Below are 57,671 nucleotides of genomic sequence, written 5' to 3' on the forward strand. Positions count from 1 at the left end.
CGGGCTTAGTGATCCGGTGGTTCCGCATGGAAGGGCCATCGCTCAACGGATAAAAGCTACCCCGGGGATAACAGGCTTATCTCCCCCAAGAGTCCACATCGACGGGGAGGTTTGGCACCTCGATGTCGGCTCATCGCATCCTGGGGCTGTAGTCGGTCCCAAGGGTTGGGCTGTTCGCCCATTAAAGCGGTACGCGAGCTGGGTTCAGAACGTCGTGAGACAGTTCGGTCCCTATCCGTCGTGGGCGCAGGAAATTTGAGAGGAGCTGTCCTTAGTACGAGAGGACCGGGATGGACGCACCGCTGGTGTACCAGTTGTCTTGCCAAAGGCATCGCTGGGTAGCTATGTGCGGACGGGATAAGTGCTGAAAGCATCTAAGCATGAAGCCCCCCTCAAGATGAGATTTCCCATAGCGTCAAGCTAGTAAGATCCCTGAAAGATGATCAGGTTGATAGGTCAGAGGTGGAAGCATGGTGACATGTGGAGCTGACTGATACTAATCGATCGAGGACTTAACCAAATAGAAAAGCGGAGGCGACTGTCCAACTTCGACAGACGTTGGAGGGCCGGCACGGCAAATCCCGATTTTGGATTTGTTGGGACGGACCGAAACGGCCGAGAAGTTAGGAGCCAAAGCTAGACAAGTCATAATGATTATTCGGTTTACTAAAACTTCTTCTGCATTATCTAGTTTTGAGGGAATGAAACCTCAAAAAAATAGTCTGGCAGCAATGGCGAGAAGGTCACACCCGTTCCCATACCGAACACGGAAGTTAAGCTTCTCAGCGCCGATGGTAGTTGGGGCGAAAGCCCCTGTGAGAGTAGGACGTTGCCGGGCTAAGCCCCTTTTGGGGCTATTATTTTGTCTACATTATAGTTGGCCCCTTGGTCAAGCGGTTAAGACACCGCCCTTTCACGGCGGTAACACGGGTTCGAATCCCGTAGGGGTCACCATTTCGGAGGATTAGCTCAGCTGGGAGAGCATCTGCCTTACAAGCAGAGGGTCGGCGGTTCGATCCCGTCATCCTCCACCACTTAAATTAAAGTATGAGCCATTAGCTCAGTTGGTAGAGCAACGAGCAAAGCTTCTATGAAAAGGCTGCGAGTTGTACATGCCGAGCCGCTTCTTGAATATTCTTTCTGAGGCGGGGACATCTGACGTCCACAATCAAAATTTAGGGAATCATCATAGTATGAGCCATTAGCTCAGTTGGTAGAGCATCTGACTTTTAATCAGAGGGTCGAAGGTTCGAGTCCTTCATGGCTCACCATTTAAATATGCGGGTGTGGCGGAATTGGCAGACGCACCAGACTTAGGATCTGGCGCCGCAAGGCGTGGGGGTTCGACTCCCTTCACCCGCACCATCTAATTTTGCGGAAGTAGTTCAGTGGTAGAACACCACCTTGCCAAGGTGGGGGTCGCGGGTTCGAATCCCGTCTTCCGCTCCACTAATGCCGGGGTGGCGGAACTGGCAGACGCACAGGACTTAAAATCCTGCGGTAGGTGACTACCGTACCGGTTCGATTCCGGTCCTCGGCACCATTTCTCTAACGAGAAATAACTCAGCATTTATTATATTTGGCGGTGTAGCTCAGCTGGCTAGAGCGTACGGTTCATACCCGTAAGGTCGGGGGTTCGATCCCCTCCGCCGCTACCAAATTGTCTCATAATCATATTGGTTAATGAACCTTTACTTGGACCTTTAGCTCAGCTGGTTAGAGCAACGAGCAAGGCTTCCTTGAACAAGCTGCGAGTTGTACCCATCGAACTGCTGCTTGAATAAGCTTTCTGAGATGGGGACAGACAGATTTTAACCATATTGGTTAATGAACCTTTACTTGGACCTTTAGCTCAGCTGGTTAGAGCAGACGGCTCATAACCGTCCGGTCGTAGGTTCGAGTCCTACAAGGTCCACCAATAGTTTTATATATAATGGAGGAATACCCAAGTCTGGCTGAAGGGATCGGTCTTGAAAACCGACAGGCGGGTTAAACCGCGCGGGGGTTCGAATCCCTCTTCCTCCGCCATTATAAACACATTTTTATTGTCGCGGGGTGGAGCAACGACCATTGCATCGTTGAATATTCTGCGAGTTGTATCAATCGAGCTGCTGCTTGAATAAGCTTACTGAGATTGATACAGTCATACGTTAGCTTTTAGCATGACGTAATCTTATACTTCTTATTGTCGCGGCGTGGAGCAGTCCGGTAGCTCGTCGGGCTCATAACCCGAAGGTCGCAGGTTCAAATCCTGCCCCCGCAATTCGGTCTGGTAGTTCAGTTGGTTAGAATGCCTGCCTGTCACGCAGGAGGTCGCGGGTTCGAGTCCCGTCCAGACCGCCATTTATGATGGCTCAGTAGCTCAGTCGGTAGAGCAATGGACTGAAAATCCATGTGTCGGCGGAGCGATTCCGTCCTGTGCCACCATTTTGATTCAATTTTGCCGGTATAGCTCAATCGGTAGAGCAACTGAATCGTAATCAGTAGGTTGGGGGTTCAATTCCTCTTGCCGGCACGTTAGGCTGGCGCTTGCATAGTATAGTGGTGGGGTAGCGAAGTGGCTAAACGCGGCGGACTGTAAATCCGCTCCCTCAGGGTTCGGCGGTTCGAATCCGTCCCCCACCACCACTTATATTTTTAAAAAAATTGGACATGCTAATTAGTATCCCATTATTGGGCTATAGCCAAGCGGTAAGGCAACGGACTTTGACTCCGTCATTCGTAGGTTCAAATCCTGCTAGCCCAGTCCTTTTTTTAATTGGCGGCATAGCCAAGTGGTAAGGCCAAGGTCTGCAAAACCTTTATCCACCGGTTCGAATCCGGTTGCCGCCTCCATATCATTTTGCCGGTGTGGCGGAATTGGCAGACGCGCACGACTCAAAATCGTGTTCCTTCTGGAGTGTCGGTTCGACCCCGACCACCGGTATCTTTTGGGCCTATAGCTCAGCTGGTTAGAGCGCACGCCTGATAAGCGTGAGGTCGATGGTTCGAGTCCATTTAGGCCCATCATTTTTGTTCTGACACTTATAGCAAATTAACACACAATAGATAAGCCTAATGTGACGTTAAATGAAATGGTCAATTGATCATTTTGAAATTTAACGCATATGAGGCTTATTTTTTTATGGAGAAATGAAAATAGATTTTTGTCATTGACCAGAAAAAGTTGAAAACTGACCAGAATATCGGTGAAACTGACCAGAAAACTTAATGAACTGACCAGAATAATTGAAATTCCGACCAGAAAATGTGCTTTTTGCATAGGAGATGACCTGATTGCATGATGACGACAAATCTTAACCACTAGAGAACGGTCCCCGTGTTTTTTTTCTGGTAGTATCGTACTATCACCTGCAGGTATTTATTTCCTATCTTTGAATTTTATCCTAGTAAATAGGTATGGACATCTAGTTATCTAGTTGACAGTGATAGATGTAAAAAAGATAATAAGGTCGAAATATTCGGCAAAGAATGGGGAAATAAGTGAAAACCTATCACGCATGAAATTAATGGAGGAGAGATGTCATGAATAAACTGAAAAGCAAATTGGGCTTGGCGCTGGTTTTAGCCGGAACAATTACAGTATCGTCTGCTTTTGCGGCACCTAGTTTCAAAACGGCGGAAGGAACCGACCCGAATCCAGTTATTACTCCTATTAAAACAGATGAACCTACCTCTTATCGAATCAATCAACTAGAAGATATCGCGATGTACTATTACTGGCATGGCGGCGACCTCAAGCAGGCAGAGGAAGAAATTTTTAAAGGCATTACCCTAAAAGGCAAATATGATGTAGTCGAAGCAGCCTATAATGAGGCAGTTAAACTGGACCCTCATAACCTGGATCTTAAATTCTCACTCGCATCCACACAAATTATCCAAAAGAAAATCCCGGAAGCTTTGGCGACTTATCAGCAAATCTTGAATTTGGACCCTGACAATTATAATGCCAATCTGCTATACGGGGTTTATTCCAAAGTGAATGGGGACGAAAAGGCCTACAAAACGGCAATCGCCAATATGAAACGGTTGGACGCCCACAAAACCAACGAATATCTTAAAAAATTCGCCGATACAGAAAACATTATGAAAAGCACTTTAAACACCGAGGTTCCAGCAAATTTACCTCAGAACAACCATGCCATTGTCATTCTCGGTTATGCCCTAGCTGATGATGGAACAATGCGTGAGCCATTGATTGAACGTTTGAAAGCCGGTCTTGCTGCAGCCAACAAATATCCTAACTCCAAAATCATCGTTACCGGCGGTGTACCGAAGCAAGGCAATACAGAATCAAAGTTAATGAAGGAATGGCTGATTTCCAAGGGTGTAGCGGCGGAACGGATTCTGACAGAGGATAAATCGACCGACACGGTTGAAAATGCTCTCTTCACCACAGCCATTCTTGAAAAAGAAGGTCTGAAGGATGTCACGCTGGTGACAAGTGCAAGTCATATGAGACGAGCGCTCACCATCTTTAAAGAAGCCAGCAGTTTTTACGATAAAATGAATGCAAAAGATAGCAACCGGGCATTCACAAATGTGGTTTACCTGGATTACCCATCGATCGAAGAGGCCCAAAAGGTGACCAAGGACGAAATTATGGTGATATACCGTGATCTACTAAGAGCTACTGGTATCTGGCAATACCCAGGTAAACAGCGCTAACCTTTCATTGAAGCTAAACCAATATTTGTTGGTTTAGCTTTTTTATGTGAAGTTTTACTAGGTTTTCGGATCGGTCCTACGTTGCTGTAAAGCTGTAACTCAATGGGACCACCTCCGTTTTCAATGTTATACTATTCTAAAAGGAGTGATTATTTTGGAATTTAATGATGTGCTATTCGGTCATAGATCAATTCGAGAATATGAAGATCGGGAAGTAAGTCAAGAGCTGTTGGATCAAATCCTAGATGCGGGAATTCGTGCCTCTTCCAGCGGCAATATGCAGACATATTCGATTATCGTCACAAAAGACAAAGGGATTAGGGAAAAATTGTACACTGCCCATATGGAGCAATCGATGGTAGTGGATGCCCCTATTCTATTAACCTTTTGTGCCGATTTTAATAGAATGCGAAAGTGGCTGACGCTCAATGATGCCCCCGTGCATTTCGATAACTTCATGAGCTTTATGATTGGGGCCATTGATGCCACATTGGCTGCACAAAACTGTGCATTAGCAGCAGAGAATGCCGGGCTGGGGATTTGCTATATGGGTTCAACGCTTGCCAATTGCGATCAAATTGGCGAGCTGCTCAACTTGCCGCCGAATGTCGTCCCAATTGTCGGTTATTCATTAGGGTATCCTGCAGAAAGCCCAGCACCGCGCGACCGTCTGCCTAGGCATGGACTTGTTCACTATGACCAGTACCATGACTATTCAGATGAAGATATCTTAGAAATCTATAAAGATAGAAATGAAAAGGGCTGGGAACGGTACATGGCCAACCCAAGACTCAAGGAAATGACCGAACGTTTAGGATTGAAAAATCTTGCACAAATTTATACTATAGCCAAGTATACGAAGGAATCTCATATTGAATTTTCGCAGACAGTGCTGAATTACTTGAAGAAGCAGAATTTTATGGAAAATGAGTAATGGAAGAAGCAGAGAACCTGAACCGCTTCCTATGAAAGGAGTTTTTATTTTTGAAAAAAGCAGAAGCAACCATCAAAGCCTTGTTAATTGCAGATGATCCAGACACGTTTGTGACCAGAAGGATTTCCGAAAGTAGCCTTGAATTTGGGGGAATTCTCGGTGACCGTCACTTTGGGATGACAGCCAAGGCGGATTCACGGCAGCCGATGTATCCAAGAGGAACCGAAATCCTGAATCGCCGCCAGATTACGATTGTGTCGGTAGAGGACCTAGAAGGAATTGCCGCGGATTTAGGAGTCGAAACGGTGCTGCCTGAGTGGTTAGGGGCTAATCTGTTGATGAAGGGATTTCCGGGATTAACGAAACTCACCTTAGGGTCACGCATTCTGTTTCCAAGCGGAGCGGGGTTAATTTGCATGGGAGAGAATTTGCCCTGCACATTTCCAGGGGATGAAATCCAGAAGCAGTATCGGGATCATGAAAAACTGTCCACTAGGTTTGTCAAAGCGGGTTATCAGCGGCGAGGCATTGTTTGTGCGGTAGAAAGGCCCGGAGCCATTTACGAAAACGATGAGGTCCAAATTTTAATCAATGATTTTGCCAATCCGATGCAATAACGGGGGAGAAAGCAGATGGGGGATTATCAACAGCTATTCGTGTACATACCTTATTTTGAAAAAGAAGATACGGAATTCTGTAACTGGGATTCTGGGTACCCTGATTATGATGAAAAACTAAGTGAATTTATCAAAACTGCCTATGAAACAGATATATTGCGGAAGGATTACTTGGAATACTTGGATGAGAGGATTATGGATCATAACCTCTCCGCAGCCGCAGCCATTCCCACCGCTGATTTGGAACTCCTAAAAGCGCTCTTCACCTTTTATGTACGGCAAGAGCGCTTTAATGATGGATTGTGGGCAAAGGCTGCGAAAGACAAAGTGTTTTTGGAGATTCTTTACAGATTGAGAGAACTGATGGAGGACCATGGTTGAAAATACAACATACAATTTCCAATGATAAAGATATAAAAGGACGAGTGAACGAGATGGAGAAACCGATGATTGGTGTACTGCCATTGTATGATCGAGAAAAGGATAGTTACTGGATGCTGCCTGGATATATGAAAGGGATTGAAGAAGCTGGAGGCATCCCAATTATGCTGCCGTTAACCACAGACGAGGATACTATCCAAAAATTAGCCGCTGCTTTTGATGGCTTTCTTTTTACAGGAGGCCAGGATATTAATCCGGAATTGTACGGTGAAAAAGATAAGCTATGCGGGGAAATCTGCAGTGAACGGGATCGGATGGAGAGTGCTCTATTTAAGCATGCCGTAGAACTGGATAAACCGTTACTAGGGATTTGCCGCGGTCTCCAGCTATTTAATGTCATGTTAGGTGGAACTTTGTATCAGGATATTCCAACTCAACATAGTGCTAGTGAAATTAAACATACACAAACGCCGCCCTACGCGGAACCCGCTCATGAAGTATACATAGAAAAGGGCACTAAACTTTATCAAATTCTTCAAAAGGATGCACTAAAGGTAAATAGTTTGCATCATCAGGGAATTAAGGACTTAGCAGAGCAGCTAGTGCCTGCAGCAAGGGCTGAGGACGGATTGATAGAAGCAGTTGTGATGCCAAATAAAAAGTTTACTTTAGCTGTTCAATGGCATCCCGAGTTCAACTATAAGGTTGACGATGATCACTTTGCATTGTTTTTAGAGTTTGTGAGAGCGTGTCAGGGATAGTAGTCTATTATTATAAGAATTGTGCAAGGTCAATGGGTTTGACCCACTGACCTTGCTTTTACCATCTTTAAAACGTATAGCGGGAGACTTGTTCATCCCCGATAATAAGTCCGTCTATTTCTTGGAATCCCATTTTTTCGTAGACGCGTTTAGCGTGTTCATTAGTAGGTTCGTAAGATAAAGTGATAGTTTGATGGCGATCTTCTTTCATCTTCCAAATATCGTCGACTACGAGTTGGACCGCCTCTTTTCCATATCCTTTCCCCTGATGCTTATGATCAATCATCATCCGATAAATCCAGTACTCATGATCGTCCTCATCAATTCCAAACAGCGTAAAACCAATCATTTCCTCGTCATGATAAATTCCTTTTGCATGGAAATTTTCAAGAAAATTCAACTGTGCCAATGATACCGCATTGGTTGCCACAAACTTCTTTTGGTCTTCCCGGACACGCAGCGAAATAGCCTTCAGCCAATTGTCCTTTGTAATAGGTTTCAAATGCAACAATCTTCATCTTTCCCTTCAAATGGCAAACATTTTTTCTCAACCGTTAAAAAAATAGTAAACTAACTTTATACCAGAATTGTAAAATTTTATAAGTGGAGATGTCAATGTTGAGGGAACCATGGAAGGACCACGGGGACGGTTCTCATGGTGCTTTTCTCGCATTAGAGGAACCAGTAGAAGCAGGAAATTTGACTATGGATGTCGAATTACTTGTACAAAAACTTTAAAACTTCCTGCTTACTCAGGCAATCAAAAATTTTGCGATAATTCCTTAGAAGTAATTCCTTTAGATTAAAATTCCGTTTACTTATAAAGTGCTTCGAAACTTGAGCAAAACTTCCGATTGCCTATATTAGAACCGTCCCCATGGTTCTGTGATAATAATTTTTCTGTTTTTGCAACTTTTTATAGGGTTGTTTCGTGGATAGGTTGAAGGGGGGAAAGTGGTGGATTTAGATGAGGCGTTTGAAGTATATGTGGATGATCTATATCGATACTTGTTTTCCCTTTCAAAGAATCACCATACGGCGGAGGATTTAGTTCAGGAGACGTTTTACCGGGCGTATCTTCAGCTCTTGGAGGATGACATTAGCCAGATTAAACCTTGGCTGTTTAAAGTGGCTTATCATACTTTTATCGATTTCACTAGAAAGCATAAGCGGATAGTCATTACCGATGAAGTACATAATCGTATTAGTGTGAAAACACCGGAAATGGATCTTTTAGCGAAGGAAGGCTTCGCCACACTCCTGAACGATATTCATTCCTTGAAGGAAACCGAAATGCATGCATTGGTTCTTTGTGACTTGCATCGATTGGGTTTAAAAGAGGCGGCTGAAATTCTTCATTTAAATTTGAATACATTGAAGAGCCATTTATCAAGGGGTAGGAAAAAGGTGATTGAAAGGATCAAGGAAAGGAGGAGGCAGGATGGATAAAAAGAGTAATCAAAATGATGAGGAATTATATCAATCTTTTTTAAATGAATCCATAGAGGATTATGAAGAAAGCCACAAAGTACCGGAGAAAAGTCAAAAAAGTCTACTAAAAGCCGGCAGAAATCATGCCCTAAGGACAAACATTATGATCAGCCTGGCTGTCTTATTACTAATTGTGCCGGTGCTGACATTAAGCAGCTATTTGTACTATGCGATCGGCGGAAAGGCGAACCATCTCATTGAAGTTGCCTCAAAAACGATTTATGTAACGGAACCGAACATGAGTTTAGAAGAGATGGATTTAGAAGAGGATATCGGATTTTTTACAATGAATATTGATTTTGATGTGTTTAAGCGGATTGGCAAAGAGGATTATAAAGCTGGGAAGTACACTGTACGGTTTGCACTGGATCAGCCAAATATTCCGGAGCGGGATATGAAGCTTGAGAGGCCGCTTCCGGTTACGGGGGACATGGAGACAGATATGCTGTATCATCCTGACGGGACGGTTGACGAAAAAGCAGATTCGGACTGGGAGATTCTCGAGCATCTTCCGGATGGAACGGTGGGGGAGGTTTATCTTTCTTTGGATAGATTAATGAAGCCAAAGGACCTTGAAAAACAGCTCGGGAAGAATGTCGAGGTTAGATGGGTAGCCGTTGATACGGGGCTTGAGGCTAAAAGCTTATATGAAGCAGGATATTCGGTGGCGCCAATCGGCTATCCGCTGCAGGTCGATACCACCACCTGGTCACCTTTCAATGGAAGAGAAAAGTTAAATGATGAGGTGTTTTTAGATATTTTAAAGTTCCTGGCCAAGGATGAAAAAACAGCAGAGAAAATCTCGCGGGCAAGGTCTTTAGTTTTGAAAGAAAGAATCCCTTATATCGAGAAACATGGAATCAGAGTATATGGAGCAGTCGTCACCGGACCAACTTCGGAATTAAGAAAACTGAAGGACAATGAAGTAATCCGAGTCATGAAGGTGGGGGAAGTGAAGCTATGGAACTGGAAATAAACAATAAGGACAAAAGAAACCAAAGAATCCTGCCGACCATTTCAGGGTTCCTATCTTTCTTAATCGCTCTCATTGCGCTTGTGGGCGTCAACATTGCCCTATTAATGGATATCCCTGAATTTCCGAAAACATTTCTTGTCGAACTGCCGATTGTTGGGTTTTTCCTGGGGCTGTTTGGATTGATCACCTCCAAAAGATCAAGATTATATGCATTTTGGGGGATAGGCATTAGTTTGTTTATTTTAATCTTTACATTCCTAATGATCGGGCTATCATGGGTGGCGATTAATCCGAAGCCTTAACAGGGACCAGAGGGACGGTTCTCGTGGCGCCTCTCTATTACTAACGGCGCCAGTAGAAGAACGAAATCGCTACGCGATGGCTTTTTAAAACCCCACTCGCACCTAAAAAAGTATAAAAAAAATGAAAAAGTATGTTCTCTGTGGTATTGTTTTATCGCCAAACAAAACAACCAAGGAAGGACATACTTTTTCACTTGAAGATTATATCACGCACTTTCCAAAAAATAAATCTACATATTTTCCCTTTTCCAAACAGGGCTCCTCCTGCCTTCTGATTATTGATCTATTACTTAGCTATTAATCAACATCAGGAGGAAACATCATGAATCAATATGAACAAAAAGTGGAGTTATACTTTGAGCTTAAGGGCACCCCGGATTCCTCAAAAGAATCGTACTGGCGCAGAATGAACGCTTTTCTGAGTTATATGCAGGAACACACTAGACCCATAGAAGAAATGACCTTGGAGGATGTCCAACAATACATCCTTTACCTCAAAAAAGACAAGGGTCTATCCCCAGGAACCATTAATAATTACATTTCTGCGATTAAGTTCTTCTATACCTATGTTTTAGAAAAGGAATGGAATTCTATTAAGGTTCCGAGGATGAAAAGAGCCCAAAGTTTCCCTGTCATCCCACCTAAAGAAGAAGTTCTTTTACTATTAAATTCAACCAATAACTTGAAGCATAAAGCCATTCTTGCATTAATTTACGGCAGTGGACTTCGAGTTAGCGAAGTAGCTAAATTAAAAATTTGCGATATTGATAGTAAGAGTATGCGAGTTCGCGTCCAAAACGCTAAACACAATACCAATCGATATACCATTCTATCCGAGACAGCACTGATAGTGCTGAGGGAATATTTTAAACATTACTTTTCCAAAGATTATACACGGAATGATTGGTTATTTCCAGGTCGAGATAAGTCGGACCCTATTCATGTCAAAACGATAAAAAATACCTTAATTAAGTTAAAAGACAAGCTTCAACTTGATCCGAATATTTCTGCTCATACACTTAGACATTGTTTTTCCACGCATCTTTTAGAAGATGGGGTGGAACCAGTGTTCATCCAACAGATGCTTGGGCATAAGAGTTTGAAAACTACTTTAACGTACCTGCATATGACCTCCAAGAGTGTCATGGGAATCAAGAGCCCCTTAGATACCGGAGGGGATAAGGCATGAGTACAATCCAAGAAATTTTTCGGAAATTCTATCCCATGTATGTAGAAAAGTACAGACCATCAAAAGGGCAAGCCAAGGCAGCTAGGGCAATCATGAACTGCAGAACGGCCACCCTCGGTGGCCATGCCTATGGATGTCATAATTGTGGTCATACTCAAGTAAGTTATAATTCTTGCCGGAATCGGCACTGCCCGTCGTGCCAAGGGGTGACAAAAGAGGTCTGGATTGATAAAAGGAAAAAGGATATCCTTAACGCCCCATATTTTCATGTGGTTTTTACCATGCCGGAACAGCTGCACATGTTAATTTATCATAATCAGAAACTACTTTATGATTTAATGTATAAAGCCGTCTCGGAGACCTTATCGGAACTAGCCCAAGACCCTAAATATTTGGGAGCCCAAATCGGTTTTTTTTCTGTCTTGCATACTTGGGGTCAAAATTTGCATTATCATCCTCACATTCATACCGTGGTATTGGCTGGAGGATTAAACAAACTAAATCGCTGGTGTAACTCCAGTCATAAGTTTTTCATCCCTGTAAAAGTGTTATCTAAGAAATTCCGTGGGAAGTATCTATACTTTTTAAAGCAATATTATGAACAGAACCGACTCCAGTTTTATAACGAGGCAAAGAGTTACGAAGATCCAAAACAATTTCAGCGGTTAATAGACAAATGTTATTCAATAAACTGGTATAGCTATACGAAAAGAACCTTCTCAGGTCCATTGGCAGTGGTGCAATATCTTGGCCGTTATACTCATCGAATCGCGATCTCCAATCAACGAATTATTTCAATTGGTAAAGATACTGTCACCTTTCGGGCAAAAAATTATCGGGACAATAGTCGGAAAAACACTATTACGATGAGAGGTGTGGAATTTATTCGCCGATTTCTCATGCATATTCTCCCGAAGGGATTAGTGAAAATCAGGCATTACGGAATACTGGCCAACCGGAATAAGAAAACCAAACTAAGAATCTGCAGGATTTTAACCCAAAGCCGAGTCTACAAACCAGCTTTTGAAGGACTTAGTACCATTGAAATAGTTTCTAAACTTATTGGGAAAGACATCACTTTATGTCCTTCCTGTAAAAAAGCACACCTGGTGGCTGCCGTATCAGACGGGCTGCCTTAAGCAGAAAAAACTGAATACCATTTTAAAAAGCCTCTTCAGTGGGGAGGGGGAAAGTTTACCCAAAAACAATGAAAATCAAAGAGGAACGCTGGTAGCAGATTCAAAATAGAAGAAAAAACAAAAATTAATAGGGTAAGAAAAAGATTGAATCCCCATAGAGAAGGGGGCCGCGACTTCATTCTTCTCGGGCAATCAAAAATTTTGCGCAAATGGACGCGTTTCATTAGAAAGCACTAAGGCACAGCTAGTTCAGTTCACTAGCTGTGCCTTTTTACGCGCAAAACTTCCGATTGTCCCCTATAAGAACCGTCCCCGTGGTTTCGGCGAAGAGCCCCAGTAGAACCGTCCCCATGTTTCCCATGGTTCCCCCATTATCTAGTCGACACGATGGATTGTCTTTTATATAGTAAGGAACCAATGATAAAGGCGATTCCGCCCCAAAGGAGCATGTTTCCGAATCCATACCAGTATGGGGTGGACAGAATGGAGGTATTATAGACCATGCTGTCTCTTAGGCCGTCTGCAAAGTAGGTGAGCGGGAGGATGTTGGATACAGGCTGCAGCCATTCTGGCATGGTTTCCACTGGAAAGAAAATGCCGCTGACAAACATCATCAGGAAGCTGACGATGTTGGCAACGCCCATGTAGGCCTCATTCGTATTGCTAAATGAAGAAATGAAATAGCCAATTCCATTGAAGGCGAGTGCTCCAATTAAGAAGACCAACAGTAAACTAGGAAAATTAATGAACAAATTGGCACCGAATACGAATACGCCAATTAACGATAATAGTATGATTTGAATGGTGCTGAATAACAAACGCATCACCATATCACTAAGCCCAAAGATGCCCATCTTTGCAGGCGTCATCCGCAGCCTTTTGATTAATCCTTTTCTGCGCATATCCACTAAGTCAACCATTCCGAATAAGCCACCTTGGGCAATAGACAAGGCAATCATCCCCGTTAAGAGAAAATCCGTATACTCCAACTCAGAACTGCCCGAAGAAACAGTTTCAAATTGCTGCTGGAAGGTTGGGGCTGCGCCAACCGCCTGCAGGTTTGCCTGCTGAATGAATTGATTTAGGACACCAGCAACGACTTGGGTGGATACACTTTGTTCATTTTCTTTGTTGACGATTAGCTTAATCGCTGTTTCCTGTGCAGTTTCCGGCAATATGATGGCGGCATCGACTTCCTTCTCTTTTACTAAATCCTTCGCCTTTTTTTCACTAACAGGGTCGCCAACTTCAATAATAGGAATCTGCTGCAATTGCTGGGCCATCATAGTGGAAGTCTCATTCACAGATTCATTCACAATCGCAACCTTCGTGCTAAAATCATCATTTGAACGGCCGCCGAATATCGTCATAAAGATAACCATTAATATGACTGGAAAAAAGATTCCCCAAAACCACGCTTGTTTTTCCCGAAGTGTTAATTTCAGTTGAGCAAGGAACATTTGCTTAAATTGCTTGAGGTTATTCAACTTAATCCCTCCACTCTTTGCCGGTATAAGCGATAAAAACATCTTCCAGGCTCATTTCCCGGATCGAAACTTGTTCGACTTGATAAACCTTTTCCTTGGTAAATTTAAAAAGGTCAAACAATAAATCCTCTGGTTTAGCGGCCCATAGTTTAAGTGCGGTGCCTTCCCGTTCTGTCCGAGTAACGGAATCAAGTGCCTTTGCAAAAATCTCGGCATCATGCGCGGCTATTTCTCCATCCAGGAAGGATAAGCGGACCTCTCGTTCATTTGTTAATTTTTCAATTAAGGCCGAAGGAGAATCCAGGGTGACAACCAATCCCTGATCGACGATGCATACCCGGTCACTTAGTTTTTCCGCTTCTTCCATATAATGAGTGGTCAGAATCGTCGTTTTCCCTAAATTCTTAAGCTCAAGAATAATCTCCCAAACATTGCGCCGGGCCTGAGGATCAAGTCCGGTTGTCGGCTCATCGAGAAACACGATGTCTGGGTCACTTATCATCGCCAGACCGATGGCAAGCCGCTGCCGCTGGCCGCCGGATAATTTCTTCACTTGATTCTTTCTATGCTCGGTCAAATTGACCAATTGGAGAATTTCTTCAGTAGGCCGTGCTTTTTCATAAAAGGTGGCAAATAGATTCAAATTTTCTTCAGGGGTTAATAAATCAAACATGGCACTGGATTGCGGCTGGACGCCAATTTTCCGTTTAATCGTAATGGCGTGCTTCTTCCAGCTGTATTCACCAAACTGTATTTCGCCATGATCCGGTGGAACTAAACCTTCAATCATCTCAAGCGTTGTCGTTTTTCCTGCCCCATTTGGCCCGATGATGGTAAAAATCTCCCCCTCTTTTACAGAAAAACTAATATCCTTTACAGCCTGAATCGAACCGAACGATTTCTTTAAATTCCGGACCTCTAAAATATTCATCACCACATCACCTTTCCTTGGAAACAACCATTTTGCAGCAAAAGTCCCAAGTTATATCTATGATGTGAAATATGAAAAAAGAAGTGAACCAAGGGGACGGTTCTCATGGCGCTTTTTTAGTACGAACGAAGAACCAGTAGAACCGTCCCCGTGGTTCTTATTTGTCTTTGTTTTAGCAGGTAAATTATTTGAAGCAAATAATTTGCTGCGTTTATAATTAGATGTCTTTAACAAAACTAAACAATAGTATTAAGGAAATATAAAGGGGGATAGAGAGTTAATGGAATTCTGGGAATCTAGTTTTATAGAAAAACAAACAATGTGGGGATTTGAACCGACAGACTCCGCCATCTTAACAAAGAACTTTTTTCTTGAAAAAAATGTGAAGGACATTCTAATACCGGGTATAGGATATGGACGGAATGCAAAGGTATTTATGGACAATGGAATCCATGTTACCGGCATTGAGATTTCACAAACAGCGATAGATTTGGCGAGGGAAAATGGGCTCGATATTCCTATTTACCACGGTCCCGTCTCTGACATGCCGTTTGACGATAAACGCTATGACGGGATCTTTTCCCATGCACTGCTTCACTTATTGAATCATCGTGAGCGAGAGAAATTTATTAACGATTGCTATCAACAGTTAAAGCCAAATGGATACATGATTTTAACAACCGTTTCAAAAAAGGCTCCCATGTATGGGAAGGGTAAACAATTGGAACAGGACTATTTCGAGACACCGGATGGCATCGGAATGTACTTTTATGATTCTGACTCCATTAAACGGGACTTTGGGAATTATGGATTGATCGAGATATCAGAAATCGATGAGCCAAATAAGAGCATGAAAAATAAGCCTTCCATCAATTTTCTCATGATAAAATGCAAGAAAGAACAATAGTCCAGTTCAGAATGAGACTGGGCTATTGTTCTTTCTGACGTTACTACTTTATGCCTTAACGATTTGTTTTTTAATAGGAATGTAGATGTCCATTTCTTTGTTCTCTGAACCGTGGCATCTTTCATCATACAATTCAAATTCAATGGAGCCATAATGTTCATACCCTGATTGTGGAAACCAATCCGTAAAAATATAATTCCATGTGGACTGGATAGAAGAGGTAAACGATTCTTCATTTGACTTTGGCGTCGTGAACACTGCATATTCCAGCTCAGGGAAACTTCTGTAAACCATTCCCTCTGGTGCTGGCGTTCCCTCGTTCACTTCCATTCCGATTAAATAAACGAACTCACCGGTTTCAGGATTAAAATCAGTACAAATCCCGAGTTCCACATTTTGCTGAATCGGATCTGGAATGTTGCAGCCTAATCCATTTCTCATGTACTGCTGCCAAAATTCAGGAATGTCTTTATTATTCTGACCATCTTCATTCTTCGTTTTTAGCTCATAGCCAATGAGGTGAAAAGCAGGTTTCGTCACTAATTTTGGTTCCATCCCATGTCCTCCTGGTAAGAAAATTGGTTTCAGGTCGGCTTTTCCACGCAAGGGTCCAGATATTCTTTTTGCACGACGGTATTGCTTTGGCGATACACCATATACCTTTTTGAACGCTCGGTTGAAAGATTCTACGTATTGAAAACCAGCATCAATCGCAATCGTGATCATCTTTTCATCTGAATAGTATAAGCGTCCTGCTGCATAGGTCAGCCTTCGCTTTCTGACATACTCCATCACCGATTCTCCCACCATGGTTTGGAAGACACGATGATAATGAAATGGAGAAAAGCAAGCAACTTCAGCTAATTCCTCTAGCGTGATTTGTTCCTGCAGGTTTTCTTCAATGTAATCAAGCGTTCGCTGGATACAAACGAAATAATCCAAACCCTTTCACCTACCCTACAACCACTATAACAGCAAACAGGTATTCGTTCTTAACATTTTTTGCTAAAAACTGCGAATTTCATAAAACCTTTTAAAAGAATGAATCAAGATTTTCAACGTATATGTATTAGGAAGAACTTTTGTGACGTGAGAGGAGGTTTCAATTTGTGGAATCATTCTGGCAGTCAAAATGGTCCTTTCAATATTTATAGTTATTATATAGGATACAATCCGCCAACTTCAGTGAATCCCTATCCGAAGTTTCTAAGGATTCACAACAAAGCGTTCTTAAGTCCGTTTACATTTGTTGTGGGGGATGTAACCATTGGGGGTCATACCTATGTCGGCCCATTCGTCAGTATCCGGGCCGATGAAGGAACTGCCAGTTACAAACTGTGTTTGTTCATGTTTGAAGGACATATTCAGGTCGTGACAGGCCTTTTTTTATGTTCCAAACACAAACATAAACACTTTCTTAGTGAAATATAGATAGGAAGGAGTGCGTCTTTTGTAATATTCAGAAGGGGAGTGAGACCTATTGTACTTCAGTAAAAAGACCATTACCGTTTTGTTAAGTGTGATCGTTCTTATTTTCTCAGGCTTTGGTGTTTATGCAGCTGCGCAGCAGGATGATGACAATCAAATTCTATATGCCTGCGCGAAAGACAACGGACAAATTCGTTTGGTTGACAAAGACACAACATGTGCTCCTAATGAAAAATTGATTTCATGGAACGTAGAGGGGCAACCGGGGGAACAAGGACCGGCAGGGAAAGATGGGGCTGACGGCAAAGATGGGGCTGTAGGGCCACAGGGACCTCCAGGAGTTTCACTGCCAGCAGGTGACGGAAGTCCTGTTCTTAATTATGATGTTTATATGAAATTGGGCAATATTAAAGGGGAGTCAACAGCTGAACCATATAAAGATTGGATTGTACTAACTGGATTAGAATTTGATGCTACTCAAGTGCTAGGTACAGGAGGAGGCGGGGCAGGAAGTACAGGGAAGCCAACGCTCAATGAGTTTGTAGTCAAGAAAAGCTACGATGCTTCGTCTATTCCTATATTTCAGGATTTGCTGACCGGAAGACATAGTGCTGATTGCAAAATCGTATTCGTATCACGCGGCGAATCCCCAACTCCTATTCTCACAATTGAGTTACTCGATGTCCTAATCTCAAATTATAACTATGACAATATGTTTGAAACAATTGACCTTAATTTTGCTAGGATTAAGTCGACCTACTCTGGTGTAAATCCTCCGATTACCGGGGACTTTGATTTCAAACAAGGTAAATAGTTTTATGGGAACAGTCCCCCGCTGCTTTAAAGCTTTACTTAGGGGGGACTAACCCATTCATTCGTGTTTCTCTTTACATTAAATATTCTCCTGTTTCAAGCCATCAATAATGTTCTCTTTTCTTATTTTTGAAATCGAATACAGCATCGCGGACCCGACGATTAAGAAAATGACGACAATCACGAATAGGATGCTCATCCACGGCAGGCTAAACCCATATTCAAAGGTGTTGCCGAGGGATCGATGAATCCCAAACATGACAAGCATACTTAGAGGCAGTCCATAGGACAAGGCCTTCACCCCATAAAAGATACTCTCGTAATTGATCATTTTGTTAAAACCTTTCGGGGTCATGCCAACGGAACGCAGCATCGCAAATTCACGTTTCCGAAGCGAAATGCTCGTTGAGATGGTATTGAAGATATTTGCTATTGAGATCAAGGAAATCAGGGTGATAAACCCATAGGTAAACACCGACATGAGCATAATCATCTGCCCGTCTTGTTGGCGCCGCTGATACACATTGTATACATGGATGCTTGAATCATCCATATCTTCTATAGCCTCCTGCGCAGCCATCGGGTCAGAACTATTTAAGTATACATAAGGATTCACTAGCTCAGGGTCGATACCTAATTGCTCAATAGTTGTTTCAGGAACGATTAGATTAACCCCGCCTAGTGAAGTTGTATGGACGCCCATTGGAACTTTGGCGGTAAGGGCACCGATTGCAACACTGCCCACAAACTCCCGTTTTGGTTGTTCTTCTTCACCATTCCCATCACTCATGGCCAATAAGTCAATCTTACTACCCACTTTTGACTGGATCGCTTTTGTTTCGATAAATTTTCCGGTCTCAGGATCCTGATAGGAAATTTGGTTGATCATAATCGCGGTTGGCGTGTCTTGTTGAGTGAAATCTGCAGGATTCACATCGATACTTTCCGCATATTCATTGAAACTTTCTTGATCTAAACCATTTATGACAACATAATAAGGAAACTTTCCATCCTCAAGAGCTGCCTTGTTCTCTTGAATCTGCTTTTTCAACAGTGCTGGAAGGTCTTCCGTTTTAATAAGTGCCTCAATTTGCGTTTCCTCCATAATGGTGGATTTCGTCACGTAATCGAGCTTCGTAAACTGAGCTAACTCTTCCTTCCCTAATTCGCTGCTGGTAATTTGAATATCGTACTGGACCTCGCCCCGCGACATCTCCACTGATTTTTTCAAGTTGTCAGTAAAATAACTTACCGATAAAAATAGGACAATACTAATCACCAAGGAAAATACGGTGGCTAAGTAGCGCTTTCTATTTCGTTTGACGTTTTTCAACCCAATCTCGGCTTCAAGCCCAAAGATTTTTCGGACAAGCTTTGAGGTTTTCACATTTTTCCCTGATAGCTTAATATCCTGTGTTTGACGGATGGCATCAATCGCTGAAATCTTGGAGGCTTTTTGCGCAGGGATATAGGTTGAAATAAAGATCGTTAGAATCGAAATGCCGCAGGCAATAAGGATCGAAGCAGGTGTGACCACTAATTCCAGCTTTTCAGAAACATTGAGTGCATCCTGGATAAACGTATTAATAAATACAAAAGTGACTCCAATTCCCCCGAGACCGGCAAGAATCCCAATTGGAATACTGATGGCGCCAATCACGGCTCCTTCAAAAAAGACCGAATTCCGTTTTTGCTTTTTCGTGGCTCCAACACTCGAAAGCATGCCTAAATGTCTGGCCCGCTCGGAAACACTAATACCGAACGCATTATAAATCAAGGCTACAGAGCCAATAATAATTACGCCCATAATGATGGATGATAGTGACAATAGAGTCATCCGCAATGAATCATTATCCGTGACTCCATAGTAGCGGAGCAATTCACTATTAAAATTCACTTTTTGTATTCCCTGCTTTTTGGCCAAATTTTTTGCATGGTCAAAAAGGGAACCTTTTACTTTCATCAACACGACATAAGCATCAATAGACTGATTTTTACTAAATGACGTTTCGTCCACATAGCCAATAACCGTGTAACCTGGTGCCCAAGCAGGTTCCCAAGAAGGGCGTTCAATCGTCCCAACAATCGTTACATCTTTGGTTTCGGTGAGTTTCAGTTCTTCGTATAACTCGTCTTGATCCCGTTGGAGGGAGTCATTTTGCGTTAACGGCTTTCCGCTCACTTTCTGCCATCGTTGTCCAATATCGACCGTGAGTTTGTCGCCGACTTTGTAATCTACCTTGGCATTACTTCTGATGGATTCAGAAATCGCCACTTCATTTTCTTGCTGAGGAAGTCTCCCTGTGCTGACCTTTATCGGGAATTGCTCCAGGCCGGTCTTATTAAAGTTTTGAAAAAATAAATACGGCTTATATTCATTGTGTGATTCTTCTAGGGCTGCATAGCCGGTGTTAGAAAGGACAATGGTTTTGGTGTCACTGTCTTTTTCAATGGCTTTTAGTTGGTCTAACGTGACATCCTTATATTGAACGTGCCATTCGCCATTTTTGGCAATATCCTGGCGAATCATCAAATCTAAAAAGGAAACCCCAAGTGTTGCTACTGCGGTAATCATCGCCACTGATATGATGACGCCGATGATGGTCACGAGGGAGCGGCGTTTGTTCTCCTTTAAGTGCCTGATGGTCACTTTGTTGATAATATTCATTACCGGATCACCTCGTCCTTGGCAACCTTGCCATCCTCAATCGAAATGATTCGGTCAGCTTGAAGGGCGATGCGCTCATCATGGGTGATCACAATCAAGGTTTGATTGTAGGTTTTGTTGAACATTTTGAGCAACTCCATGATTTCTTCGCTATTTTTACTATCGAGATTCCCTGTCGGTTCGTCAGCGAGCATAATTGCTGGATTGCTGATGAGCGCCCGTCCAATCGAGACCCGCTGCTGCTGACCGCCTGAAAGCTGATTGGGCAAGTGGGAGAGCCGTTCGTTCAATCCTAAAATAGTAACAATCTTGTTAAACTGGTCAGCATCCAGTTTTTGTTCATCTAACAGCATCGGCAGCGTCATATTTTCCTCAACGGTTAGGATTGGGATCAGATTATAAAATTGATAGATCAAACCAATCTGCCGCCGTCTAAAAATCGCCAGCTGTGTTTCATTTAAGTCATAAATATCCGTCTGATCAATGAGCACCTTTCCGCTGCTCGGCCGGTCGACTCCGCCAAGCAAATGAAGCAGCGTCGATTTCCCCGAACCAGACGGGCCGATAATGCAAACAAACTCGCCTTTTTTCACCGAAAAGGACACATCATCGAGCGCTTTAACGGCTGTTTCACCTTTGCCATACACCTTTGACAAATTCTTAACTTCTACTATATTCATGAAAAAACCTCCATAACGTTCATCTTCTGAGGTTAGTATATCGGGTCAGTATGACTTTAAAGTGACTTTTAAGTGACAATTTATTCACTTTGGGAGGGGAGGGGGGCCAGCAAAAGTAATAGGCGGAGATTTTCCGGTTAAGTGCAAAATGGGGCTCGTTTCTGGGTTTTTAAGCGGAGGTTTTCCGCTTATGCAAAGAAAAACCCCTTATTTTCATGTTTTTCGAGCCAATAAGCGGAATCTATCCGCCTATTTACCCCTTTTTTAATAAGAATGACTAATTAAGCGGAATTTTTCCGTCTATTTCTCAACTGCCAGACTCCCCAAAAAGAAAAAGACGTATGCCAATCCATACGTCATTGAACGATATTAGATTACCTGCTTGTAAAATTTAATCTGAAATGTGGTCCCAACGCCCTTGGTACTTTTTACGACAATATCGCCGTGCTGACTGGTCACGATACTGTGCGCCATTGCCAGGCCAATCCCGACACTGTCGTCACTCGCATTTTTCCCTTTGTAAAACCGTTTGAAAATGTACGGGAGATCTGCCTTATCGATGCCTTTCCCGTTGTCAGATATCGTAATTTCAGTGTAAAGCGCATTTTCTGAAAAAGAAATAGAGATTTCTCCGCCTTGTGATGTGTGTTCGACACAGTTTTTTATGATATTAATGAGCGCTTCTGCCGTCCAGTTGAAATCACCGATAAAGCTTGCCTGCTCATCACCCGTGAGTGATAGTGTCTGCATTTTTATATCCATAGGAATCAATAGCGGCTGGACTGCTTTTTGAAGGAGTGGCGCAACCAAGACCTTTTCCTTTTTAAAAGAAATCGTTCCGGCATCGATTTTTGAAAGCTTTAATAAGGAGGAAACAAGCCATTCCATGCGTTCCAGCTGAACTTGGAGATTCCGGGTGAATTCTGCCCGCTTGGCATCATCCAGCCGTTTATCTCGTAACAAATCACCCATGACCATCATCGAAGTGAGGGGAGTTCGTAATTGGTGAGAGATGTCAGAAATCGCATTGGTCAATTTTGCTTTATCCTCCTGCAAAACCGCTCCTTGCTGGGAGAGCATCGAGGTCACTTTATAAATTTGACTTTTTAAGATGCTTAACTCTCCTTCATGGTTATCACGGACGTCCAATTGAAAGTGGCCATTGCTGATTTGCTGCAGATATCCTGAAAGTTTATCGATTTCACGGTACCGCCATTTGGTGAAAATCAGCGTAGTGCTAATCAGTAAAATTGATACTACAAGAACAAAGAGGGCCGCGGGCATGGAAACAAAAAGGGCCGCCAAAACCAAACCAATTCCACTAATCAACAGAAGAATGCCTAGTAAGATTTGAACTTCTCGATTGCGAAGCAACTCATTCACCGACCTTATAGCCCATGCCTCTGACCGTCTTAATCAGCGTGGGGTTCTGTGGGTCGTCTTCTAACTTCTCTCGCAATCTCTTAATGTAGACGGTCAAGGTGTTGTCATTGACGAAATCACCGGCAACATCCCAAATTCGGTCGAGCAGCTGGGCTCTAGTGAGAACCTGACCAATGTGATTTGCGAAAATAAGGAAGAGCCGATATTCCAAGGCTGTTAACAGAATTTCTTTGCCCTGTTTATATACTTTTCCTTCTAAAGTGTTAATTTGAATAGCTTCGATGTCAATGGTGGTTTTCGGCTGGGGCTGACGGTGGTAACGGCGGAGGACCGTTTTTATTCTCGAAACAAGTTCCCGGACGCGAAACGGTTTGGTAATATAATCATCCGCTCCCATATCAAGACCCATGACGACATTCACTTCATCATCATAAGCGGTTAAAAAGATGACCGGGATATCGCGACGTTTTTTCACGAGCTGGCATAAGTCATAGCCGCTTCCGTCCGGCAGATTCAGGTCGAATAAGCATAAATCAATTTCATCGATTTGATTCTGAATGATGTTTGTTGCGGACGCGGCATTTGGACAAAGCACGGTTTCGAAATCCTCTTGTTTTAAGGAAAACTCCAGGCCAGAAGCAATGGTCCGATCATCTTCGACTAATAAAATTTTCATACTGTCCATCCTAACATTATGGTTATACTTTTATCTTATTGGAAGAGCGTGGTTCCGTCAAAAGAGCGGATGCCACCGCAAAGGTAAATTTTCAAAAAAATAAAAAATATATTTAATTTTATAAAGGGGGATGATATACTATTATTAAACTGGTAATGACGTCATGATAATGAGATTAAATAGTTCCTTTCCTATTAGAAAACTGAAAGAATATGTGGTAAGATTATAGGTAGACCGGTAATGACAACGTTACCAAAAAAGGAGCTAAACATAGTAGTGAGTGATTCAAGACTTCCCCTGTATTATCAATTGATGGATAGTTTAATAGGAAAAATCGAATTAGGAGAGCTGAAGGAAAATGATCAGCTGCCTTCCGAAAGGGAATTGTGCGATTCGTATGGCGTCAGCCGGACAACGGTAAGGCAAGCAATGCAGCAACTCGAAAATGAAGGGCAGATTTATAAGGTTCATGGGAAGGGTACATTTGTCTCACCAAGAACGTATAACCAAAGTTTATTGAAGTTCTACAGTTTTTCAGAAGAAATGAAGAAGGCAGGCAAGTATCCGGCCACCAAGGTTATCTCCTTTGAGAAAATTCCTTGTGACGTAAGGATTGCCAAAGTCATGAACTTAACGGTCGAAGACGAGGTCTTTAAGATTATTAGACTAAGGCTTGCTGACCAAGTACCGATGCTTTATGAAACTTCCTATATCCCTGAAAAATACTTTAAAAATCTTACCAGCGGGGAATTGGAACAAACCCAGATGTATGAAATTTTCCGTTCCCAGTATAATGTCACGATTTCACGTGCATTGGAGAGTTTTAAAGCGGTCAGTGCCAACAGGACGGAAGCGGATATGTTAGATATTAAAGAAGGCTCCCCATGTCTGATGTTAGAGCGGATCACCTATGACCAATCCAGAATCATTGAATATACAAAATCAATCGCCAGGGGAGATAAATTTACTTATACAGTAGAGTTAATGTAGATACTTTTTGTATCTATTTAAAATAACTGGTAATGATGACATGAACAGTATTGGGGGTGTAATGATCTTGGAGCAGGTAGATTCTTGCCCGTGCCATTAGGGCAGGAATAGGGGCATTGAACAGATAAACTTATGACTTGGAGTGATGAATATGTTCTTATTGGATGAAGAAAAATTAGTGCCTTTAGGCGCATCAATTACAACAGCCGAAATCAGGCAGCAGCCCGATTTATGGAATGAAACATTAAACATTTATTTAGAAAAATATGGGGAAATCCAAGCTTTCTTACATAGCATAACCGACAAGCATGACCGGGTCCGCGTCATTTTTACAGGTGCCGGCACGTCTGCGTATGTAGGGGAAACGGTGATTCCTTATTTGAAAGAAAAAGTGGACGAACAGCAATGGGATTTGCTGAGTATACCAACCACCACATTGGTGTCGAATCCTTACCAATTTTTAAAAGCAGACGTCCCAACTTTGCTGGTTTCCTTCGCCAGAAGCGGGAACAGCCCTGAGAGTGTCGCTGCTGTGGAATTAGCTGGCCAAATTGTCAGCGATTTCTATCAGTTGACCATCACGTGTGCAAAAGATGGAGAGTTAGCGAAACGGACACAGGGCGATGAAAACAATTTGCTTCTGCTAATGCCGGAAAAATCACTTGACCAAGGATTTGCCATGACGGGAAGCTACAGTTGCATGACACTTGCAGCATTGCTCGTCTTTGATCCAGTATCTAACGAGGAAAAATCCAAGTTCGTAGAGCAGCTGCGTCTTATGGGTCAAAGTGTCATTAGGCGGGAAGACGATATCCAGAAAATCATCGATCTTAATTTTGAAAGAGTTGTCTATTTAGGATCAGGCAGCTTTGAAGGCTTGTCCAGAGAAGCACAGCTAAAGCTATTAGAGTTGACAGCTGGGAAAATTGCAACAGCATTTGATTCCCCATTAGGCTTCCGTCACGGTCCTAAATCGTTTGTTGACGATAAGACACTGGTGTTCGTGTTTACATCGAACCATCCTTATACCCGTCAATACGATTTGGATTTGTTAGCTGAATTGAAGCAGGATAACATCGCCGCTTATATTTGTGCAATTGAAGTAGATGGAGCTGTCAATTACGATGGACACACGTTCTCCTTTGACAGTGAGGCACAAGCTGTCCCAGATGCCTATTTGGCCCTGCCATTTGTGGTGGTTGGTCAAACGGTTGCTCTGTTAGCTTCTATTAAAGTCGGCAATAAACCCGATACGCCTTCCCCAACAGGGACGATACATCGTGTGGTACAAGGAGTTACCCTCCACGAGTATAAATAAACCAACTCAATAATCAAGTATAAATAATCAGCCCAAACATGTGGGGGATGATCAAATGATTACTACTGTTACCCTTAATTCAGCCATTGATAAGACCTATTACGTTCATCGTTTTGGCTTAAATCAGGTTAATCGGGTTTCGCAAATGTTTGCCGAACCAGGAGGCAAAGGAAACAATGTAGCAAAGGTACTAAAAACGCTGGGGTTACCGGTGACAGCCTCCGGTTTTGCAGGGGGGCACAACGGCAGAAAAATTTCAGAAGATTTGCAGTCTTTGCAAATCAGCCATCAATTCGTAGAGACGGCGGATGAGTCCCGGATCTGCCTGAATATTATCGATGAAGAGACCGGCTCCCAAACGGAACTCCTCGAGGGCGGACCGGAAATCAGTGAACATGAATGGCAGCAACTGAAACTACGAATCAGGGAAATAGCGAAACGTAGTAAGCTGATTATTTTTTCAGGGAGTTTAGCAAAAGGAATTCCTGCTGATGCCTATAAGCAATTAGTAGAAATTACACAAGAAAATGGGGCGAAAGCGGTTGTTGATACTAGTGGACAAGCGTTGGAAGAAGTCATCAGCGCCAAACCCTTTATGATTAAACCTAACCGTGAGGAGCTGTCCAAGCTGTTAGGCAAAGACGAGATCAACGGATATGACATTTTGGATGCTCTTAGCCAGCCTCTTATCCTGTCTATTCCCCTGGTTGTCGTATCCATGGGGGAAGAGGGAGCGATTGTCAGGTATAAAGAGAATATATATAAAGTTTTTTCTCCTCAAATAGAGGCTGTGAATCCTGTAGGCAGCGGTGATAGTTTAGTAGCCGGAATTTCGGCGGGATTGTACCAGGATTGGAATATCATTGATTGTTTAATTCTGGGAACAGCAGCCGCTGCCGCCAACTGTTTGGAGCAGAAGGCCGGGAACATCAATCTCGGAATATTGGAGGAATTGAAGAAGCAAGTCAGGATTGAAAAGGTTTTCTTGTAATCTATTTGGAACATCATTTAGGAAAAGGGAAAAACTTTGCGTCAAAGACGTGAAGTGCAAATAAAAAATTATACTAAGGGTGGGAAATTTAATGAAGAAATATTTTTCAATTCTAGCAGTCGCCTTACTCTTGCTGCTGTCAGCTTGTTCAGGAGGCAGCGAGTCCTCAAGCGGCGATGGAAAAAGCTCTAATGGCAAAGTCACTCTGACTTATGGCATCTGGGATGTCAACCAGGCACCAGCGATGAAAGAAATCGCCAAAAAATTTACTGAAAAAAATCCAAACGTTGAAATTAAAGTGGAAGTAACACCTTGGGACCAGTATTGGACCAAATTGGAAACCGCTGCAACAGGTAAGAGTTTACCAGATTTATTCTGGCTGAACGTGGCAAATATCCAAAAGTATGCTAAAGGGAAAGTCATCATTCCGATTGAAGATCAAGTGAAGGAAGCAAATGTCGATACAACAAAATATCCTGAAGCCTTGGTACAGTCATATACGGTTGACGGCAAGTTGTATGCGCTTCCAAAGGACTACGATACCATCGGCTTATGGTACAACAAGGTAATGTTTGATGAAGCAGGATTAGAATATCCAAATGAAAATTGGACATGGGATGACTTATTGGAAAACGCAAAAAAACTTACAAATGCATCTAAAGGCGTTTATGGTTTTGCCTCTCAATTAGACTCGCAGCAAGCTTGGTACAATACAGTGCCGCAGGCTGGAGGTTACATCTTAAATGAAGATAGCAGTAAGTCCGGCTTTAATGAAAAGGCTACGATAGAGGGCATTAAATTCTTGACCGACATGATCAATGTCCATAAAGTATCTCCAACCGTAGCACAGATGACAGATACACCAGTTCTTTCTCTCTTTGAATCTGGTAAAGTCGCGATGATGTTTGGCGGTTCATGGAACCAAATCGAGTTTGCCAAGAATGAGTATACAAAGGATAAAGTGGATGTTACCCAGCTGCCAAAAGGCGAAAAAGAGGCAGTTGTCATCCACGGACTTGGAAACGTGATTGCAGCTAATTCAAAGCATCCGAAAGAAGCTTGGGAGTTTGCTAAATTCCTAGGTTCTGAAGAAGCCAATAAAATCCAGGCGGAAACAGGTACTGTTCTTCCAGCCTATGAAGGAACTCAAGACGCTTGGGTAAAATCTAATCCTAATTTCAATTTACAAGTGTTTATTGATGCTGCTGAAAATGCCGTTCCATACCCTGCCTCTGTTGAAACTCGCAAATGGCAGCAAATCGAACTTGATGCATTGACAAAAGCCTATAACGGTGAGATCAGTGTCGAGGATGCAGTGAAAGAAATCGGCAAGAAAGTCGATGAAGTCCTAGCCAGTGAGAAAAAGTAATAAATCGATGGGAAGAGCCGGGGGAAATCCACCGCTTCTTCCTGTTATCTTTTAGATTAAAGGGGTGAGACGATGGAGGCATCACAGGTCGAACTATCACAAGAGGTTAATAGAGCTAAAAAGACCAAAAGAATCACCAATAGAAGGAAAAGGTCGGATTATTTTTGGGCTTATGCGATGATCCTTCCCACCATGCTGGGAACGCTCATTTTCAATATATGGCCCCTCATTCAGTCGTTTTATTTAAGTTTCACTGAATGGGGCGGGTTTGGCACCTATACATGGGGCGGTCTGGTCAATTATAAACGGCTGATACAGGATCCCCAGGTAATTGGTGCTTTAAAAAACACCGTCATCTTCACAGGTCTGGCCGTTCCGCTTGGAATCGCCTTGTCCATCCTAGTGGCGGTTCTATTAAACCAGAAAATACGCGGTATAACCGTTTACCGCACCCTTTACTTTATTCCAGTCGTGACGATGCCTGCTGCTGTTTCCATTGTTTGGAAGTGGCTGTACAACTCCGACTACGGATTGATCAATTATGTATTAGGGCTGTTTGGGATTAAGGGGGTCGCTTGGTTGACCAATCCCGATATCGCGATCTACTCCTTGGTTTGTGTTTCCATATGGGGTGCCATTGGTTACAACATGGTCATTATCTTATCTGGACTGCAAGGTATTCCAAGAACTTTCTATGAAGCGGCTGAAATGGATGGCGCTTCACCGATTGTCCAGTTTTTCAAAATTACCCTTCCTTTATTAACACCGACATTATTCTTTGTGACCGTTATGTCTTTAATCAATACCTTTCAGGTATTTGAACTTGTCTATATGATGGTCGGTCCTAATAGTCCGGTCATTGAGAATACACAAACACTCGTTTATCTATTTTATAAGCAGGCATTTCTATTAAATGATAAAGGTTATGCTGCTGCCATTTCCCTATTTATCTTTGTGTTTATTTTAATCTTTACGATCATTCAATTCCGTTTGCAGAAAAAATGGGTTCATTACGAATAAGGGGGGAGACAGATATGTCCACAAAATCGATTGCGATGCGCAGACAAAAAAACCTATTTATCCATATTCTCTTAATCGTTGGGGCGTTAAGCATGATCACACCGTTCCTGTGGATGGTGTTAACTTCATTAAAGACATTTGGTGAATCCACACAAGTCCCCCCGGTGATCATCCCGAAGGACTTTCAGTGGAGCAATTTCACTGAGATATTTGCGACCCTTCCTTTTTTAAAGTTTTATTTGAATACCATCATTACCACCTTTTTTAAAACAATAGGCCAACTGCTTTTCTGCTCTCTTGCAGCCTATGCTTTTGCCCGGATTGAATTCCCGGGAAGAAATGTCTTATTTATCCTGCTTCTATCGATTTTAATGGTGCCAAGCCAGGCTTATATCATTCCACAGTATTTAATTATGGTAAAGCTGGATTGGCTGAACTCGTTACAAGCCTTAATTGTCCCTGGCCTTACTAGTGCATTTGGAACCTTCCTGTTACGTCAGTTTTTCATGACCTTGCCAAGTGAGTTAGAAGATGCTGCAAAATTAGATGGCTGTAATCACTTTCAGATTTATTGGAAGATCATGCTGCCGCTTGCCAAGCCTGGGCTCATCGCACATGCGATTTTTACCATCCTTTGGTGTTGGAACGATCTGATGTGGCCGCTGATTGTCAATAACTCTCCAGATATGATGCCTCTATCAGCCGGATTGGCCTCACTTCAAGGTCAATTCGTAACAAACTTCCCTGTGCTGATGGCGGGATCACTGCTTGCTTCCTGGCCAATGATTTTAATGTTTATCTTCCTTCAGAAATATTTCGTTGAAGGTATTGCCTTAAGCGGAACAAAAGGCTGATTTTAGAAAATGTGATCAGAAAATGACTTTCACAATGGGGTGAATGTATGGATCAGGCAATAGTTGGAGTGGATATCGGAGGCACGAACACGGTAATCGGCATTTTCGACAGCTCCTTTCAATTGATAGAGAAGACAAATATTCCAACGTTAAGACCCGGCTTTCCGAAAAAAACGAATAATCCTGTTGAGTTTTTCGATAAACTCGGAGATGAAATCCTGGCTCTTGCGAAAAGGGCAGGCTATTCGGGTCAATTGTTATGTGCAGGATTCGGGGTACCCGGGAAAGTGAATCCTGGAAAGGGCATTGCAGTTAATGCGGTCAATCTTGGGTATGACAATGTTCCTTTTGCCTCCGAAATGAGTAAAAGGCTGGGCGTCCCTGTTTTCATTGATAATGATGTCCGCAATTATACCCGTGGTGAAGCGATAGCAGGCAGTGCAAAAGGCTATCAAAATGTCGTCTGTGTAACGCTTGGCACCGGGATGGCAGCAGGAGTGATGGTCGAAGGGAACCTCATTATTGGCAGTGACTTTTACGCAGGCGAAATCGGTCATGATATCGTTCCGGGCGCGCAGGCAAGATGCAACTGCGGGAGGCTTGGCTGTTTGGAAACCATTGCTTCTGCGAGCGGAGTCAGCAGGCTGGCAAAAGAGGCAGCCGCTGCCGGCAGTGACACTTTATTGAAAAATATCGACGGACACATTACCTCAAAGGATGTCTTTCAGGCATCCAAAAATGGCGACCAAACGGCAGTGGGAATTTTTCAATATGTGGGACGGACGCTGGCTCAAAAGCTGGTAACGGTAACCATGTTATTAAACCCCGAGGTCATTGTGATAGGCGGAGGAGTCGCAGCCGCAGGTGACATGCTGTTGGGTCCGATTAAAGAAGTGTTTGATGAACAACTTGGTCTGGAACAGTCTCCGATTATTACAGTCGGCAGTTTAGGAGATTCAGCGGGCCTTTATGGCTCGGCACAGCTGGCTTTCAAGAACTATCAAAACGAGACAAATGTTAAAGAAGGGACTTTATCATGACGAACCTGAAAACCTTGATAAAAAACGCAAGAGTCTATACGCCTGATGCTGTTTTGGATAACGGATGGATCGTGGTCAATTCTGTCGGAAAAATTGACCAGGTTGGAACTGGGGAGGTCGGTGCTGTTGCGTTTGACCGGATTTTGGACGCTGAAGGGGCAGTTGTTTTGCCCGGGTTTATCGATGTGCATATCCATGGCGGAAACGGCTACAGCGTCATGGACGGTACATATGAGGCTTTGTCAGGGATTAGTGCCTTCCATGCCAAGCATGGCACTACATCGTTTTTGGCCACAACCACTTCCGGGTCTAGAGAAAGGATAGCAGCGGCATTACATAACGCCGCGGATTCCATGGACAAGGGGCTCCCGGGGGCAGAAATGGTCGGGATCCATCTTGAGGGTCCGTATCTAAATCTAAAACGGTGCGGAGCGCAAAGTAAAGAGGACATCCGATCTGGTGACCTTGATGAAATAAAGGATTTCCTTCAAGCGGCCAATGGGCGGCTAAAGCTGGCAACTATTGCACCTGAAATCCAAAATGGGATGGAAGTGCTTCAATTTCTTAAGGAACAAGGCGTTACCGTTTCCATTGGACACTCTGATGCCACTTTTGCTGAAGTAAAAGTGGCGGTAGAGAAGGGTGCCAGCCATACGACACATCATTTTAACGGAATGAGCCCGGTACATCACCGCGAACCTGGGGTGGCCGGATCCGGTTTGGTGATGCCTGAGCTGACGACAGAAATCATTTCAGATGGGATTCACGTGCATCCTGCTATGGTAAAACACTTGTTTGACACAAAAGGTCCTTGGAATGTATGTGCGATTACAGATGCTGTCGGTTGTGCTGGACTTCCGGACGGTGAATACGAGGATGTGGTCATGAAAAACGGCCAAGTGCTCCTGAAGGATGGATCAAGTCTGGCAGGCAGTTCTTTAACAATGATCAAAGCCTTTAAAAACGTCCTGACATTCACCGGCTATTCCATTGAAGAGATTTTGCCGTGTTTTACGATGGTCCCTGCTCGTCAAATCGGCATGGATCATCAGAAGGGCTCCATTGAAGCCGGCAAAGATGCTGACTTTTTATTACTAGATTCGGAGCTTGCTATTCTATCTGTCTTTGTGAAGGGGCAAGAAGTCTATTCTACAGTAAAGCAATAATGTTTGATGAAAAAACCAAAAACAGGAAGGGTGTTTTAAAGTGATTAAAGCTGCGTTGATTGGTGCCGGTGCGAGAGGGATGTACTCCTATGCGTCCTATGCGTTAAAAAATCCAAGAGAGATTCAGTTTGTTGCGGTTGCGGAAGGAAATCCGGAACGCCGTGAGAAATTTGCAAAAGCCCATAACATACCAGAAGAAATGCAATTTTCCAGCTGGGAGCAATTGCTGGATCAGCCGAAGCTGTGTGAGGCTTTACTCATTTGTACACAGGACCGGATGCACTACGAGCCTACATTAAAGGCAATTGAAAAGGGCTATAAGATTTTATTGGAGAAGCCAATGTCGCCAGTTCCAGTAGAGTCGCTTGAAATTGCCCAGCAGGCAGAGAAATACGGCAGCCTGCTTTCTGTCTGTCATGTCATGAGATATTCCACTTATTTCCGGGCATTAAAGAAACTATTGGATGATCAGGTAATCGGCAGGGTTATTTCGATCCAGTGGAATGAGAACGTTGGTTTCTGGCATCAGGCTCATAGTTTTGTCCGCGGAAACTGGCGGAATTCCACTGAATCCAGCCCAATGATACTGCAAAAATGCTGCCATGATATGGATATGCTGCAATGGCTGGTCAATGCAGATTGTACGAAGGTATCTTCATTCGGAAGCCTGACGTATTTCAAAGAGGAAAATGCCCCTGAAGGATCAACAGACCGCTGCGTAACTTGTCCGGTCGAGCGGGAGTGCATCTATTCTGCCGTTAAAATGTATTTAAACGAGAAAGATGAATGGCCTTCAAACGTCGTATCCCTGGAGCCAACCTATGAAGCGCGTCTGAAAGGGCTGCAAGAAGGACCTTATGGAAGATGCGTCTATCGCTGTGATAACGATGTTGTTGACCATCAAGTGGTCAATTTGGAATTTGATAATGAAGTAACCGTAGCCTTTACCATGACTGCTTTCACAAATGAAATCAGCCGAACCTTTAAAATTATGGGAACCAAAGGCGAAATCCGCGGGGATGGTTTGAAAAATGAAATTGAAATTAAATACTTCACTGGCCGGGTGGAAAAGGTAATTCCTGAAGTGGTTGAGGGCGGACATGACGGATCCGACACCCTGATTATGGAAGACTTTATCAAACAAGTAAAATCCAATGATAATAATAGCACAACTTCCGCCATGGTTTCTGCGAAAAGCCATCTGATTGCGTTTGCCGCAGAGGAATCCAGGGTAACAGGGAAAACCATTGACATGAACGAGTATATTGCCCAACTGAATGAAAGCAAGGCTGGAGTCTAGTTTTTCATAAGTTCTTAACTGCTTTGATTCTAGCTTCTTACTGGCATTTTTGAGTTTAGAAGATTAAAAGTATGGAGGTTCGAGATGGGAATAAAGCGTTATGTAAAAAGGGGGACGCGGGTGGGTGCCATTGCACTTCTCGCTTTTTCCTTAACAACACCGGGGAGCTTTGCTTCCGGAGGTAACTTACAGAGCACCATGAGCGATCGGTTTGAAGGGAATTTGAACCAGTGGGACAATGTGCCGCATGCGGCAGTTTCCTCGTCGCAGCATCTCGAAGAGTTAAAAGCAGTTGTGCAAAATGGTAAATTATATGCCATGGTAAAAGGCCCGGACCTTGAGGCCAAAGGGACTTGGTACGTTGACCTGGATGCTAACGAAAAAACAGGTCTGTCTATACCTTATTGGGAAAACAGCACGGGAATTGATGTCAAGATTGAAGATGGGCAGGTTTGGACGATACAAGAAGGAAATTGGATCAAAACAGGTTCAGCTTCAGAGGGCTATGAAGGATCTGTATATGAGGTGGAAGTCGACCTTTCACAATTTCCTTATAATCAGACATCGAACCTAAGAATTGCCTTCGCACAACCAGGAAAACAGTACCTGCCTTCACCAGGGGGCTTGATGCTGATTGTGCCGCCGCCATCCGGAGCAGCGTTTGGCCCGGATGTCAATATTTCAGTTGACGGAGATGTCAATGACTGGCAAGGAGTAGAGCCTGCAGCAAAATCTGCAGATGGCCAAACGACGCTTTATGCTGCCGAAGACGAGTCGAATTTGTATGTTCTAGTTCAAGGAAGAATGGCAGAATTTAATGATATTTTTATTGATACCGACCGAAGTGCCGATACAGGTTATACCGATGCCGGCTGGCCAGAGTTTGGCGGGGATTGGTTAATTGAAAATGGCGGGCTGTTTAAAAGCACTGGAGCCGGCTGGAACTGGGGGCCGGCAGCAGGGGCATCCATCGAATATGCCGAAAATGGTACCGGTAATCAAAGGGTCATTGAATATAAAGTTCCGCTTTCGGACTTAGATTTATCAAAAGCCCGGCCGATCACACTTGGATTAGCCTCGAATGATATTCGTGTACCTGCCGCCAATCAGCACACACCTTTAGTGGTTCCGCCGATGCCAAAAATCGTGGTGGACGGGAATGGTGATGAATGGGAAGCACTGCCAATCGTTGCCACTGGTGAAGGAAGGGTTACAGCGTTAAAGGCATTTGCAAGAAATGGAAAAATCTCAGTTCTTGCACAGGCCCAGTCGTTTGCCCAAGAAACCAATCTGTTTATTGACAGTGATCGTAATCCGGAAACCGGCTATGTAGGCTGGGAGTATAAACGTACCGGAGCGGACTATCTTGTGCAAAATGGAACATTGTACAGAAGCACAGGAGCAGGGTGGTCCTGGGAGGAAATTGGCCCCGTTCCTTGGGTGGTAAAAGATGCTTCTGAGCAAGGACAACAGCTCTTAGAAACCGAAATTGATCTCTCCTCCTATGACAATGGAGGCGAGACGATGAGTGTGGCACTCGGAGTTGGCGGGGATTACGCACCTGCTAAAAACAGCGAAGGGGAATATGCGCTTGCAGCGGGTCCTTCAGGCGGTTCCATTACCGTTGACGGAAAAGATGACGACTGGGCAAGTATTGACCAAGTCATCAAAGGAAAAGGAGAAACCATCACACTGAAGGCCGCTCAGGACAAGAAAAAGGTTTACCTGCTCGCTGAAGGAAAGAATATTAATACCCAAAACCAGTTTTATCTGGATACGGATGCCAATGCGGAAACAGGGATGAAGTCCACCCTTTGGACGGATTTTGGCCCTGATGCCATGATCCAATACAATCATTTGTATTTGTTTAATCAACAGAAAAATGATTGGGAAGATCAAGGACCTGTTCATGCTGAAATCACAGCTGATTATGCGAAGTTCTATTTTTATCAAGACCAGATTGGAAGGCGGAGCGCAGAACCAATCACTCTTGGATATGTCGGGAAACAGGCTTATCACCTGCCTGCTTCAGGGGAAGCACCTCTGGAATTGAACCAAACCATTCAGACCCAAAAATCTATCGGATTTGAACCAAAGGAAAACTTTGAAGTGCTGAACAATCCATATAAGGGCTGGGTTGGGTGGGCCAATACTAAGCAGCCGCTTGTCCAGCCGCATTCTCTCGTTTATGCCAATATTTCATGGCGTGAACTGGAACCTGAAAAAGGGAAATTCAACTGGGAAGAGATTGAAAGCAAATTCCAGTTTGAGAAATGGCAGCAGGAGGGGACAAGAATCAATCTTCGTTTTGTCCTTGACGATCCAGGTAATGGTCCGGAGAAGGATATACCGGATTGGCTGTATGACGAATTAGTAAAGGCTGAAGGCCAGGAAGGTGCCGGTAAATGGTACGATACTCCTTCATCCGTAGTCGGGAAAGGGTTTGCACCAAATTACAGCAGCCCGACTCTAATTGCGGAACATGAGAGAGCGGTTCAAGCTTTGGCAGACAGGTATAACAATCACCCAGGCATTGCCTTTATCCAAATCGGCAGCCTTGGGCATTGGGGCGAATTCCATAATTGGCCGGAAGAAGTATCGGGCAAGTTTCCAAGCTTGTCAGTTTCGGACCAATATGTAAGCCATTACCTCGAGAACTTTACCAATAAAATGGTCGGTATGCGAAAGCCATTCCCGATTGCAGCAGACAATAAACTCGGTTTATTTAATGATGTATTTGGAAGCAAAGGGGCAACCGATACTTGGGTAGATTGGACCGTAAACGGTTGGAACGAAATTGGCTCATATGTGGATAATGGGCAGGATCCTCAAGAAGCACAGGCAGCTTCCAAAATGCCTGATTTCTGGAAGTACGCTTTTTCGGGTGGCGAATTCCATAGTGGAAATACGCGTTTATCGGTCGGAGACAGTACAATCATGGAATCACTAAGGGAAGCAAGAGTCAGCCACACTTCCTGGCTTGGTCCATCCTCTCCAGCATCTTACGTAAAAGGGAAAGATATTACGGAGAGCGAACAAGCGAATATTGATTTACTGCATAATACAATGGGCTACCGCTTCGTATTGGAATCGGTCCAACACGATCACAAAGGAGAAATCGGTGGTGGGCTGAAACTGTCTTTCCTTTGGAACAATAAAGGGGTTGCTCCGTTTTACTTCGATTGGCCTTTGGCTGTTGCACTCCAAGACAATAAAGGCAATATTGTCACTGAAAGTATCCATAGGCTGGATTCAGTTGATATCCGCGAGTGGCTGCCAGGCAGACACGAAGTGAATGTTGATTACTCTCTTTCCAAGAAGCTGAAACCGGGACGTTATCAGCTAGTGATTGCGATTCTCGACCCAGCGACTGGAAAGCCTGGCATTAAGTTAGGTATTGAAGGGGATAGGCCTGATGGCTGGACCCAGCTTGATGCTGTAACAGTGTCCAGATAACCAAAGAGGGGCAGGGGTAACAGTGCATCCCCCTGCTCTCTTTCCATCATATGTTATAGAGTAGACTGTTCAATCTTTAAAGGGCAGGTAAGAAAAGTTTAGGAAAACCATTGTTAGGTAACGTGGTGGAGGCCAGCATGCAACAAAATAGGAATCAATTAACGGCGTTAAAAACCTTCTTCTTCTTTTTCGGCGGCGCAAATGTACTGATTGGTCCGTTCCTGCCGATTTATTTAACCCATCAAGGGTTTTCGCCAGCAAAAGTCGGATTGATATTGGGCGTAGCCACATTTTGCGGGGTAGTGGCCCAGCCATTCTGGGCTTACATGAGTGATCGGTACAAAACGGTAAAAAAAATTCTTCTCATCTTGATTATCGCGTGTTTAGCGCTTAGTGCGGGTTTGTTTTTCAGTAACGTATTTCTAATTGCGATTTTATTTGCTTTACTATTTTATTTAGTCTGGTCTCCCATTGGTGTATTAACGGATAGTTTAGCAATCAAAACGGTAAGCATCAGCGGAGAAAGTTATGGGAACATAAGGCTGTGGTCATCCGTCGGTTTTGCCGGGTTTGCTATATTGGCCGGTCCGTTGCTGGAGAGGTTTGGCATTCAATGGTTATATCTCTATTTTTGGCTGTTATTAATCATCATGGTCATTAGTTTGAAACCGATTCATGACCATAATGAATCATCGAAGGCGGTTGAATTACGGGATGTTAAAGAACTCGTAAAGAACAGGGAATTTGCTTGGTTCCTGCTGCTAATCTTTTTTTTATCCATTCCATTCGGATTTAATAGTATGTTTACCCTCTACATGAAAGACCTAGGGGCTGGAGAAAAGCTGATTGGACTGGCTACGATGATTTCTGCAGGCAGCGAAGTTCCATTTTTTTATTTTTTAACAAAATATGTGGGGAAGCATAATGAGTTGTTTATGCTTAGTATCGTAAGTCTTTTATATACGTTTCGCTGGTTTATCACGGCGATAATTGTATCTCCGCTCATTTTAACGTTATTTCAAATTACTCAAGGGGTTACGTTTGCTGCCTTTTGGTTAATTTCTTTACAATTTGTCGTTCGGATTGTTCCTGATTATTTACGTGGTACCGGTCAATCTTTATTGGCGATGATGTGCTTCGGTGTGGTATCCATCTTTGGAAACATTGTTGGCGGTTGGTTTTTTGAGTCATTTGGCGGCCAGAAAATGTATATGATGATGGGGATGGTTGCCTCCGTTGCTACCATATTATTTTTTATCACATTCCGTTTTCAACAAAAACAAAAACACCGTATTCAAGAAGAAAGCGGTCTGGTTGAAAAAAACTGAATGTTGCTATCATTCTTGTTTATACAAATCTGACATTCTATTACTAACATTACATCCTGGAGGGGATATTTATGGCTAATATCACGAAATCGAAAATTGTTAATACGCGGGAAATGTTTGCCAAGGCACAAAGAGAAAAGTATGCAGTCCCTGCTTTTAATATTCACAATTTGGAGACGATCCAAGTTGTTGTTGAAACAGCAGCCGAAATGAAGTCTCCTGTCATCCTGGCGGCTACACCTGGAACAATTGAGTACGCCGGGGGAGAGTATGTCGTGGCCATCGCGGAAGCGGCAGCCCGAAAATATGATATCCCGATTGCTGTCCATTTGGATCACTTTGAAACGTTTGATGAAATCAAGAAATATCTTGATATGGGGGTTAAATCCTGCATGATCGATGCCTCCCACCATTCCTTTGAAGACAACGTCCGTATCGTAAAAGAGGTTGTAGAATATGCTCACAGTTTAGATGTAACGGTAGAGGCAGAGCTAGGGCGCCTAGGCGGTGTCGAGGATGACCTTGTGGTTGACGAAAAAGATGCGAAATATACCAATCCAGATCAGGCTAAAATATTTGTCGAGTTGACCAATATTGATTCACTGGCAGTCGCCATCGGCACAGCCCATGGCCTGTATAAAGGCGAACCGAAAATCGATATCGAGCGTTTAGCGGAAATTCAAAATTTAGTAGATGTTCCGTTAGTCTTACATGGCGCTTCCGACGTTCCCGTCGAAACAGTTCAAAAAACGATCGAACTGGGAATCTGTAAAGTGAACATCGCCACCGATTTAAAAATTCCGTTTTCAAATGCTGTAAAAGCCTACTTTGCCAGCCATGCCAATGAAAGCGACCCAAGAAAATATTTAACCCCAGGAAAAATAGCAATGAAACAAATCGTGATTGATAAAATCAACATGTGCGGCAGTGCCGGAAAAGCATAACGGTGCTATTTGTTAGAAAAGTAGTGGGGCCTGACCCCCGGTGCATTAATTCGTTAACGCGCTGGTGGACCTGGACCCGAAAATATTTGGTAAGGATAAAAGGCACCCCTAAGGATGCCTTTTTTTCATAAATTAAGATGTGTTTCCGACGAAATAGCCGAAATAGTGGCTTGATATATTTTGATTCTTTTCGGATCTTTTAAGAAATGCATGCTAATTAAGTCAATTAGATATAGTGTACTTAAATCTAAACCAGTTGATAAACTTGCATTACGAACAGGATGAATGGTCCACAATACTTCATCCGATAATTTTGTAAGCGGAGTATTGCCATAGGCAGTCAGCGAAACAAGCTTAGCACCATTTTCTTTCGCTTTCGTTACAGAAGTGATTAATTCCCTTGTTTGCCCCGACCGAGAAAAAGCTAAAAGCTGATCACCTTTCTTTACTAAAGTACTTCTGATGATCATTAAGTGCGGGTCAGTCACTGCTTCACAAAGGAACCCCATTCGACTCAATCGATAGTTTAATTCCTGTGCTGCAAGACCCGAACTTCCTAAGCCATAAATATAAATCCGCCGTGCCTCTGTAATCAATTTAAGTGCTTTTGCAATGGATTCATGATTGTTAAGACCTTGGATATCGCGGAAGGTATCCACATACTGACTTCTTAATTGTGAATCGATATCTTCGTTTTCTTCATGATGAGTTTCTCTTGCAAGCTTTAATTTCAATTCTACAAAACTTTGGCAAGACACTTTTTTACAAAATCGTGTAATCGTGGCAATCGATACATCTGTCTTATCAGCGATATCTTTGATATGGCTCTGCGAAGCTTCTGTGGGAGAAGAAAGCAAATAATCCGCTATGCCTTTTTCCTTATCTGAGAAGGAAGAATATTTAGATTGAATCTCCTTCAAAAGCGTAACCATTGATTACTCCTTTCCCCTGATGATTGCCCTTTAATCCCGCTTAATTTCTTCGGCAAAGCGAATCGTGATTTGCTGTGGCCGTGTAATCGCTCCACCTACGACGACTGAATGAGCACCAAGGCGAAGTACCTCTCTTGCCATTTCAGGAGTCATAATATTACCCTCAGCTACGACAGGGATTGAGACATTATTAAGGATGATTTTAATAAATTCAAAGTCATTCTCGTATAGTTTACATCCTTTTGTCTCGTTTGTATAACCATATAGGGTAGTGGATACACAATCAAACGCCAAACGTTCTGCCTCCAATGCGTCTTCTAAAGAGGAGATGTCTGCCATAAGTTGAATATGTGGATGATTCTCCTTTACGTATGAAACCAGGTCAGATAATGATTCTCCATTTGGACGCTCTCTAAGTGTTGCGTCCATCGCAATCATTTCGCAACCCGACTCAATAAGTTCATCCACTTCACGTTTCGTAGGGGTGATAAAGACTTCACTGTCTGCATAATCCCGCTTGACAATTCCGACAACAGGAAGGTCCACCTCTTTTTTAATTTCGATAATATCATGTTTTGAATTTGCCCGAATGCCTGTTGCTCCGCCTTGTTTGGCAGCAAGGGCCATTTTTGACATGATAAATGAGCTGTGAAGCGGCTCATTTTCTAAGGCTTGGCAAGAAACGACAAGACCTTTTTTAATTTGTTCTAACATTTTTTCCACCTGCTTAGCTGTAATTTCATTTGGATGATTGGGCCTTTTAAAAAATTATCTAATTTTATTGATCTCATTCTTTAAGATTTCAGCAAGTGCTCCATAGACGACCTGAACACCTGAGCCTATTTTGAAAACGCCTTTTGCCTTTAAGTTTCCTTTCCAAACTGAATCATCGGCAACGATACTGGTATCTTTTACTGTCACCCTTAATCTAGTAATACATGCATCGACATCAACTAAGTTGTCTCTGCCTCCCAAGGCAGCAATTACTTCTTCAACATCAACGTCTTTTAACAGAGCGTCTTTCTTTGTATATAATTTATTCTCAGAATCCTCACCACGTCCTGGTGTTTTAAGATTCAATTTCAAAATCAGAACTTTAAAGACATAGTAATAGATAATCGCTGTTGGAATTCCTAGAATCAGAATCCAAATATAATTCGTTTTTGCATTTCCCTGTAATAAACCGAATAAGGTAAAGTCAATAATCCCTCGTGAAAAAGTAACCCCTACAGAAACATCGAGAGCATATAATACAGCATACGATATTCCCTCTAATACTGCATGGATTCCATAAAGCAGTGGTGCTACAAAAAGGAATGTAAATTCGATTGGTTCGGTAATTCCTGTTAAGAATGATGTGAGGGCAGCAGAAAATAGGATACCGCCAACCACTTTTTTATTTTTTGTATCCGCTGTTTTATACATGGCAAGGGCAGCCGCTGGGAGACCAAACATCATTGGCAGGTAACCGCCTGTGAAATATTTAGTGGCTTCGGCAGAGAATTTTGTCACACTTGGATCAGCCAGCTGAGCAAAGAAAATACTTTGTCCTCCTTGCACGAGTTTCCCGGCTACTTCCATTTCACCGCCCAGTGGTGTATACCAGAATAATGGATAAATGGCATGATGCAGACCAAAGACATTGAGAAGCCGCATTAAAGATCCATAGAAGAACATTCCAATCGCGCCGGTTCTGCCAAAGAACTCTGAAAAAGTCGAAATGCCAATTTGAACATATGGCCAAACAAATGGAATAATGGCACCGACTAAGCTGATGGATAACACTGAAATAATCGGAATATATCTTACACCAGAGAAGAAGGATAGTGCATCCGGAAGCTTTTTGTCATAATACTTATTTGCCAAAAAGGCTACCAGCAGACCAACGATAATTCCTCCAAGCACCCCAATCCTAACGGTGAAAATGCCGAGTTCATATCCATAGACACTTGCTTGTCTGGTTGCTTCTACTGCATCCATTCCTTTTGACAAGAAGTAGTCGACCGAAGTAGTGGCAGGAGTATGACCTAAAAATCCTAAAATAGTACTAATGATAACATGCATAACAAGAAAAGCGATCGAGGCTGATAACCCAGCTGCACCTTTTTCCTGCAATGCTAACCCTGAAGCAATACCAACTGCGAAAATTAATGGCAAGTTACTAAAAACGACATTTCCGATTGCAGACATAATGCTTAAAATATAGTACAAAATTGTGCCTTCACCGAGGATTCCACCTAATCCATAGGTATCAACCATGACAGGGTTGGTGAAAGCAGCACCGATTCCCAGCATCAGTCCTGCAATTGGCAGAACAGCAATAGGAATCATAAAAGCCTTCCCTAGACGTTGAAGTTTTTCAAACATTCCGATCCCTCCATTATTTTGGATTTTTAACGCTTTTAGTTGTACCAACTATATGAAAATAGTTTTCAAAACCTATGATGTTATGAAAACTATTTTCATGTATATTATATAAGATCAATAGAATAATATGCAATAAAAAATTTAACCGCTTTCATTTGAGTGCGGGGGGAACCACGGGAACCAAAGGAACCATGGGGACGGTTCTAATGGTGCTTTCCGAGTACTGAGGAGCCAGCAGAACCGTCCCCATGGTTCCGGTTCTTCCAAAAAAAGAAACCCTTCGTATGAAAGGTTTCTTTTTGGATTGAGCACCTAAATAGTTTTTGAGGCTGCTAGTATGTCTAAATACGTTCCAGCCTTCCTGTCTTTGCATTTAGTGGCATCGATAAAAGCGTTAAATATCCGCTTAGAGGTTTCATCAACTGATGTTAGATGTTCGGGATGCCATTGAACACCGAGAACAAAGAAGTGATGTTGGCTTTCAATGGCTTCGACAACCCCGTCACTTGAAGCGGCACTGCTAATGAACCCAGGGGCCGGGTCCTTAACAGCCTGATGGTGGAAACTGTTAACCTTAAATTGGGTGCAGTCTGAAATACTGTGGAGCAGGGTCCCTTCCTGTGTTCGTACAAAATGAGATAAATGGGTTTGAGGTGCACGTTGGGAATGCTGGAGCAGCCCGCTTTTTTGACTGTAAAGGTCCTGGTACATATTCCCGCCAGCCGCTACATTTAGTATTTGCACACCACGGCATATGGCCAAAATGGGAAGGTTGGCCCCAAGCGTTTTTTCAATCAGAGCAAGCTCAAGTGCATCCCGTTCAGGCATAATTTCCCCCAGACCGGGGATAGGTTCTTCTCCAAAAAAAGTAGGGTCAATATCTACTCCCCCGCTCAATACTAACCCGTCTATATGTTGAACAATCTCATCGATAACAGACAAATCCTTACTATAAGGCAGGATATAAGGGACGCCTCCGGCCAAAAGAACCGAATGAAGGACATCATGATCCAGGGCTAATCTTCCTTCACGAAGTGATGCGGTTACGCCGATAATTGGTTTCATGGTACCATTCCTCTCAAGTAATCTATCATTTATAAATATTCTAAAGTTTATAGAGCCCTTTTTCTATACTTATTTCATTATTCTGATATTGAATATTAGAAAAAAAGCCCTATTCTGATATCGATATATTATAATAAAAATATAGAATGGAGTAATTTGGAAGAGACTCTAGGAGATATTTAAAGAGCAGCTTTTATTTGATCGACAGGTTATGGCCGTACAGCATCAAGATTCCGGAAGAAGTCAATTTCAACTGAAGGAAGATGATGATGATGCTTGATAATCGATCGGCGCAAAGCAAGTTGTGCTTGCAGGGAAGTCTTACCCTATGGAAATAACGTTTTTGGATTTCATTTCCGAATTAAGCGTCAATCCGGCATTGATATTTACGACATTACTGACATTGGGCGTCATCCTTGTCAATGGATGAACGGATGCTCCCAACGCCATCGCCACCTGTGTCTCGACCCGTGCCATGAAGCTGAATACAGCGATGTTCATGGCGGCAGTATTCAACCTGCTCGGTGTCATTGCTATGACACTGCTCAATCAAAAGGTAGCCGAGACCATTTACAATATGGTCGACTTCCACGGTAATGTAAATAATGCATTGGTCGCGTTATGCGCAGCTTTGGTAGCAATCGTGCTCTGGGCAACGGCAGCCTGGATATTTGGCATTCCAACAAGTGAGAGCCACGCATTAATTGCCGGGCTTTCTGGAGCAGCCATTGCTTTACAGGGAGGCTTCGCTGGAATTAATGGAAGTGAGTGGATCAAGGTTCTTTATGGTCTGGCACTTTCCACTGCGCTCGGATTTGTACTGGGATTTGTGGCAGTGAAGCTTGTTGAGTTTTTCTTTAGGGGATTGGGACATCACAAAACAAGGGGTTTTTTTGGAAAAGCTCAGATTGTATCCGCAGCAGGCATGGCTTTTATGCATGGGGCGCAGGATGGCCAGAAATTCATTGGGGTATTCTTGCTTGGAATGTTTCTGGCAAAAGGTCAGGCACAAACCGCTGAAGTGATCATTCCAATCTGGCTCATGGTCCTTTGCGCTGCCGTGATGGGGATTGGTACATCGATTGGCGGCGCCCGCATTATCAAGTCTGTGGGCATGGATATGGTCAAACTGGAGAAATATCAGGGGTTTTCTGCAGATTTGGCTGGGGGGCTGTGTTTATTTCTCTCCACTGCCAGTGGAATTCCGGTTTCAACGACCCATACAAAAACAACGGCAATCATGGGTGTAGGAGCGGCAAAGCATATCCGAAATGTCAATTTGGGCATTGTCCGTGAAATGGTCCTGACCTGGGTGCTTACTTTCCCCTGCTGCGGGTTGGTCGGGTACTTGATGGCAAAGCTGTTCCTTTGGATTTTTTAATGAGGGAAATGGCAATCTGATAAAGAAACTCTATCAATCCCAGACAAGTTCTTTTTGCAGAGGATGGAGGAGGAAATCTTCTATATTTGACTATAGATGTTGTTGCAGCTGCAGCACTCTACTAGTATGAGAATAGGCGGAGAAATTCCTGTTAATGATATAGGGGGGAGCCTAAGAAGCCGATATAAGCGGAAAAATTCCGTTTAACTCCTCTAAATAAGACAAAATCCAAAGATTTGGTCAATATAAGCGGAAAAACTCCGCCTATATACAAGGAAATATGGGTATTTCCCAATTTAGCCGGAATTTATCCGTTTATTTTTCATGGAACCACGGGGACGGTTCTCATGGCGCCTTTCTAGTACCAGTGGAGCCAGCAGAACCGTCCCAGTGGTTCTTTTGGTTCTCTCCTCCTGGGCCTATATGCTTATTCCATCTTGCTCTCAAATCATTTACCTTAAATAGTGGATTAGAGCTTAGGAGGATATAATGGGGAGAAAAGCAAGTTGGTTTATATTTATTTTTATGATGATCTTTTCCTTAATTGGATGTGAAAGTAATAAGGAAAAGCAAACAGAGGAGAAGGGTACTAGTACTGCTGTTGTAAAGAATACAAACGAAGAACCAAAAAATATAGAGGAAAAAAAGGCTCCGGTGAACATCCGGTTAAGCGGTGAAGTAGTGGTTGAAAATGGAGAGATTGTCGTCAAAGGGAAAAGTAACTTATTGGAAGGGACAGATGTTAGAATTGATTGGCTGGATCGGCCTTTTTCGATTCGAAACCCGATTTGTCTACTTTGCGACAAGGTAGCTGTTGTTGATAAGGATGGCAATTTTACTTTTGAAATATCGCAGGATCTACAAAGCTATGGATACATTTATGTGACGATGGAAGTCGTTCTTGGCGGATTGGGACAGGAAGATGAGATTGAGGCGGTTTATGGTGAACGTGGGGAGAACTTGAAAGGGCCTTTTGTTGCTAAACATGAAATATTAGGTGAAAAATATCAAAAAATATTTACCTCGCTTCTTGTATCACCTCATGGAGATCAAACCGTGTATAAGATTGAAACACCAAAACGGGGAAAGGTGCCGGCTGATGTTGGAAGCACGAAGGTATGGATCCAACCGGAATTAACGAATGACCATCAATATTTCTATGTAAAAGGGAAGTGAACTTAATAGAGGGAACAGAATTAACGGCTTCCTATTTTTCATCTGGAGACGCAACACTCGCACAAAATTGGGTCAGTTCCACTACGAATGTTGTGAGTGACGGTACTTTCTCATTGCAAATTCCGTATGAGAGTATCACGGAAAATGGCATTATTGTGATTACCTCAAAGGGCAATAATCGACATGTGCTGCAAACAAAGATGAAAGAAATTTATGGTGAAAACTTCGAAAAAATGAGCGGCGAGCAGGTTGTGCCAAATGAAGAGGGCGGAAATATGATTAAAGTTCTTCTTTATCCAAAACCGCCAATCGTTAAAGCTCCGGAAGAAACACGGCTTACGACAGATGGGGAAGAAACAAAAATTCAATTGCCTGAAGACATCTTATTTGATTACGATCAAAGCGATTTGAAGCCTGATGCACAAAACATATTGAATGAGTTACTTCTATCATTAGAAACATTGAAATTGGACACAGTGATTCAAATTAATGGCCATACCGACAATACAGGTGATGACCAATATAATATGACCTTATCGGAAAAAAGGGCGAAATCGGTAGAAGCCTACTTACGCCAAAGCGGAAAGGTTTCCCATATTACGATAAGTACAACCGGATACGGAGAAACAAAACCAATTACATTAGACGACTCAGCGGAAGGCAAAGCAAAAAACCGTCGAGTAGAAATTGTGATAAATCCAAAATAAGAGGGAACAGCGGGACCACGGGGACGGTTCTAATGGTGCTTTTCTAGTACACGAAGCGCCAGTAGAACCGTCCCCGTGGTCCCACCCGTGGTCCCAAAACTTTGTTTTAAAATTTGGTAATGATATGATTATTGAAATGTATGGAAAAGTGCTTTGTAACGTGGTAAGTGTAAGGAGGAAATAGGTAAATGGATAATTTACAGGATAAATATAGCTTGGACAAATTTTCGTTATCAAAAGTAAAGCATCTTGAAATGAATTTTAATGATCATACCGTAAGTTTAACCGATCAAACCCTTCGTGAAAGAAAAGAAAAGCTTTTAAAGGCCATGAGTGAAAAGGGGTTTGATCTCATTTTTGTATACGCTGACCGAGAACATGGGGCCAACTTTGAGTATGTAACAGGCTTTATTCCCCGATTTGAAGAAGCAATGTTAGCAATCGATTCAAAGGGCCATGCAACATTATTTCTTGGTAATGAAAATTTAAAGCTGGCACAATATTCACGAATACCGGCGGATACTGTACATGTACCTCACTTTTCCTTGCCTAATCAGCCAATGGAAAATCAAAAAAGCTTCAAAGATATTATTGGCGATGCGATTAACTTTGACGGAAAAACTATTGGCGTTGTAGGATGGAAGGTATTTACCAGCAGACATGAGGAGAATCATCAATTGTTTGATGTTCCCTATTTCATTGTAGATACATTACAAAAACTGGCCCAGGAACATTCTGCAAATGTAACGAATGGCAGTGAAATTTTTATCGGTGAAAACGGCGGCATCCGAACCATTAATAATGCCGATGAGATTAACTACTATGAGTTTGGTTCGAGTTTGGCATCAGATTGTGTATTAGATGCACTAAGTCACCTCGAAATCGGAAAAACCGAAACCGAATTGGCTTCATTGCTCTCAAGATTCGGGCAGCCGCATAATGTCACAACTATCTGTGCTACTGGAGACCGCTTTACGAATGCGGTTATTTACCCGAGGAAAAAAGCTGTCCAGCTAGGTGATAGGTTTTCCATTACAACCGGTTATAAAGGCGGATTAGCAAGCAGAGCGGGGTATGTGGTATCAAAAACGGAAGAGCTTCCTAATGAAGTTCAAGATTATCTGGAGAGAGTGGCAATACCATATTACTCGGCTGTAGTAGCCTGGTTAGAAAATATTAAACTTGGGATGACAGGCGGCCAATTATATAATGTGATCGAGCAAGTCTTGCCAAAGGAAAGATATCATTGGCATTTAAATCCTGGACATTTTACAGCAGATGAAGAATGGTTATCTTCTCCGGTTTATCCTGAGTCTAGCACGGTTCTAAAGAGCGGAATGTTATTCCAGATTGACATCATTCCTTCCGTTCCCAATTACGGAGGGGCCAGTGCCGAAACGGGAATCGCGTTGGCGGATGAGAAATTACGAAACGAAATCGAACAAAACTACCCACAATTATGGGAGCGGTTTACAAAGAGAAGAAACTATATACAACAGGAATTACATATTCAGCTACATCCTGAAGTTCTCCCTTTATCAGATACAGTAGGCTACTTTAGACCCTACCTATTAAACAAAGAAGAAGCCTTACTATATCAACCGGAAGACTAAAGTGAGCGAAGGACCACGGGGACGGTTCTCATGGCGCTTTTCTAATATGCGAAGAGCCCCAGTAGAACCGTCCCCGTGGTTCCCGTGGTTCTCCCGTAGTTCCCCAGGGCGAAGCCAAACTTGACAGAATGTTTTATAAATAGTAATATTTAGTGCGTAAATATAGTGATTAAATGATTTTCTGAATATAGATAACTTTAGCATGCGGTTAATAGTCTCATATTGGCTTAATGAAAAAGGAACTCTATAGAAAGTAGAAATCAAAAAAATCCCTTCGTTTTAAAGGGATGAACTTGATAAACGGTAGACTGTTTAAAAGCCAAATATGGCAGTTAAAAGTAAACCGGCAATTTTTAATGTTTGATGGTTTTATTATGACTATCAAACATGGAAATTGCCGGTTTTTTTGTTTTTTTAAAATACGTTGTGCTGGAAGAACTTCATTCAAATTTAAAAGTTTATTAACTTTGTATCTATTATTCTAATGGAGGTGAGATAGATGTTGCATTATTTAGGGCTTGTCTCATGGCCAACTGCATTTTTTATTGTGCTTGGTGTTTCTTTGCTAAGCGGAATCCTCCTGCTATCAAGAAGGATTCCCTTATATTTTGTTCGTTTTCACACCGGAATGATTTCGTTACCTCCAATTGTCGCTCTGTTAGGGCTTGTCACCAACAAGGGACGTGTAATAGTTGGTCCTTGGAGTTTTGATTCCCTCTCCTGGCTCCTAGCCCTGTTTGTTCTGACCATTGGGGTCATTGTCCAACGCTTTTCTGTTCGTTACTTATTCGGTGATCGGTCTTATCGTAAATATTTTATCCTGCTGACGATTACAACATTTGCCAACGCTCTTACCTGGATTAGCAATGATCTTCACCTTTTACTGGTCTGTTGGGGAGCTGCACTGTTGGGACTGACATGGCTTATTAGGGTAAATAAGGAGTGGCAGGTGTCGAAAAAAGCGGCGGCCATGACCGGACGAGTCTTTTTAATAAGTTGGGTTATTTTGGTGCTAGCCTTTACCTGGATTGGTCTAGCCACAGGACATTGGCAGCTTTCGGCTTTATTTGAGAAACACAATCTGGCACAGCTTGCTTCATGGCAGAGGACCTGTATAAACCTCTTATTGATACTGGCGATGGTGATTCCGTCTGCACAGTTTCCTTTCCAACGCTGGCTATTAAACTCTGTTGTTGCGCCGACGCCTGTTTCAGCTGTCATGCATGCTGGCATTGTGAATGCTGGGGGTCTCATGCTGACCCGCTTTGCACCGCTTATAAGCGGCGATGGGGCACAGATCATTTTACTCGTTTTGTCCAGTATCTCCGTGCTGCTGGGGACCGGAATCATGCTGGTCCATGTAGATTACAAACGACAACTGGTGGGCTCAACCATCGCTCAGATGGGGTTCATGCTCATACAGTGTGCATTAGGCGCCTATTTGGCAGCCATAACGCATGCCATCCTGCATGGACTATTTAAAGCGAGCCTTTTCTTACAGGCCGGGTCCGCCATTCAGCACCAGAGGCCAAAATCCTTCAAGGACGGTCCGCTGCCCTATTTGTGGATCATGACCGGAGGAATTTTAGGTTTCCTTACCGGAATGGGATATTGGCTTGCCTCACATGGAGAGGGGTATCAACTGATCAGTACTTTCATTTTAGGCTGGTCCGTGACATACGCTTGGATCGGACTGGTGGCTTTTGCGAATGGCCGTGTTGGCCGGCTGGCTGGATTGACTTTCCTCGCGGGAGCAGCATTACTGTTTAACATCATCCATACCGCCTTAGACAGTCTGTTACAGGAAAGTGTTCTGATTGGAAGTCAAGCACCTGCACCTGCAATCATCTTAGTCCTGTTGATACTGCTTGGCAGCAGTTGTTTTGGGTTATGGTTAGCTAACCATCGCTCTTCCACCATATTTAGCGTTATGTACCTTTGGCTCGTCCATTTGGGGGAGCCTCACAAAGATTTAGTGGAAAGTCACCCACATTATTTGGCGAATTTCTTATCCAATAGGAGGTCGTTTTAGATGTCAACGACATTAGCCAAGACTTTAGATTGGGGAAAGGGTTCAGAAGAACTTGATATTTATGATTTAGTAAAATCAGCATGTGAAGTCATCGCGCCCCTTGGCCCGATAAGCAAATTTGCTGCACGCAGCCCGTGGATGGGCTTGGAGCGGCAATCATTTGAACAGACGGCACGACGTTTCCAAGACATTTTTGAATTATTTCCCACTGATTCGGTATTGCAGAAGGCACGGAATCAAGGTGAAATTGAGTTAAAATTTTTGGAAGAAGGACTTAAGCAGTGGCTTGAAAAACAGTCTTTCAATCTTCCGCGTGTGATTGTTGAGCAGTTTTGCACTGCTGCCCTTTTGCAGGAGAAGCACCCGTCCAACTGGATCGTCTCACCCGAAGTAAAAAGAATGGCCAAGAAATTAAGGAGTATTAAATCAGAGATAAAAGCAAGACAATCGGTGCAAACTGTTAGTCAACATTATGATCAGATTAGTGGTAAGGGAATTTCACGGGACCTTGATACTCATATGATTAAATGGTGTAAATTGTTCCTTGACGAGTCTCAGGCGGTTTGGTCGATGCCAAATCGCGAGGAAGGCTTCTACCATGCTTGGCGAAGGCTCGTTCCCTTTGATCCAGCCCTAAATCATGAGGAACGAAGGCAGTTGAAAAATTTGCCGAAAGAAGCAGACAACGCTTTACAAGAAGCGTTATCACAATTGGGGATAGCTGATTCAGAGGTTCAAGCATATTTGGAAGCCCATTTACTTGCCTTACCGGGCTGGGCAGGAATGATGCTTTGGCGCTCAAAGCAACACATAACGGATATGTTCATGCTTACGGACTATCTCGCAGTAAGAATTTCCATGGAGCGAGTGTTGATGCAGCCCAATCTTCCTTCCTCTAATCAAAAAAAGGCCGAGGGAGGGCTTCTGGAATCGTTAATTGCTGCCTGGCTTCACTGGGGAGACCTGCCCATCCAGGCATGGTCACAGCTGCCTGTTGAAGAGCAAAAAGCGCGTTTGACCCTTGCCTGGCGATTTGATAAGATAATCCGCAATAAACTTTGGCTGGAAGCTTGGGAAAAAACATATGAAAATCAATTAATGAAAAAAATTAACACAAAGCCGCAGACTGCGGACAAAATCAAGCCTGCATCGGCACAGTTTGTATTTTGTATTGATGTGCGTTCAGAGCCATTTCGCCGTAAATTGGAACAAACAGATGGGGTTGAAACCTTTGGAGCAGCCGGTTTCTTCGGCCTGCCGATTGAAACCTGCAAACTCGAAAGCGAACATAGCCATCCCTCCCTGCCGTTCCTGTCAAAACCGCAATTCAAAGTAAAAGAATACTTGCCTGAATATGAATACGAACCATTTCAGCAGCGAAAGCAGGCTGTAGATTCACTTAATGATACATTTAAAACGATGAAACACAACCTGGTCACAAGCTTATTACTGCCAGAAATCAGTGGACCATGGCTTAGTATGCAGACGCTGGTCCGCACTTTTACGCAAAGGAGTGGAGGACGCCTCTCCAGGAAGCTCCTAACCAAATGGATGAGGAAACCGGCAACGGTGTTAACGCTTGACCGGATTCACACTCCTAATGAGGAGTTACCGATTGGTTTTTCTGAAGAGGAGAAGGTGCATTATGCCGAGCAGGCCTTGAGAATGATCGGGCTCACCAATCATTTCGCTCCCTTAGTGGTGATTTGCGGACATGGAAGCCACAGTACAAATAATCCATATGCTGCTTCGCTTGACTGCGGAGCCTGCGGTGGAACATCAAGCGCCTTTAATGCGCGGGTGCTCGCAACCTTGTGTAATCTTCCAAGTGTAAGAAAGTCCCTCGTGGAAAAGGGGATTTCTATTCCGGAGGATACTGTTTTTGCGGCTGCAGAGCATATTACAACAGTCGATGAATTACATTGGGTCTATCTTCCGAAACTATCAGATAATGCGCAAGCAGCCCTTACCACCATTCAGGCTGTATTGCCAAAGGTGAGTGAAGAAGCAGCCGCCGAGCGGATCCCGAAATTGCCAAATCTTAAACGTCACACCAAAAACCCTAAAGCAGAAGCAGAACGCTTTTCAGAGGATTGGAGTGAAATACGTCCAGAATGGGGATTGGCCGGTAATGCTGCGTTTGTGATTGGGGAACGAAGTCTGACCCGGGAACGAAATCTAGAGGGCAAAGTGTTTCTTCATAATTATAATTGGAAAAAGGATAGAAATGGTTCTCTGCTTGCCAGCATTATAGCTGGACCGGCAACGGTTTGTCAGTGGATTAACCTGCAATATTACGCTTCATCCGTTGCACCCCATTATTATGGCAGCGGAAACAAAGCGACCCAAACAGTGACAGCAGGAATTGGCGTCATGCAGGGGAATGCCAGTGACTTATTATCCGGACTTCCCTGGCAGTCGGTGATGCAATCGGATGAGGATGATCAGGTCTACCATTCACCTTTAAGGCTATTGGTTGTCATCCAGGCACCAGAAGAATATGTGAAACGATTGTTGATTCATGATCAAACATTCCACCAAAAAGTGCAAAACGGCTGGCTTCGGCTTGCGTCCATTGATCCAGAAGGAAATTGGAAGAGCTGGTCTTAGATGGCTTTGATGATAAGAAGTATGTAGGAAATGCGATGACCGGATATAAAATACTTAAAGCCAATTCTACTGTGCGAAGGGATAGAGACAATATGGAAAAGTCAAAAGGCGCTCTTGAAGCTGAAATTAGTAAAGCAATAACTCAATGGGAGAAAAGCTATTTAGGGCGTGGTTCAATATCGGTCAAATCTGATATCTTACGGGATATGATCATTGTGACCGTGTATCGGATCTTAACCCCTGCTGAATATGCACTATGTAAGGATAAAGAGGGGTTATTGTCCATAAAGAAAACGCGGAACAGCTTGGTGGAAACAGGTCAAGGAGATTTAAAGCATATTATTTTTTCGCTAACAGGCCAGGACGTCATCAGTTTTCATACCGACTTCAGTACCAAAACCGGTGAAAGGGTCATGGTCTTTAAACTCTCAGGAGATTTGGAAAAGAAACTGTCTGAAAAAGAATAGGAGGTACGAAGGAATATGGCTGAAAAGAAAAAAGTGTTTGTGATTGAAATGGAGAAAAACGCCGAAAGCTTAATGAGAAAGATTACTAGCTTTCAACCGAATAGTATAATCTTGCCATGTTACGGGCCTAGCATTTCACCCTTCGGTGATGTAATGCGGAACATCATCATCGCTGTTTATCAGGAAAATGTGGATGAAATATGCGTAACGGTATCAAAAGAGGAGCGAAAGAATAATAGAGAGCTTTTTAAGAAAATAGTTGAAAATAAAGAGTTACAAGAGAAACTGCATACTTTGAATTACCTGTTTGAAAATTGCTCGCCGGAATTCCAAAAGGCCAACATGAGAGAATGGCTGGAGGGAGACGAAGCTTCATCCTGCAGCAGGGAAGATATCGTCAATGTCATTCGAAACCATCCATTAATGCCATCAAATGTGAAGGTAAGAGAACTTTTACTAGAAAATAAAAATCAACCAGAAATGGCTTCGTTAAGAAGATAACCCCGTGTTTTTGGGGCCCAGGGGTCCAGGGGGGGTCCAGGGGGACGGTTCTACTGGCGCTTTTCCGGGTAACCGAAGAACCAGCAGAACCGTCCCCGTGGTCCTGTCAGCGATCTTTCTATTGTTGATTTCGCTTTAGATGATTGTGATGATACTTAATAATAGACAAACAACGGCAAGAGCGAAGAAAAGGATAGAAATTTTTAGATTACTTTTCATATTAATCCCATAAGCAAAAAAGAAAATACTGGCAGATAATTTTGAAAGACTTTGATAATAGTCATGATTAGAAAAGAAAGAGCTGCTAAAAACAATGGAGAGGAGAAGAGTTATACTGACTAACAGCTTAAACGATAAAGGTTGTCTTAAAAAATGTATTAACATAAATTTAATCCGGTGCACACAAGAAGCCCCCTGTCATTTCAAATTCACTCGCTGAATTTGCCACAATCTTTTTAGGTATTTCGTATAAAAAAATATTCCACTAATCCTAATTTTAATCCTTTAAACTTTGTACCTCGCTGAAAAAACTTTCTGCTTTTTTCAATAATACGGGTTTAGAAGTTCTATTGAGGTTACTAACCCCGGAGGATTTCAGCTAGGGTTGTCGAAATGATTACTATGAAAACGGTCAACATCCCATAACAACTGAGGAAGGGTCATTTTATATGAAGCTAGTTTCATGGAATTGCAGAAAGGGCTTAAATAGCAGAGAGAAAGATAAAAAACTGCTTGAGCTCAATCCGGATATTGCTCTCATCCAGGAAAGTTACCATCCTAAAGAATTCAATAATCAATTTACTTGAAAAGAATGGATTGAAAAGCTGCTATCATTCCATCAGTAGAGAAGAGTTTGGTTCAGAGACAGTGGCAACCTACTATCATTATGGAAAAATCGATCATCCGTTTCATCTTGATTATTGCTTTGTTTCACTGGATATCTTGCAAGGAATAAACCAATTCCATATCTAAAAAGAAAATTCCTTTATTACTCTATTTATCACATAGGAACCTGCTGACATAAAGTAATAAAATAAGATTCATTTTTTTATATCGGCGGTGGGAGACAGTGATTGAAGTAAAGGAATCAAAATATGGCAGAGGGGTATTTGCAACCTGCGATATTCAGAAGGGTGAACTGATACATGAAGCTCCAGTTATTGTATCGCCTAGTAAGGATTACCGATATTTGAAAAAGACGATTATGATGGAGTACGTGTTCTGGTGGAATCCAGACCATGATGAATGTGCACTGGCATTAGGATATGGATCCTTATTTAACCACTCCTATACACCCAATGCCCTATTCGAACTCAACTTTGCCAATAAAACAATAGACTTCTATGCCCTCAACCACATAAAAACAGGAGAAGAAATATTCATCAACTACAATGGAGAACCAGATGACCATGAACCCTTATGGTTTGACAACATGTAAAATCGGAGGGACCAAGGGGACGGTTCTGGTGGTGCCAAAAGCAAGGAGGGATCGTTCCCTTAGTTTCCGGTGCCAGCATAAAAGAGTGTAAACCGAAATCGTTTTTGATTCGGTTCACACTCTTTTTTTACCATTCTTTTGGTTCATAATGAAGGTCGTTAAATAATTGAGTGCGTTCTTTTTTGGATAAATCTCTCCACTGGCCAACAGGAAGGTTCCCTAAGTGGATATTCATGATGCGGATTCGCTGCAGCCGACAAACCTGGTATCCCAAGGCAGAACACATCCGGCGAATCTGTCGGTTTAACCCCTGTGTCAAAATGATTTTAAAAACATATTTAGAGAGCTGTTCTACTTTACAAGGCAGCGTTTTGGTATCCAGTATTTCTACGCCTGCAGCCATTCTTTTTAAAAACTCCCCAGTGATAGGCTTGTCTACTGTCACGATATATTCCTTTTCATGCTTATGTTCAGCCCGTAGGATTTCATTGACAATATCTCCGTCATTTGTCAACAGGATCAGACCCTCGGAATCCTTATCCAGTCTGCCGATATGAAAGATTCGTAAGGGATGGTTGACTAAATCAATAATATTTCCTTTGATATGTCTTTCCGTCGTACTCGTAATGCCAACAGGTTTATTGAGGGCAATATAAACATAATTTTTAGCGACTTTAACCGGATTTCCGCCAATGCGAACATCATCCCCTGGCTGCACTTGGCTTCCTAATGTGGCCACCTTTCCGTTAATAAACACTTTTCCTTCACTAATTAATTTATCCGCACCGCGCCTGGATGTTTGTCCAGACTCGGAAATATACTTATTTAATCGCAGGTTAAACACATCCTTAAAAGGAGATTGTGTTATAAGAATACCCAACCAAACCCGTATTTTCAAGCACCTATTAAAACAAAACAGACCGTTATAAAAATAACCCTGAAACGTCAAAATAGGAGGGTTTCTTTTATGTATCCACGTAGGATGGTGCAGGTAGATTGAGATATATGGGCACTTTAATCGATTATAAAGCACCGAGGCTAGTTGAATTATCTCTTTCTTCGATAAGCCCAACTGTGGGAGAAAGATAGACAAATAAAAATAATATTTTTGTCCACGCAAATTTGAAGTCGATTGCATCTCCTAAATATGAAAGGAGATGAATAGTATGTCGAAACAATTTGATTTCAGTAAGAAACATAGATTTGATTATATTGTTATTGGTGCAGGAACGGCAGGGGGAATCATCGCTAAAGAATTAACAGATGACAAAAGGACTTCTGTCCTGGTACTGGAAGCTGGAACGAATATGAGTGATGAATTAAGCAGTCCGTCCATAGAAAAAGCCTTTATTTTATCTACCGATAATAAGTTTTCCTTTAATATACTTTCTAGGGTGGAGTCGGCTCTTGGTCGGCAGCTTCGATTATCTGGAGGCAGGGCAATAGGGGGCAGCTCAGAACATAATGCTATGTATGCAGTCCGTGGGAGTAGGGAGCTTTATAACCAGTGGGCAGATCTTGTCGGTGATCAGTGGAGTTATGATAACATTCATTCGTTATTCATAAAGAATGAAACCTATACTGGCATGACAAAGGAATCAGCTGAGAGGGGAACGAACGGCCCCATTTTTGTTAGACAGCAACTTGTCCCTGACAAAGGACTTAATCAGATTCTGGCTCAAGCAACTTCAGAGGTATTAGGTATCCCAATGGTGGAGGATTATAATACCGGCATTCGTGATTGTACCTTTACTAAATCTCAATTTACCCAAAGGGAAATAATCGGAGGGTTTGTTCGTTCATCAACGGCAACTGGTTATTTAAACGAGGCCATTGTAACGGAGGGAAATGAGGTCTGCCCGGATGAGTGTGGGATTGGGAAGAGAAAGTTAGTTATCTTCGCAAAATCAACGGTAAATAAAATTCTATTTGATTCTAAAAATAATGTTCATACGGCTATTGGCGTTGAGTATGTAAGGAATGGTGTAAGAGAAAAATCCTTTGCCAGAAAAGGAGTCATCGTTTCCGCTGGGATCTTTTCATCAGTGATCCTGCAGCGATCTGGAATTGGAAGACCCAAAGAACTAAGTGCAGCAGGAATCTCAACATTAGTTAGTAGTCCGAATGTTGGCCACAACCTACAGACACATCATTCTATTGGAATGGGAGTAGAGG

Annotated in this window: 51 protein-coding genes, 18 tRNA genes and 2 rRNA genes (2 of these 71 only partly in view); 57 read left to right on the forward strand and 14 right to left on the reverse strand. The window is 42.8% G+C overall.

Annotation, left to right across the window (positions count from 1 at the left end; all coding sequences use genetic code 11):
* The 25 genes from ACZ43M_RS03150 to ACZ43M_RS03270 form a co-directional block, all read left to right on the forward strand.
* Positions 1-520: ribosomal RNA gene (locus ACZ43M_RS03150) — 23S ribosomal RNA — on the forward strand; it begins 2,416 nt to the left of the window's first position.
* A 201-nt stretch (positions 521-721) separates the two neighbouring features.
* A 5S ribosomal RNA gene (rrf, locus tag ACZ43M_RS03155) occupies positions 722-838 on the forward strand.
* A 41-nt stretch (positions 839-879) separates the two neighbouring features.
* Positions 880-954: transfer RNA gene (locus tag ACZ43M_RS03160), tRNA-Glu, on the forward strand.
* 4 nt (positions 955-958) lie between these two features.
* Positions 959-1,034, forward strand: a tRNA-Val gene (locus ACZ43M_RS03165).
* Positions 1,035-1,195: 161 nt separating this feature from the next.
* Positions 1,196-1,271: transfer RNA gene (locus ACZ43M_RS03170), tRNA-Lys, on the forward strand.
* 9 nt (positions 1,272-1,280) lie between these two features.
* Positions 1,281-1,365: transfer RNA gene (locus ACZ43M_RS03175), tRNA-Leu, on the forward strand.
* A 9-nt stretch (positions 1,366-1,374) separates the two neighbouring features.
* Positions 1,375-1,449, forward strand: a tRNA-Gly gene (locus tag ACZ43M_RS03180).
* 5 nt (positions 1,450-1,454) lie between these two features.
* Positions 1,455-1,543: transfer RNA gene (locus tag ACZ43M_RS03185), tRNA-Leu, on the forward strand.
* Positions 1,544-1,581: 38 nt separating this feature from the next.
* A tRNA-Met gene (locus ACZ43M_RS03190) sits at positions 1,582-1,658 on the forward strand.
* Positions 1,659-1,841: 183 nt separating this feature from the next.
* Positions 1,842-1,918: transfer RNA gene (locus ACZ43M_RS03195), tRNA-Ile, on the forward strand.
* A 17-nt stretch (positions 1,919-1,935) separates the two neighbouring features.
* Positions 1,936-2,028, forward strand: a tRNA-Ser gene (locus ACZ43M_RS03200).
* A gap of 161 nt (positions 2,029-2,189) precedes the next feature.
* Positions 2,190-2,263: transfer RNA gene (locus ACZ43M_RS03205), tRNA-Met, on the forward strand.
* A 3-nt stretch (positions 2,264-2,266) separates the two neighbouring features.
* Positions 2,267-2,343, forward strand: a tRNA-Asp gene (locus ACZ43M_RS03210).
* 8 nt (positions 2,344-2,351) lie between these two features.
* Positions 2,352-2,427: transfer RNA gene (locus ACZ43M_RS03215), tRNA-Phe, on the forward strand.
* Between the two features lie 15 nt (positions 2,428-2,442).
* Positions 2,443-2,515: transfer RNA gene (locus ACZ43M_RS03220), tRNA-Thr, on the forward strand.
* 28 nt (positions 2,516-2,543) lie between these two features.
* Positions 2,544-2,628 (forward strand) — tRNA-Tyr (locus ACZ43M_RS03225).
* Between the two features lie 46 nt (positions 2,629-2,674).
* Positions 2,675-2,746 (forward strand) — tRNA-Gln (locus ACZ43M_RS03230).
* 14 nt (positions 2,747-2,760) lie between these two features.
* Positions 2,761-2,835: transfer RNA gene (locus tag ACZ43M_RS03235), tRNA-Cys, on the forward strand.
* A 9-nt stretch (positions 2,836-2,844) separates the two neighbouring features.
* Positions 2,845-2,926: transfer RNA gene (locus ACZ43M_RS03240), tRNA-Leu, on the forward strand.
* 6 nt (positions 2,927-2,932) lie between these two features.
* Positions 2,933-3,006, forward strand: a tRNA-Ile gene (locus tag ACZ43M_RS03245).
* Between the two features lie 519 nt (positions 3,007-3,525).
* Positions 3,526-4,668, forward strand: coding sequence for an ElyC/SanA/YdcF family protein (locus tag ACZ43M_RS03250; RefSeq protein WP_464506030.1), 1,143 nt, complete (start codon positions 3,526-3,528; stop codon positions 4,666-4,668).
* 145 nt (positions 4,669-4,813) lie between these two features.
* Positions 4,814-5,602 carry a nitroreductase family protein gene (locus tag ACZ43M_RS03255; protein ID WP_464506031.1) on the forward strand — a complete coding sequence of 263 codons (789 nt, stop codon included), beginning with the start codon at positions 4,814-4,816 and terminating at the stop codon, positions 5,600-5,602.
* Between the two features lie 50 nt (positions 5,603-5,652).
* Positions 5,653-6,219, forward strand: a complete 567-nt coding sequence (locus ACZ43M_RS03260) for an MOSC domain-containing protein (protein WP_464506032.1) — start codon at positions 5,653-5,655, stop codon at positions 6,217-6,219.
* A 15-nt stretch (positions 6,220-6,234) separates the two neighbouring features.
* On the forward strand, positions 6,235-6,600 hold the full coding sequence (locus ACZ43M_RS03265) for a DUF6508 domain-containing protein (RefSeq protein ID WP_464506033.1): 366 nt from the start codon (positions 6,235-6,237) through the stop codon (positions 6,598-6,600).
* The gene (locus ACZ43M_RS03270; RefSeq protein WP_464506034.1) at positions 6,597-7,361 is read left to right on the forward strand and encodes a gamma-glutamyl-gamma-aminobutyrate hydrolase family protein; all 765 of its coding nucleotides are present in this window, start codon (positions 6,597-6,599) and stop codon (positions 7,359-7,361) included. The genes ACZ43M_RS03265 and ACZ43M_RS03270 overlap by 4 nt, the downstream gene beginning before the upstream one ends.
* 67 nt (positions 7,362-7,428) lie before the next feature.
* Here ACZ43M_RS03270 and ACZ43M_RS03275 read toward each other — a convergent pair whose 3' ends face one another.
* Positions 7,429-7,869 carry a GNAT family N-acetyltransferase gene (locus ACZ43M_RS03275; RefSeq protein ID WP_464506035.1) on the reverse strand — a complete coding sequence of 147 codons (441 nt, stop codon included), beginning with the start codon at positions 7,867-7,869 and terminating at the stop codon, positions 7,429-7,431.
* 107 nt (positions 7,870-7,976) lie between these two features.
* Between ACZ43M_RS03275 and ACZ43M_RS03280 the strand changes: the two genes are divergently transcribed.
* The 6 genes from ACZ43M_RS03280 (at position 7,977) to ACZ43M_RS03305 (ending at position 12,458) form a co-directional block, all read left to right on the forward strand.
* Entirely contained in the window at positions 7,977-8,099 is a 123-nt protein-coding gene (locus ACZ43M_RS03280) for a hypothetical protein (RefSeq protein WP_464506036.1), read from the forward strand.
* Positions 8,100-8,318: 219 nt separating this feature from the next.
* Positions 8,319-8,810: a sigma-70 family RNA polymerase sigma factor gene (locus ACZ43M_RS03285; protein ID WP_464506037.1), complete on the forward strand. Its 492-nt coding sequence runs from the start codon at positions 8,319-8,321 to the stop codon at positions 8,808-8,810.
* Complete coding sequence (locus ACZ43M_RS03290; RefSeq protein WP_464506038.1) at positions 8,803-9,828, forward strand: anti-sigma factor; 1,026 nt, start codon at positions 8,803-8,805, stop codon at positions 9,826-9,828. Before ACZ43M_RS03285 ends, ACZ43M_RS03290 begins: the two co-directional genes overlap by 8 nt.
* Positions 9,813-10,130 carry a hypothetical protein gene (locus ACZ43M_RS03295; RefSeq protein ID WP_464506039.1) on the forward strand — a complete coding sequence of 106 codons (318 nt, stop codon included), beginning with the start codon at positions 9,813-9,815 and terminating at the stop codon, positions 10,128-10,130. Before ACZ43M_RS03290 ends, ACZ43M_RS03295 begins: the two co-directional genes overlap by 16 nt.
* Positions 10,131-10,452: 322 nt before the next feature.
* On the forward strand, positions 10,453-11,319 hold the full coding sequence (locus ACZ43M_RS03300) for a tyrosine-type recombinase/integrase (RefSeq protein ID WP_464503641.1): 867 nt from the start codon (positions 10,453-10,455) through the stop codon (positions 11,317-11,319).
* On the forward strand, positions 11,316-12,458 hold the full coding sequence (locus tag ACZ43M_RS03305) for an IS91 family transposase (RefSeq protein WP_464503642.1): 1,143 nt from the start codon (positions 11,316-11,318) through the stop codon (positions 12,456-12,458). The genes ACZ43M_RS03300 and ACZ43M_RS03305 overlap by 4 nt, the downstream gene beginning before the upstream one ends.
* A gap of 371 nt (positions 12,459-12,829) precedes the next feature.
* Here ACZ43M_RS03305 and ACZ43M_RS03310 read toward each other — a convergent pair whose 3' ends face one another.
* Entirely contained in the window at positions 12,830-13,945 is a 1,116-nt protein-coding gene (locus tag ACZ43M_RS03310) for an ABC transporter permease (protein WP_464506040.1), read from the reverse strand.
* A gap of 1 nt (position 13,946) precedes the next feature.
* Positions 13,947-14,876 carry an ABC transporter ATP-binding protein gene (locus ACZ43M_RS03315; protein ID WP_464506041.1) on the reverse strand — a complete coding sequence of 310 codons (930 nt, stop codon included), beginning with the start codon at positions 14,874-14,876 and terminating at the stop codon, positions 13,947-13,949.
* A 280-nt stretch (positions 14,877-15,156) separates the two neighbouring features.
* On the opposite strand from ACZ43M_RS03315, the gene ACZ43M_RS03320 reads away from it, so the two are divergent.
* The gene (locus ACZ43M_RS03320) at positions 15,157-15,783 is read left to right on the forward strand and encodes a class I SAM-dependent methyltransferase (RefSeq protein ID WP_464506042.1); all 627 of its coding nucleotides are present in this window, start codon (positions 15,157-15,159) and stop codon (positions 15,781-15,783) included.
* A 48-nt stretch (positions 15,784-15,831) separates the two neighbouring features.
* Here the strand turns inward: ACZ43M_RS03320 and ACZ43M_RS03325 are convergent, their stop codons facing one another.
* Complete coding sequence (locus ACZ43M_RS03325; protein ID WP_464506043.1) at positions 15,832-16,725, reverse strand: AraC family transcriptional regulator; 894 nt, start codon at positions 16,723-16,725, stop codon at positions 15,832-15,834.
* Positions 16,726-16,890: 165 nt separating this feature from the next.
* Here ACZ43M_RS03325 and ACZ43M_RS03330 point away from each other — a divergent pair, with 165 nt between their 5' ends.
* Both ACZ43M_RS03330 and ACZ43M_RS03335 read left to right on the forward strand, forming a co-directional pair.
* Entirely contained in the window at positions 16,891-17,214 is a 324-nt protein-coding gene (locus ACZ43M_RS03330; RefSeq protein ID WP_464506044.1) for a hypothetical protein, read from the forward strand.
* Between the two features lie 49 nt (positions 17,215-17,263).
* Positions 17,264-18,025 carry a type VI secretion system tube protein Hcp gene (locus ACZ43M_RS03335; protein WP_464506046.1) on the forward strand — a complete coding sequence of 254 codons (762 nt, stop codon included), beginning with the start codon at positions 17,264-17,266 and terminating at the stop codon, positions 18,023-18,025.
* 78 nt (positions 18,026-18,103) lie between these two features.
* On the opposite strand, the gene ACZ43M_RS03340 is transcribed toward ACZ43M_RS03335, so the two are convergent.
* From ACZ43M_RS03340 to ACZ43M_RS03355, 4 genes are all read right to left on the reverse strand, one after another.
* Positions 18,104-20,692 (reverse strand): FtsX-like permease family protein, encoded by a 2,589-nt coding sequence (locus ACZ43M_RS03340; RefSeq protein WP_464506047.1) that lies wholly within the window; start codon positions 20,690-20,692, stop codon positions 18,104-18,106.
* Positions 20,692-21,372 carry an ABC transporter ATP-binding protein gene (locus tag ACZ43M_RS03345; RefSeq protein ID WP_464506048.1) on the reverse strand — a complete coding sequence of 227 codons (681 nt, stop codon included), beginning with the start codon at positions 21,370-21,372 and terminating at the stop codon, positions 20,692-20,694. Before ACZ43M_RS03345 ends, ACZ43M_RS03340 begins: the two co-directional genes overlap by 1 nt.
* Before the next feature lie 369 nt (positions 21,373-21,741).
* A complete protein-coding gene (locus ACZ43M_RS03350) occupies positions 21,742-22,746 on the reverse strand; it encodes a sensor histidine kinase (RefSeq protein WP_464507932.1) in 1,005 nt (334 codons plus the stop codon).
* 1 nt (position 22,747) lies between these two features.
* A complete protein-coding gene (locus ACZ43M_RS03355) occupies positions 22,748-23,431 on the reverse strand; it encodes a response regulator transcription factor (protein ID WP_464506049.1) in 684 nt (227 codons plus the stop codon).
* Positions 23,432-23,701: 270 nt separating this feature from the next.
* Between ACZ43M_RS03355 and ACZ43M_RS03360 the strand changes: the two genes are divergently transcribed.
* From ACZ43M_RS03360 to ACZ43M_RS03415, 12 genes are all read left to right on the forward strand, one after another.
* On the forward strand, positions 23,702-24,421 hold the full coding sequence (locus ACZ43M_RS03360; RefSeq protein WP_464507933.1) for a GntR family transcriptional regulator: 720 nt from the start codon (positions 23,702-23,704) through the stop codon (positions 24,419-24,421).
* 151 nt (positions 24,422-24,572) lie between these two features.
* A complete protein-coding gene (locus ACZ43M_RS03365) occupies positions 24,573-25,739 on the forward strand; it encodes an SIS domain-containing protein (RefSeq protein WP_464506050.1) in 1,167 nt (388 codons plus the stop codon).
* 55 nt (positions 25,740-25,794) lie between these two features.
* Positions 25,795-26,730: a 1-phosphofructokinase gene (gene pfkB / locus ACZ43M_RS03370; RefSeq protein WP_464506051.1), complete on the forward strand. Its 936-nt coding sequence runs from the start codon at positions 25,795-25,797 to the stop codon at positions 26,728-26,730.
* 91 nt (positions 26,731-26,821) lie between these two features.
* Positions 26,822-28,099 carry an ABC transporter substrate-binding protein gene (locus tag ACZ43M_RS03375; RefSeq protein ID WP_464506052.1) on the forward strand — a complete coding sequence of 426 codons (1,278 nt, stop codon included), beginning with the start codon at positions 26,822-26,824 and terminating at the stop codon, positions 28,097-28,099.
* 72 nt (positions 28,100-28,171) lie between these two features.
* Positions 28,172-29,119, forward strand: a complete 948-nt coding sequence (locus ACZ43M_RS03380) for a carbohydrate ABC transporter permease (RefSeq protein ID WP_464506053.1) — start codon at positions 28,172-28,174, stop codon at positions 29,117-29,119.
* A 14-nt stretch (positions 29,120-29,133) separates the two neighbouring features.
* Positions 29,134-29,973: a carbohydrate ABC transporter permease gene (locus ACZ43M_RS03385; RefSeq protein ID WP_464506054.1), complete on the forward strand. Its 840-nt coding sequence runs from the start codon at positions 29,134-29,136 to the stop codon at positions 29,971-29,973.
* A 47-nt stretch (positions 29,974-30,020) separates the two neighbouring features.
* On the forward strand, positions 30,021-31,013 hold the full coding sequence (locus tag ACZ43M_RS03390) for an ROK family protein (RefSeq protein ID WP_464506055.1): 993 nt from the start codon (positions 30,021-30,023) through the stop codon (positions 31,011-31,013).
* Positions 31,010-32,179: an N-acetylglucosamine-6-phosphate deacetylase gene (gene nagA / locus ACZ43M_RS03395; protein ID WP_464506056.1), complete on the forward strand. Its 1,170-nt coding sequence runs from the start codon at positions 31,010-31,012 to the stop codon at positions 32,177-32,179. Before ACZ43M_RS03390 ends, nagA begins: the two co-directional genes overlap by 4 nt.
* Before the next feature lie 40 nt (positions 32,180-32,219).
* Positions 32,220-33,479, forward strand: coding sequence for a Gfo/Idh/MocA family protein (locus tag ACZ43M_RS03400; RefSeq protein ID WP_464506057.1), 1,260 nt, complete (start codon positions 32,220-32,222; stop codon positions 33,477-33,479).
* A gap of 84 nt (positions 33,480-33,563) precedes the next feature.
* Entirely contained in the window at positions 33,564-36,935 is a 3,372-nt protein-coding gene (locus tag ACZ43M_RS03405) for a DUF4832 domain-containing protein (RefSeq protein ID WP_464506058.1), read from the forward strand.
* 137 nt (positions 36,936-37,072) lie between these two features.
* Positions 37,073-38,263: an MFS transporter gene (locus ACZ43M_RS03410; protein ID WP_464506059.1), complete on the forward strand. Its 1,191-nt coding sequence runs from the start codon at positions 37,073-37,075 to the stop codon at positions 38,261-38,263.
* A 71-nt stretch (positions 38,264-38,334) separates the two neighbouring features.
* Positions 38,335-39,207, forward strand: coding sequence for a tagatose bisphosphate family class II aldolase (locus ACZ43M_RS03415; protein ID WP_464506060.1), 873 nt, complete (start codon positions 38,335-38,337; stop codon positions 39,205-39,207).
* Positions 39,208-39,332: 125 nt separating this feature from the next.
* Here the strand turns inward: ACZ43M_RS03415 and ACZ43M_RS03420 are convergent, their stop codons facing one another.
* The 5 genes from ACZ43M_RS03420 to ACZ43M_RS03440 form a co-directional block, all read right to left on the reverse strand.
* Complete coding sequence (locus ACZ43M_RS03420; RefSeq protein WP_464506061.1) at positions 39,333-40,139, reverse strand: MurR/RpiR family transcriptional regulator; 807 nt, start codon at positions 40,137-40,139, stop codon at positions 39,333-39,335.
* A 30-nt stretch (positions 40,140-40,169) separates the two neighbouring features.
* Entirely contained in the window at positions 40,170-40,853 is a 684-nt protein-coding gene (locus ACZ43M_RS03425; RefSeq protein ID WP_464506062.1) for an N-acetylmannosamine-6-phosphate 2-epimerase, read from the reverse strand.
* A 54-nt stretch (positions 40,854-40,907) separates the two neighbouring features.
* A complete protein-coding gene (locus ACZ43M_RS03430; protein ID WP_464506063.1) occupies positions 40,908-42,506 on the reverse strand; it encodes a PTS transporter subunit EIIC in 1,599 nt (532 codons plus the stop codon).
* Between the two features lie 312 nt (positions 42,507-42,818).
* Positions 42,819-43,571 carry a gamma-glutamyl-gamma-aminobutyrate hydrolase family protein gene (locus tag ACZ43M_RS03435; protein WP_464506064.1) on the reverse strand — a complete coding sequence of 251 codons (753 nt, stop codon included), beginning with the start codon at positions 43,569-43,571 and terminating at the stop codon, positions 42,819-42,821.
* 321 nt (positions 43,572-43,892) lie between these two features.
* A complete protein-coding gene (locus tag ACZ43M_RS03440) occupies positions 43,893-44,072 on the reverse strand; it encodes a hypothetical protein (protein ID WP_464506065.1) in 180 nt (59 codons plus the stop codon).
* On the opposite strand from ACZ43M_RS03440, the gene ACZ43M_RS03445 reads away from it, so the two are divergent.
* From ACZ43M_RS03445 to ACZ43M_RS03490, 10 genes are all read left to right on the forward strand, one after another.
* Positions 44,065-44,952 (forward strand): anion permease, encoded by an 888-nt coding sequence (locus ACZ43M_RS03445; RefSeq protein ID WP_464506066.1) that lies wholly within the window; start codon positions 44,065-44,067, stop codon positions 44,950-44,952. The genes ACZ43M_RS03440 and ACZ43M_RS03445 overlap by 8 nt on opposite strands.
* Before the next feature lie 489 nt (positions 44,953-45,441).
* Positions 45,442-46,128 carry a hypothetical protein gene (locus ACZ43M_RS03450; RefSeq protein WP_464506067.1) on the forward strand — a complete coding sequence of 229 codons (687 nt, stop codon included), beginning with the start codon at positions 45,442-45,444 and terminating at the stop codon, positions 46,126-46,128.
* Entirely contained in the window at positions 46,125-46,835 is a 711-nt protein-coding gene (locus ACZ43M_RS03455; RefSeq protein WP_464506068.1) for an OmpA family protein, read from the forward strand. The genes ACZ43M_RS03450 and ACZ43M_RS03455 overlap by 4 nt, the downstream gene beginning before the upstream one ends.
* Before the next feature lie 188 nt (positions 46,836-47,023).
* A complete protein-coding gene (locus ACZ43M_RS03460) occupies positions 47,024-48,448 on the forward strand; it encodes a M24 family metallopeptidase (protein WP_464506069.1) in 1,425 nt (474 codons plus the stop codon).
* A gap of 499 nt (positions 48,449-48,947) precedes the next feature.
* Positions 48,948-50,480 (forward strand): NADH dehydrogenase subunit 5, encoded by a 1,533-nt coding sequence (locus ACZ43M_RS03465; RefSeq protein WP_464506070.1) that lies wholly within the window; start codon positions 48,948-48,950, stop codon positions 50,478-50,480.
* Positions 50,481-53,090: a DUF2309 domain-containing protein gene (locus ACZ43M_RS03470; protein ID WP_464506071.1), complete on the forward strand. Its 2,610-nt coding sequence runs from the start codon at positions 50,481-50,483 to the stop codon at positions 53,088-53,090.
* Between the two features lie 92 nt (positions 53,091-53,182).
* On the forward strand, positions 53,183-53,557 hold the full coding sequence (locus ACZ43M_RS03475) for a Na-translocating system protein MpsC family protein (protein WP_464507934.1): 375 nt from the start codon (positions 53,183-53,185) through the stop codon (positions 53,555-53,557).
* A 15-nt stretch (positions 53,558-53,572) separates the two neighbouring features.
* Entirely contained in the window at positions 53,573-54,058 is a 486-nt protein-coding gene (locus tag ACZ43M_RS03480; RefSeq protein WP_464506072.1) for a carbonic anhydrase, read from the forward strand.
* 668 nt (positions 54,059-54,726) lie between these two features.
* Entirely contained in the window at positions 54,727-54,864 is a 138-nt protein-coding gene (locus ACZ43M_RS03485; protein WP_464506073.1) for a hypothetical protein, read from the forward strand.
* A gap of 263 nt (positions 54,865-55,127) precedes the next feature.
* Positions 55,128-55,496, forward strand: a complete 369-nt coding sequence (locus tag ACZ43M_RS03490) for an SET domain-containing protein (protein ID WP_464506074.1) — start codon at positions 55,128-55,130, stop codon at positions 55,494-55,496.
* A 127-nt stretch (positions 55,497-55,623) separates the two neighbouring features.
* Here the strand turns inward: ACZ43M_RS03490 and rluF are convergent, their stop codons facing one another.
* Positions 55,624-56,340: a 23S rRNA pseudouridine(2604) synthase RluF gene (rluF, locus tag ACZ43M_RS03495; RefSeq protein ID WP_464507935.1), complete on the reverse strand. Its 717-nt coding sequence runs from the start codon at positions 56,338-56,340 to the stop codon at positions 55,624-55,626.
* Positions 56,341-56,662: 322 nt separating this feature from the next.
* Here rluF and ACZ43M_RS03500 point away from each other — a divergent pair, with 322 nt between their 5' ends.
* Positions 56,663-57,671, forward strand: the 5' portion of a protein-coding gene (locus tag ACZ43M_RS03500; protein WP_464506075.1) for a GMC family oxidoreductase. The gene runs 728 nt beyond the window's last position; 1,009 of the gene's 1,737 nt are visible here — the first part of the coding sequence; its start codon is at positions 56,663-56,665; its stop codon lies off the right edge, out of view.

The sequence above is a fragment of the Neobacillus sp. B24 genome (assembly GCF_055381825.1).

Excerpts from the sequence above, each read along its gene's own strand:
- ACZ43M_RS03460 (WP_464506069.1), top strand. The coding sequence starts at position 47,024 with ATGGATAATTTACAGGATAAATATAGCTTGGACAAATTTTCGTTATCA.
- ACZ43M_RS03355 (WP_464506049.1), bottom strand. The coding sequence starts at position 23,431 with ATGAAAATTTTATTAGTCGAAGATGATCGGACCATTGCTTCTGGCCTG.
- ACZ43M_RS03485 (WP_464506073.1), top strand. The coding sequence starts at position 54,727 with ATGAAGCTAGTTTCATGGAATTGCAGAAAGGGCTTAAATAGCAGAGAG.
- ACZ43M_RS03415 (WP_464506060.1), top strand. The coding sequence starts at position 38,335 with ATGGCTAATATCACGAAATCGAAAATTGTTAATACGCGGGAAATGTTT.
- ACZ43M_RS03305 (WP_464503642.1), top strand. The coding sequence starts at position 11,316 with ATGAGTACAATCCAAGAAATTTTTCGGAAATTCTATCCCATGTATGTA.
- ACZ43M_RS03410 (WP_464506059.1), top strand. The coding sequence starts at position 37,073 with ATGCAACAAAATAGGAATCAATTAACGGCGTTAAAAACCTTCTTCTTC.
- ACZ43M_RS03435 (WP_464506064.1), bottom strand. The coding sequence starts at position 43,571 with ATGAAACCAATTATCGGCGTAACCGCATCACTTCGTGAAGGAAGATTA.
- ACZ43M_RS03440 (WP_464506065.1), bottom strand. The coding sequence starts at position 44,072 with ATGAACATCGCTGTATTCAGCTTCATGGCACGGGTCGAGACACAGGTG.
- ACZ43M_RS03480 (WP_464506072.1), top strand. The coding sequence starts at position 53,573 with ATGGCTGAAAAGAAAAAAGTGTTTGTGATTGAAATGGAGAAAAACGCC.
- pfkB (WP_464506051.1), top strand. The coding sequence starts at position 25,795 with ATGATTACTACTGTTACCCTTAATTCAGCCATTGATAAGACCTATTAC.
- ACZ43M_RS03470 (WP_464506071.1), top strand. The coding sequence starts at position 50,481 with ATGTCAACGACATTAGCCAAGACTTTAGATTGGGGAAAGGGTTCAGAA.
- ACZ43M_RS03300 (WP_464503641.1), top strand. The coding sequence starts at position 10,453 with ATGAATCAATATGAACAAAAAGTGGAGTTATACTTTGAGCTTAAGGGC.
- ACZ43M_RS03405 (WP_464506058.1), top strand. The coding sequence starts at position 33,564 with ATGGGAATAAAGCGTTATGTAAAAAGGGGGACGCGGGTGGGTGCCATT.
- ACZ43M_RS03250 (WP_464506030.1), top strand. The coding sequence starts at position 3,526 with ATGAATAAACTGAAAAGCAAATTGGGCTTGGCGCTGGTTTTAGCCGGA.
- ACZ43M_RS03375 (WP_464506052.1), top strand. The coding sequence starts at position 26,822 with ATGAAGAAATATTTTTCAATTCTAGCAGTCGCCTTACTCTTGCTGCTG.
- ACZ43M_RS03450 (WP_464506067.1), top strand. The coding sequence starts at position 45,442 with ATGGGGAGAAAAGCAAGTTGGTTTATATTTATTTTTATGATGATCTTT.
- ACZ43M_RS03425 (WP_464506062.1), bottom strand. The coding sequence starts at position 40,853 with ATGTTAGAACAAATTAAAAAAGGTCTTGTCGTTTCTTGCCAAGCCTTA.
- ACZ43M_RS03420 (WP_464506061.1), bottom strand. The coding sequence starts at position 40,139 with ATGGTTACGCTTTTGAAGGAGATTCAATCTAAATATTCTTCCTTCTCA.
- ACZ43M_RS03390 (WP_464506055.1), top strand. The coding sequence starts at position 30,021 with ATGGATCAGGCAATAGTTGGAGTGGATATCGGAGGCACGAACACGGTA.
- ACZ43M_RS03365 (WP_464506050.1), top strand. The coding sequence starts at position 24,573 with ATGTTCTTATTGGATGAAGAAAAATTAGTGCCTTTAGGCGCATCAATT.
- ACZ43M_RS03340 (WP_464506047.1), bottom strand. The coding sequence starts at position 20,692 with ATGAATATTATCAACAAAGTGACCATCAGGCACTTAAAGGAGAACAAA.
- ACZ43M_RS03280 (WP_464506036.1), top strand. The coding sequence starts at position 7,977 with ATGTTGAGGGAACCATGGAAGGACCACGGGGACGGTTCTCATGGTGCT.
- ACZ43M_RS03265 (WP_464506033.1), top strand. The coding sequence starts at position 6,235 with ATGGGGGATTATCAACAGCTATTCGTGTACATACCTTATTTTGAAAAA.
- ACZ43M_RS03295 (WP_464506039.1), top strand. The coding sequence starts at position 9,813 with ATGGAACTGGAAATAAACAATAAGGACAAAAGAAACCAAAGAATCCTG.
- ACZ43M_RS03445 (WP_464506066.1), top strand. The coding sequence starts at position 44,065 with ATGTTCATGGCGGCAGTATTCAACCTGCTCGGTGTCATTGCTATGACA.
- nagA (WP_464506056.1), top strand. The coding sequence starts at position 31,010 with ATGACGAACCTGAAAACCTTGATAAAAAACGCAAGAGTCTATACGCCT.
- ACZ43M_RS03475 (WP_464507934.1), top strand. The coding sequence starts at position 53,183 with ATGGAAAAGTCAAAAGGCGCTCTTGAAGCTGAAATTAGTAAAGCAATA.
- ACZ43M_RS03320 (WP_464506042.1), top strand. The coding sequence starts at position 15,157 with ATGGAATTCTGGGAATCTAGTTTTATAGAAAAACAAACAATGTGGGGA.
- ACZ43M_RS03290 (WP_464506038.1), top strand. The coding sequence starts at position 8,803 with ATGGATAAAAAGAGTAATCAAAATGATGAGGAATTATATCAATCTTTT.
- ACZ43M_RS03380 (WP_464506053.1), top strand. The coding sequence starts at position 28,172 with ATGGAGGCATCACAGGTCGAACTATCACAAGAGGTTAATAGAGCTAAA.
- ACZ43M_RS03315 (WP_464506041.1), bottom strand. The coding sequence starts at position 14,876 with ATGAATATTTTAGAGGTCCGGAATTTAAAGAAATCGTTCGGTTCGATT.
- ACZ43M_RS03345 (WP_464506048.1), bottom strand. The coding sequence starts at position 21,372 with ATGAATATAGTAGAAGTTAAGAATTTGTCAAAGGTGTATGGCAAAGGT.
- ACZ43M_RS03465 (WP_464506070.1), top strand. The coding sequence starts at position 48,948 with ATGTTGCATTATTTAGGGCTTGTCTCATGGCCAACTGCATTTTTTATT.
- ACZ43M_RS03430 (WP_464506063.1), bottom strand. The coding sequence starts at position 42,506 with ATGTTTGAAAAACTTCAACGTCTAGGGAAGGCTTTTATGATTCCTATT.
- ACZ43M_RS03385 (WP_464506054.1), top strand. The coding sequence starts at position 29,134 with ATGTCCACAAAATCGATTGCGATGCGCAGACAAAAAAACCTATTTATC.